The following is a 57,671-nucleotide window of genomic DNA, read 5'->3' as shown; positions in this document are numbered from 1 at the left end:
CTGCCAGTAGCCGGCCATGACCTGCGGGCCCTTGATGGCGATCTCGCCGGGCTGGCCGGTGGCGGAGATGTCGTTGCCCTCGTCGTCGAGGATGCACATGAGGGTGCTCGGGATCGGCACGCCGATGGTGCCCGAGAACTCCTTGGCCGTGACCGGATTGCAGCTCGCCGAGGGGCTGGTCTCCGACAGGCCGTAGCCCTCGCAGATCGGGCAGCCGGTTTTCTCCAGCCACAGCTTGGCCACGGCCGCCTGCACGGCCATGCCGCCGCCCACGGAGACCTTGAGGTTCTTCCAGTTGACGGTGTTGAAGTCGGGGTGGTTGGCCAGGCCGTTGAACAGCGTGTTCACCGCCGGGAAGCTGTGGAAGGTGTGCTTGGACAGCTCCTTGAGCGTGCCGGCCAGGTCGCGCGGGTTGGGGATCAGGATGGTCTTGCCGCCCGTGCGCATGCTCAGCATCATGTTCACGGTGAACGCGAAGATGTGGTAGAGCGGCAGCGCGCACACGGCCGTGGGCTGCTCGCTCTCGGGGATCTTGCTCGTGGCAGGCGCGTTCCAGGCCTCGGACTGCAGCACGTTGGCGATCACGTTGCGGTGCAGCAGCACGGCGCCCTTGGAGACGCCCGTGGTGCCCCCTGTGTACTGCAGCAGCGCGATGTCGTCGGGCTGGAGCTGGGGCGCCTTGAACGTGGCGGCAGCGCCCTTGGCCAGCGCGTCGTTGAAGCGCACGGCGCCCGGCAGCTGGAAGGGCGGAACGAGCTTCTTGACCTTGCGCACCACGTAGTTGACCAGCAGGCCCTTGAGGCCCAGCCGGTCGCCCATGGCGCACAGCACCACGTGCTTGACGGGCGTGTTGGCGATGCAGGCCTGCAGCGTGGCGGCGAAGTTCTCGATGATGACAATGGCCTTGGCACCCGAGTCCTTGAGCTGGTGCTCCAGCTCGCGCGGCGTGTAGAGCGGGTTCACGTTCACGACCACGTAGCCCGCGCGCAGCACGGCCGCCACGGCGACGGGGTACTGCGGCACGTTGGGCATCATGAGCGCCACGCGGTCGCCGCGCGCCAGGCCCAGGCCCTGCAGGTAGGCGGCGAGCTGGCGGCTCAGCGCGTCCGTCTCGGCATAGCTGATGTCCTTGCCCATGAAGCTGTAGGCAGTGCGGTCCGCGTAGTCGCGGAAGGCCTGCTCCATGAGCGCTACGAGCGACGGGTACTGCGACGGATCGATGTCTGCGGGCACCCCCGGCGGGTAGCTCTTGAGCCAAATGCGGTCGGTCATCACCTGAGTCTCCTGGTTTGTTTTATGAGAGGTCCGAAGCACCGTGCCGGCAAATTTCAGCACGATCGTTCTTTTTGCCGCGCGGATTATGCCCTGTCAGCCTTTGAGCGCAGAGAGCACTTCGTCCAGCATCTTCTTCGCATCGCCGAACAGCATGCGGTTGTTCTCCTTGTAGAACAGCGGGTTGTCCACGCCCGCATAGCCCGAGGCCATGGAGCGCTTCATCACGATGGAGTGCTTGGCCTTCCAGACCTCGAGCACCGGCATGCCGGCGATCGGGCTCGCCGGGTCGTCCTGCGCCGCCGGATTCACGATGTCGTTGGCGCCGATGACCATGGCCACGTCGGCCTCGGGGAAGTCCTCGTTGATCTCGTCCATTTCCATCACGATGTCGTAGGGCACCTTGGCTTCGGCCAGCAGCACGTTCATGTGGCCCGGCATGCGGCCCGCGACGGGGTGGATGGCAAAGCGCACATCCACGCCCCTGTCGCGCAGCGTCTTGACGATATCGTTGACGGTGTGCTGCGCCTGGGCCACGGCCATGCCGTAGCCGGGCACGATGATGACGCTCTTGGCCTCGCGCAGCATCTCGGCCGTGTCGGCGGCCGTCACCGGCACCACCTCGCCCTGCGGCTCGGCCTGTTCACCGTTCTGGCCCTTCTTGGCGGGCGCGCCGCCGCCCGAACCGAAGCCGCCCGCGATCACGCTGATGAAGTTGCGGTTCATCGCGTTGCACATGATGTACGACAGGATGGCGCCCGAGGAGCCCACGAGCGCACCGGTGACGATCAGCAGGTCGTTGGACAGCATGAAGCCCGTGGCCGCGGCGGCCCAGCCCGAATAGCTGTTGAGCATCGACACCACCACGGGCATGTCGGCGCCGCCGATGGCCATGACCATGTGGATGCCGAACAGCAGGGCGACCACCGTCATCACGGTCAGCGGCAGCATGCCGTCGGCCACGGTTTCCGCACGGATGAACTCGCGGCCGAACCAGATCACCACCAGCAGCGCCACGAGGTTGAGCCAGTGGCGCGCGGGCAGCAGCAGCGGCTTGCCGCCGATCTTGCCGTTGAGCTTGCCGAAGGCGATGAGCGATCCCGAGAAGGTCACGGCGCCGATCAGGATGCCGATGTAGATCTCCACCTCGTGGATGATCTTTTCCGCGCCCTGGAACTGCACCGAGGTATCGACATAGCTGGCGAAGCCCACGAGGCAGGCCGCCAGGCCCACCAGGCTGTGCATGAGCGCGACCAGCTCGGGCATCTGGGTCATCTTCACGATCCTGGCGGCGAACAGGCCGACGCCGCCGCCGATGACCAGGGCCGCGACGATCCAGGCGATGCCGCCGGTGCTCACGCGCGGGCCGAACACCGTGGCCAGCACGGCCAGCGCCATGCCGACCATGCCGAACAGGTTGCCGCGGCGCGAGGTTTCGGGGTTGGAGAGCCCGCCGAGGCTCAGGATGAAAAGAATGGCGGCGCCGAGGTAGGCGACGGTGGCAAGGCTTTGGGACATGTTCTGTTCTCCTCGTCGTTCTTGTCGTTGTTTACTTGCGGAACATGGCCAGCATGCGGCGCGTGACCGCAAAGCCGCCGAACATGTTGACGGCCGTGAGCACCAGCGCGGCGAAGGCCAGCCAGCGGATCAGCCCGTCGGGCCGCCCGTCCATGCCGGCCTCCGGCGGCGCGATCTGCACCAGCGCGCCGATGGCGATGATGCTGGAGATGGCGTTGGTCACGCTCATCAGCGGCGTGTGCAGTGCGGGTGTGACGTTCCACACCACCATGTAGCCGATGAAGCAGGCCAGCACGAACACCGTGAAGTGCCCCAGGAAGGCCGCAGGCGCATAGGCGCCGATGAACCAGAACAGCACGGCCGCCACGGCGAAGAGGATGGTCAGCGACTTGGCGGACATGGGCGCACCGGCGCCATGGCCGTGGCCCGATTTCTTCTGCTCCACCGGCGCAGCGGCTGCCTTGGGCGCGGGCGCCGGGGCCTGCTTGAGGGGCGGCGCGGGCCAGGTGATGGCGCCGTCCTTGACGACGGTGAGGCCGCGGATCGCATCGTCCTCCATGTTGACCACGGCCACGCCGTCCTTGGCCTTGCACAGCTCCTCGGTCAGGCGCAGCAGATTGGTCGCATACAGCGTGGACGACTGCTTGGCCAGGCGCGAGGCCAGGTCGGTGTAGCCGATGATGGTCACGCCATGGCGCACCACGGCCTCGCCGGGCACGGTCAGCTCGCAGTTGCCGCCCTGCTCGGCGGCCATGTCCACGATCACGCTGCCGGGCTTCATGCTCTGCACCATCTCGGCCGTGATGAGTTTGGGTGCCGGCTTGCCGGGGATCAGCGCGGTGGTGATGATGATGTCCGCGTCCTTGGCCTGTTCGGCGTACATCTTGCGCTGCGCGGCCTGGAAGCCCTCGCTCATGACCTTGGCATAGCCGCCGCCGCCCGAGCCGTCTTCCTCGTAGTCCACCTTCACGAATTCGCCGCCCAGCGACTTGACCTGGTCGGCCACCTCGGCGCGCGTGTCGTTGGCGCGCACGATGGCGCCCAGGTTGGCGGCCGTGCCGATGGCCGCGAGGCCTGCCACGCCGGCACCGGCGATGAAGACCTTGGCGGGCGGCACCTTGCCCGCGGCAGTGATCTGCCCGTTGAAGTAGCGGCCGAAGGCATTGGCCGCCTCGATGACGGCGCGGTAGCCGCTGACGCCCGCCGTGGAGGTCAGCGCATCCATCTTCTGCGCGCGGCTCAGCGTGCGCGGCAGGCAGTCGATGGCGAGCACCGTGGCGTTCTTCGCCGCGAGCTGCTGCATCAGCTCGGGGTGCTGGGCGGGCCAGATGAAGTCGATGAGCGTGCCGCCCTCGCGCATCAGTGCGACTTCGCTGCTGCTCGGCGGGCGCACCTTGAACACGATGTCGGAGGCCGCCCAGAGCGCTGCGGCATCGGGCAGCACCTCGGCGCCGGCGGCACGGTAGGCGTCATCGCTGAAGTTGGCGGCCTCGCCCGCGCCGGACTCGATGGCCACCGTGAAGCCGAGCTTGGTCAGCTTCTCGACCACGTCGGGCACGGTGGCGACGCGCTTTTCACCAGGGAAGGTTTCCCGCGGCACGCCGATGCGCTGGGCGCCAACGCGCTGGGCGTCAACACGCTGGGCGCTGCTCGGCTGCTCTGTCGGGGGGGTGCTTGCTTGCATGAGAGGTCTCCTCGAGTTTCGTAATCGTTGTGCAAGGCCGCAGGCGGGGCGTGCGCGCTAGGGGACGGCCGCGGCGAACGGGAACGGCGGTATGACCAGGTAGCCGTCCATCATCCCTGTGCTCACGCGCACCGCCTGGGCCAGGTCGTTCCCCCACCGCAGCGCGGGCCGGCCGGCAGCCAGGAATTCCTGGTTGTTGCGTGCCTTGGGATTCAGCAGCCGCCGATCAGCCAGCACGTCCACCGCCATCATGGCCCCGCCTTCGGTGGCGTAGCGGTAACTCATGTACGAATACGGCGCGTTCACCGCAAGCTTGCGTCCGGCCAGCCACTGGGCAAAATCCGGCTGGTTCTGCTCGAGCCACTGCGGGCCGTCCACCCACCGCTTGAGGCGCAGGCAATCCATGCGCACACGACTGCCCTGGGTGAAGTCTTCCACGGTGACGCCCTGCTGGGGCGGGCAATAGCCCGGCCAATACACGGCCCACTCTCGCTCATTGGTCCGGTTGGTCTGCACCCGCACAACGGCCAGCAGTTCCTGGCCCGCGCCGCGCAGCCCCAGCGTGCGGGTCTGCAGCGCAATGCGTCCGTCGGGCTCGGGCAGCAGGCGGATGGCCTCGTCGGAAGCGCCCAGGTCTTCCCATGCGCCGGGCGGCAGGACCAGGCGCGACCGGCCCACCGGGTATTCCGTCGGCTGGGGCGCGAGGGGAGCGCATGCCACCAGCGCCGCCAGGGTGCAGGGCAGCAGGCACCTGATTGTCGAAATCGTCAGATTCATGGAGAAAAAAGTTCAGCTACTGCGCGCCACGCCGGCACCGGCCGACTGACCGCGAGCTTACATGAAGAAACTTCGGACCCCGGCGCACGCCCTGACGCAGGGCAGGAGCACAAAGAAAACCGGCAGCGCAAGGCTGCCGGTCTGCAGGGCGAAAGGCGGGGAAACGCTCAGTTCACGATCTGCGCCAGCTCGCCCTTGGCGTACTTGGCGGCCATGTCGGCCAGCGAGTAGCCCTTGACCTTGGCACCCTGGCCTTCGCAGCCGAATTCCAGGTAGCGTTGCTTGCAGATGGCCTTGGCGGCTTCGCGCGCAGGCTTCATCCATTCGCGCATGTCGAACTTGTCGGGATTCTCGGCCTGGAACTTGCGCACCGCGCCGGTCATGGCCAGGCGGATGTCGGTGTCGATATTGATCTTGCGCACGCCGTGCTTGATGGCTTCCTGGATCTCCTCCACGGGCACGCCGTAGGTTTCCTTCATCTTGCCGCCGTACTGGTTGATGATGGCCAGCAGATCCTGCGGCACGGACGAGGAACCGTGCATCACCAGGTGCGTGTTGGGCAGGCGCGCGTGGATTTCCTTCACGCGCTGGATCGACAGGATGTCGCCCGTGGGCTTGCGCGTGAACTTGTAGGCGCCGTGGCTGGTGCCGATGGCGATGGCCAGCGCGTCGAGCTGCGTGGCCTTCACGAACTGGGCGGCCTCCTCGGGGTCGGTCAGCAGGGCCGAGTGGTCCAGCTTGCCCTCGGCGCCCACGCCGTCTTCCTCGCCGGCCATGCCGGTTTCGAGCGAGCCCAGGCAGCCCAGCTCGCCCTCGACCGTGGCGCCGATCTCGTGGGCCATCGCGACCACCTGGCGGGTCACGTCCACGTTGTAGGCGAAGTCGGACGGCGTCTTGCCGTCCTCGCGCAGCGAGCCGTCCATCATCACCGAGCCGAAGCCCAGGTTCAGAGCGCCCTGGCAGATGGCCGGCGAGGTGCCGTGGTCCTGATGCATGACCAGGGGAACGTGCGGATAGGCCTCGCAGGCGGCCTGGATCAGGTGCTTGATGAAGCTCTCGCCCGCGTATTTGCGGGCACCGGCGCTCGCCTGCAGGATCACGGGCGCGCCCACCTCATCGGCGGCAGCCATCACGGCCTGCACCTGCTCCAGATTGTTGACGTTGAAGGCGGGAATGCCATAGCCGTTGTCGGCGGCATGGTCGAGCAGTTCGCGCATCGAGACGAGAGGCATGGGGGTGGATCCGTTCGAGGGTAATGGAGAGAACGCGGCTGTAACCGCTTGGTAACTCCGGGATTCTACCCAAGCCCTCTTCAGGCGACGTGTCCCCTTGTATCGCCTCGATGGTCCGCCGTCCGGCGGACCCTGGCGCTCACTGCGCCCGGCAGATCTTGAGCATGTTCGTGCCGCCGGGCGCGCCCATGGGCTCGCCGCAGGTGATCACGTACAGGTCGCCCTGCTGCACGATGTTGCGCATCTTCAGATGGCTTTCGGCCTGCTCCAGCGCCGTGTCGCGGTCGGCGCTGGTGTCCATGAGCAGGGGGCGCACGTTGCGGTACATCGCCATCTTGCGCTGCGTGGCCACCTTGGGAGTGAGCGCGTAGATCGGAATGTGGATGCGGTGGCGGCTCATCCACAGCGCCGTCGAGCCGCTCTCGGTCATCGCCACGATGGCCTTGGCGCCCAGGTGGTGGGCCGTGAACAGCGCGCCCATGGCGATGGACTGGTCGATGCGGCCCAGCGTCTGGCCGGTGAAGTCGGAATCGCGCTCGGGATCCTCTGCGGCCTCGGCGGCGGCGCAGATCTTGGCCATCTCCTCCACCGTCTCCAGCGGGTAGCGGCCGGCCGCTGTCTCGGCGGAGAGCATCACCGCGTCGGTGCCGTCGAGCACGGCGTTGGCCACGTCGCTCACCTCCGCGCGCGTGGGCACGGGGTTGGTGATCATGCTCTCCATCATTTGCGTGGCGGTGATGACGACTTTGTCCATGTCGCGCGCCATGCGGATCATCTTCTTCTGCAGCGCGGGCACGGCGGCGTTGCCCACCTCGACGGCCAAGTCGCCGCGGGCGACCATGATGCCGTCGGACACGTGCAGGATCTCCTCCAGGCGCGGGATGGCCTCTGCCCGCTCGATCTTTGCGATCAGGCCCGGCTTGTGGCGGTATTCGGCGGCCGCCACGTTGCAGAGTTGGCGCGCCATCTCCATGTCGGTGGCATTCTTGGGAAAGCTCACGGCCACGTAGTCGGCCTGGAAGCTCATCGCCGTGCGGATGTCCTCCATGTCCTTGGCCGTGAGCGCGGGCGCCGTGAGACCACCGCCCTGCTTATTGATGCCCTTGTTGTTGGACAGCTCACCACCCACCTTCACCGTGGTGTGCACGGCCTCGCCGCGCACGGCATCCACGGTGAGGACGATGAGGCCGTCGTTGAGCAGCAGCACGTCGCCGGGCTTCACGTCGCGCGGCAGTTCCTTGTAGTCCAGCCCCACGCCGGCGATGTCGCCGGGCTCGGTGCGCGAGGCGTCCAGGATAAACGGCCGGCCGTCCTCCAGCATCACCCGCCCCTCGGCGAATTTGCCCACGCGGATCTTCGGACCCTGCAGGTCGGCCATGATGGCCACCTCGCGTCCGGCGCGCTGGGCCGCCTCGCGCACCATGGCGGCGCGGTCCACGTGGTCCTGCGCCTTGCCATGGCTGAAGTTCAGGCGCACCACGTTCACGCCGGTCGCGATCATCTTCTCCAGCAGTTGCGGGTCGCTCGAAGCGGGGCCCAGGGTGGCGACGATCTTGGTGGCGCGGCGAATCTGCATGGGTTTGTCTCTGCGGTGGATGTAATCGAGTTTCTATTTTTGCACAGAACCGGTTACATACCGGTTTCCAAAATCGGCCGTCACCCGCGCATCAGTGCCTCGATCTCGCCGCCTTCGACCGGCACGCCGCGCGTGATGAGCTCGCAGCCCCCTTCGGTGACGATGGCGTCGTCCTCGATACGGATGCCGATGCCGTGGAAACGCTCGGGCACGCCCGGCGCCGCGCGCACGTACAGGCCCGGCTCGATCGTCAGCACCATGCCGGGCCGCAGGATGCGGCTGGGCCGGTTGGTGATGGTCTCGCCCGACAGCGGATCCTTGCGCTCACTGGACTGGCCCGCCTCGGACGGCTCGACGTAGCTGCCGCAGTCGTGCACGTCCATGCCCAGCCAGTGGCCCGTGCGGTGCATGTAGAACTGGAAGTAGGCGCGGCTCGCGATCGCATCCTGCGCCGAGCCCACCTTGTCCGCACCGAGCAGCCCCAGGTCCAACAGGCCCTGGGCCAGCACGGCGACGGTGGCGTCGTGCGGGTCGTTGAAGCGCGCGCCCGCGCGGGTGGCGGCGATGGCCGCCTTCTGGCTTTCCAGCACCAGGTCGTAGAGCGCGCGCTGCGGGCCGGTGAACCGGCCGTCGGCCGGGAAGGTGCGGGTAATGTCGCTGGCATAGCCGTCCAGCTCGCAGCCCGCGTCGATCAGCACCAGCTCGCCCGCGCGCACGGGGGCGGCGTCGGCGCGATAGTGCAGCACGCAGGCGTTGGCGCCCGCGGCGACGATGGAGCTGTAAGCGGGGAACTGCGAGCCCTCCTCGCGGAAGGCGTGCAGCAGTTCGGCGTCCAGGTGGTATTCGCGCACGTCCTGGCCCGCGCGCAGCATGCGGCTGCTGCGCTGCATGGCGCGCACATGGGCGCGGGCGCTGATGGCGGCGGCGCGGCGCATCACGTCCTGCTCGTGCGCGTCCTTCACCAGGCGCATCTCGTCGAGCAGCGTGCACAGGTCGTGCTGCTGCGCGGGGCACAGCACGCCGTAGCGCACGCGCGCGCGCACCGCGTTCAGCCAGCCTTCCACGCGCGCGGCCAGGCCCTGGTGCGTGGCGAAGGGGTACCAGACGCTGGCACGGTTCTCCAGCAGGCGCGGCAGCAGCGTGCCGAGCTGGGCCGAGGAATGCGCCGCATCCACCTCCAGCGCGGCCACGGCGGCCTCGGGGCCGAGGCGGTAGCCGTCCCAGATCTCGCGCTCCAGGTCCTTGGGCTGGCAGAACAGCGTGCTCTGGCCCTCGGCCGTGAGCACCAGGCACGCCTCGGGTTCGGTGAAGCCGGTGAGGTAATAGAAATAACTGTCGTGCCGGTAGGGAAAGTCGCTGTCGCGGTTGCGTTGCTGCTGGGGCGCGGTGGGCACGATGGCGATGCCGCCCGGGCCGAGTTGGGAAGCGAGGCGGGCACGCCGTTGGGCGTAGATGGAAGTCATGCGCCGCATCGTACTGCGCCGCAGGCTACAGCGCCGACGACAGCAGGCTCCCGCCCGCGAGCAGCAGCAGCCCGCACACGATCCAGCGCACCGCGGCCACGGGCAGGCGCGGCGGGTGGCGCGCCTGCAGCCAGGTCACCCCTGTCACGACCGGCACGGCCAGGGCGCTGGCCCAGACCGTGTGCCAGGGCATGCCGCCGGCCGCCGCCACCACGGCCAGGCGCACGGCCGAGCAGGCGAGGAACAGCGCCACCAGGCACTGGCGCACCACCATCGCCGGCAGCGGCTGGCGGTACATGTGGTAGACGACGGGCGGCCCCGCCGTCGAGAACAGCCCGCCCAGCACGCCCGACAGCAGCCCCACGCCCCAGAGCACCGGCGCGGGCGACGGTGTGGCGCGCGGGCGCGAGCGCGCCAGCAGCAGCACGGCGCAGGCGATGATGGACACGCCCAGCAGCACGCGCAGCCCGTCCAGCGCATGGCCGCTGAGCCAGTACAGCAGCCCCAGCCCCACGCCCACGCCGGGTACGCCGCTGGCCAGCAGGGGCCGCAGCAGGTCCCAGCGCGGCGCAGCAGGGTGGCTGCGCAGGTACACCGCGCCATTGATCACCGACAGCACGCTGGCCAGGTTGGCCGCATCCGCGATGGGCATGAGGTGCAGCGCACCCGCCGCCCCCACGAAAATCAGCGCGAAGGCGAACCCGGTCAGGTTCTGGCAGAACGACGCCACCGCCACCAACAGCGCCATCTGCGCATACTCCACGATACCCACACGCACTCCCGCAAACCAAACCGCCGGTTCTACCACTGACCCGCCCCTGGCTGCCCCGCCCTTCAGCGATTGAGCGCGGCCAGCCGCTCGGGCGTTCCCACGTCCGTCCAGCGGCCGGCGTAGCGCTGCGCGGTGACGCGGCCCGCGTCCATGGCGCGGCGCAGCAGCGGGGCCAGCGGCGCGGCAACGCCCTGCGGATTGCCGGGCGCGATCTCGCACCAGGGCGGCGCGAACAGCTCGGCGCGCAGCAGCGCGAGGGTGCTGTAGGTGAAACGCTCGCGCGTGTCGCCCTCGGGCAGGTCCAGCGCAAGCCCCTCCGGCGACAGGCCGAAGTCGCCGCGCGGGTGGTGCGGCGGGTTGGGCACCAGCCACAGGTGGGCCAGCGCATCGCTGGCGGCGAAGCGCCGGGCGGCCTCGGGCTCGAAGCGGAAGTCGGGCGCGAACACGTCGCCCGCCGCCAGCCAGAACACCGGCCCCAGCAGCGGCAGCGCGCGCGCGATGCCGCCGGCCGTCTCCAGCGCGCGGCCGAAGTCGCGGCCCTCGTGCGAGTACGAAATCGATAGCTGCTCGCGCTTGTCCAGCAAGGGCTGGGAGCCGAAATGGCTTGAAATCTGTTCTCCCAGCCAGGCGGTGTTGACCACCACCTGCCGCACGCCCGCGTCCTGCAGGGCGCGCAGGTGCCACTCCAGCAGCGGGCGGCCCTGCACCTGCAGCAGGGGCTTGGGGGTGTGGTCGGTCAGCGGGCGCATGCGCTCGCCGCGGCCGGCGGCGAGCAGCAGGGCGGGAATCGTCGAGGCAGTCATGGGCGCGCAGTGTAGAGGCCCATAATGCGCGCTCGCTTTCGCCCGCCGCCATGACGACGCCCGCACCTTCCTCCGCCGCTGCCCGCCAGCGGCTGTGGCACGCGCTGGGCATGCTCTGCGGATTGGGACTGGGGCTGGCCCCGATCGCGCCCGAGGTCTGCGCCGTGCTGCGCGCACTGGTGGGCGCCGATGCGGCGGCGCTGTTCTGGCTCGACGCGCAGGGGCTGCCCGAGGGCTTCTTCCACGAGGACTCGCCGGCCGGCGCGCAAGACCTGTTCCTCAACGAGTTCAGCCGCCTGTTCGCGGGCCCGGGCGAGATCAACGTGCACACGCTCGCACGCGCCGACGGCCCGCGCATCGGCCGGCTGCTCTCGCCCGGCGCGCAGTTCTTCCGCTCCAACTCCTACAACCTGCTGGTGCGCGCCAGCGGCCACCACCACACGCTGGACCTGCGCGTGGAGGTGGCAGGGCGCACGCGCGCCATCGCCATGCTGTTCCGCGCGCCGGGCACGGGCTTTTCCGCGGGCGAGGTGGCGCTGCTGGAGCGCGCCTCGGGCTGGCTCGCGCGCGCCTTCGGCGCCCCGCCGGCCGCCCTGCCCGCGCATGCCGAGGGCACCGGCCCCGTGGGCCACGTGGTGCTGGACGCCGAGGGGCGGCTGCCGCTGTTCGCCGACGAGACCGCCGCGCAACTGCTGCGCCAGGCCAACCTGCGGGGGCTGGGACTGCGCGCGGGCCCGGTGGCGCTGCCGCCCGACCTGCCCCAGCGCCTGGGCCTGGCGCAGCCGGGCGCGGCCGCGCGCATCGCCGTGCCGGGCGGGTGGCTGGCGGCGGGCCTGCGCACGCTGCAGCCGCTGGCGGGCGGCCCGGGCGCGGCGGGGCAGCACCTGCTCACGCTGCAGTTGGAGCGCCCGCACAGCATCGGCGTGGTGCAGCGCGTGCTGGCGCTGCCGCTGTCGCCCCTGCAGCGCGAGATCGCCATGCTGGCCGGCCTGGGCCATGCGCGCGCAGACAGCCACCGCCTGGCCGGCGTGGGCGAGGCGGCGCTGAAGAAGCACCTGCGCGCCATCTTCGCGGCCACGGGCGCCAGCGACTGGGGCGACCTGTCGCGCCGGCTGCAGGCTTGAAACAAAAAACGGCCCCAGCGCTTACCAGTAAAGCGCGGGCAGCTATTCTTTTTGAAAATCCCCGGGCGCCAGCAGCATCAGCCGCGCCACCAGCGCCACCAGGTCCTGCTGGCGCTGGGTGCCGGTCTTGAGCAGCAGCGCGCTCATCTGCGCACGCACGGTGCGGATGCGCACGCCGCGCGCGTCGGCGAAGTCCTGCGGCGTCTGGCCGCGCAGCAGCGCCAGCAGCAGCGCCGTTTCGGCCGGGCTCAGGCGCCACGCCTGGCGCGCCAGCGCAGCGGCGGCAGCGGCGTCCAGCGCACGCTCCATCAGCACCCAGGCCACGCCGGGCGCACCATGGCCGAGGCCCAGCGCCGCCAGGTCGCCCACCGCGAGCGACACCAGCAGCAGCCCGCCCGGCAGCTCGGCGCAGCCGCTCTCGCCCGCGAGCGACTGCGCGAACAGCGCGCCCAGCGCCGCGTCCGCCCGCGGTACGCCGGCGAGCAGCTTGCGCAGGCCGCCGTGCCCGGGCAGCGCGGCCAGCAGCCGCGCGCGGGCATTGGCGTGCAGCAGACGCCCACCCGTGTCGAAGAACAGCATGCCCATGGACAGGCGCTCCATCAGCGCCTCCAGTCCCTGCGTGCGCGTGCGCAGCGCGAGCATCTCGCGGTGCAGGAAGGCCGTGTGCTGCAAGGCGCCGAACTCGGCGTGGAAGCGCCGCACCTGGTCGGCCGTGAACCCCTCGTCGTCGCGCAGGCGGTAGACCGACGCGAACAGGTGCCCGCCCGGATGCCGCGTGTTCTGCCCGCCGCCGAACATGCGCGTGCCGATGTCGTGCGGACGCAGGAAGTCGTTGTAGAACGCCGTCGCGCGAAAGCGCTGCGCCGCCGGGCCGTTGGCATCCGTCACCACCGCGCTGCCGCCCGGCCCCGCCAGCGCATAGCCCGCCATGGCGGCATCCCACAGCGGGTCCTGCGCGCGGTAGTGCTCGGCGTAGCGCAGCGTGGCCTCGGCCGTCACGCCGCGGCCCACCAGCGCGGGCGCGCCGTCGGCCGAGGGCGAGCGCAGCCAGTAGCGCGGGTCCGGGTGCTGCGCGAAGCGCGGCCCCCACTGCGCCAGCTGCTCCGGCCCGCTGCCCAGCACGAACCAGCCCACCTGGTCCGCGCCCAGGCTGACGGCGTAGCGGTGCAGCGCCTGGTCCCAGCGTTCTTCGTCGGCCACGGCGCCGAGCAGATCGGTCAATGCGTGATGCAAGGGTTCCTTTTTCTTTCATCGCCGGGCCGCCCCAAGATGAAAGGCGGCCCCCTCGGGGGGCAGCGACCCGCGCAGCGGTGGAGCGTGGGGGCCATTTCCCGAGGGCGCGATTTTTCAAAGTCGCCCCCGCATGCGCCATTCCCCCTGGGGATACCCCGCGGCTCTCCAGCAACGCTTTGCCAACTAATGCACACGCATCGGCCAGGTGGCCAATAGGCAGAAAGCACGGCCGTTCCAAGAATCGCGAACTTCTGTTTTCCTGCAGGAGTCCCCCAATGACCACCACCGCATGGGCCGCCACGGCCCGGCACAAGGCAGCCGCGCTGGCCGCCGCGCTTGCATCGGCCCTGGCCTGCGCGCCCGCGCTGGCCGACATTCCCGCCGCCGAACGGCAGGCGCTGATCGACCTGTACGCCGACACCGATGGCGCCAACTGGACCAAGAAGGCCAACTGGAACGGCGCGGCGGGCACCGAATGCACCTGGCAGGGCGTGGCCTGCAGCGGCGCCCCCGGCAGCGAGCGCGTCACCGCGCTCACGCTGAACGCCACCAACCTCAACGGCAGCCTGCCCGCGTCGCTATCCAACCTGCGGGAGCTCACCTCGCTCAACCTGTTCCAGAACGGCCTGCTCACCGGTTCCATCGCGCCGATCGGCGCGCTGACCCAGCTCGTGACGGTCAGCCTGGGCCAGAGCGGCCTGAGCGGCCCCATCCCGCCGCTGACGGATCTCGCGCAGCTGGAGGACTTCGAGGTGCGGGGCGCCAAGCTCACGGGCTCCACGCCCGACCTGGGCGGACTGACCAAGCTCAAGAGCTTCAACGTCAGCGGCAACCAGCTCGACGGGCAGATCGGCCCGCTGGCCGGCGCCACGGCGCTGGAGAGCTTCACCGTGCAGAACAACCAGCTCACCGGCCCGATCCCGGACCTCACGGGCCTGGCCAGCCTCAAGACCTTCTGGGTCAACAACAACAAGCTCACCGGCATCACCGCGCTGGCGGGCCTGGCCCACCTGGACAGCTTCATCGCATCGTCCAACCAGCTCAGCGGCCCCATACCGCCGCTGACCGGCCTGGCCCAACTGCGCGACTTCCGCGTGGACTACAACCAGCTCTCCGGCCCCATTCCCGACCTCGCGGGTCTGGCCCGCCTGGAAGACCTCTACCTGCGCGACAACCAGCTCACGGGCCAGATCCCGACCTCGCTCTCCACGCTGGCCACGCTGCGCTTCCTGCACGTGCAGAACAACCAGCTCGTCGGCTCGCCGCCCATGCCACCCAACGACACCATGGTCGCGGTGCCCTGCCCCAACCCGCTGCGCAACAGCCAGGACGCGGCCGTCAACGCCGCGTGGGACGGCATCGTCACCGGCACCAAGCCCTGGGCCGACGGCTGCACCGGCAGTTGGGACGTGACCCCGATGACGAGCGATGGCGCCGGCAACCCCGTGCCCAACGGCACCCTCGGCACCATCACGCCCGGCACGGTGCAGATCCTGCCGCAGGGCGGCTCGGCGCAGTTCACGATCACGGCCGCGCCCGGCTACCACCTCGTCACGCCCGTGGAAGGCAACTGCCCCGGCAGCTACAGCGGCAATGTCTTCACCGCCGGCCCGCTGACCGCCAACTGCACCGTGAACCCGCACTTCGCCCAGGATGCCTCGCCCGACGACGGCGCCTGCGGCCCCGACAACGGCCAGGTGCTCAGCACGCCGCCCGCCCGCCTGTGCACCGCCGGCACGCCCGGCGCCGTCACCGGCAGCGGCCCCTGGGGCTGGAGCTGCGCCGGCACCAACGGCGGCGCCACGGCGCAATGCTCGGCGCAGAAGGCCGGCACGGGCTGGACGGTGAACGCCGTCGTCAACGGCCTGGGCGGCACCGCCACGCCCGCCTCGCAAAGCGTGGCGAACAACGCCCGCGCCACCGTCACCGCCGTGCCCGAGCCCAGCTACATGCTGATCGGCGCCACCGGCTGCGGCGCCGCCGTCTCGGGCAACACCGTCACCACGGCGCCCGTCACCGCGGACTGCACCGTCACCCTCGACTTCGCCGTGGGCCAGTCGACCACCACCGCCTACGTGAGCGTGGTCCCCACCGCGCCGCGCGTGAGCGACGACGTGGCCGTGCGCGTGGCCGTGGAGGCCGGCGACTGGCCTGTGACCAGCGGCACCGTCACCGTCAGCGGCGGCGGCGCTTCGTGCAGCGCCACGCTGGACGGCACCGGCCACGGCCAATGCAGCCTGCGCTTCGCCGCGGCCGGCACGCACCAGCTCACCGCCGCCTACCCGGGCGACATCGCCCAGCGCCACCTGCCCTCCAGCGCCGTTCGGTCCGTCACCGTCGCCGGCGTGCAGCCCGTTCCAACCCTCACCGAATGGGGCGTGGCACTGCTGGCGGCGCTGCTGGGCCTCCTGGGCCTGCGCATGCGCCGCGTCGCCTGAAAAACGCATCAAAAAAGGCTGGCAGCGCTTGCTCCGCAAGCGCTGCCAGCTATTCGTTCAGTAGCACCAAGGAAACCACCATGACCACCCCCGCATGGGTTGCCACGGCCCGCCGCGTACTGCACGCTGCCGCGCTGTGCCTGGGCGTCGCCAGCGGCGCCGCGCAGGCCGCCGGCTGGCAGAGCGCCGGCAGCATCGCCGGCGCGCGCGCGCAGCACACCGCCACCCCGCTCGCCGACGGCCGCGTGCTCGTCGCAGGCGGGCGCAACGGCGCCACGCCGCAGTCCACCACCCAGTTCTACGATCCCGCCACCGGCCGCTGGACCAGCGGCCCCGCCCTGCCCGGCCCGCGTGCGCTGCACACCGCGACGCCGCTGCGGGACGGCACGGTGCTGATCGCCGGTGGCAACACCAGCAGCGGCGGCAGCTCCACGCGCGCCGCCGCCACGTTCGACCCCGCCACCGGCACCTTCACCGACACGCCCGAGATGGCGCTGCGCCGCCGCCAGCACACCGCCACGCTGCTGCAGGACGGGCGCGTGCTCGTCGCGGGCGGGCGCGGCACAGCGGGGCAGGAGGCGCTCGCCTCCACCGAGATCTACGATCCCGCCACCCGCACCTGGACCAGCGCCGACGACATGCCCGGCCAGGGCCGGCGCCAGCACACCGCCACGCGGCTCGCCGACGGGCGCGTACTCGTCACGGGCGGGCGGGACAACGGCAACTCGCCCCTGGCCACCGCCCTGCTCTGGGATCCCGCCAGCGACACCTGGGCCGCCGCCGCGCCCTGCCCGACGGCCCGCGCTTCGACCACACCGCCACGCTGCTGCCCGCCGGCCGCGTGCTGGTGGCCGGCAGCACCGACGGCAGCCAGACCTCGTCCACGCCCGCGCTGGTCTACGACCCCGCCACCGACGCCTGGACCGCCAGCGCCACGCCCTTCGCCACGCGCACCCAGCACAGCGCCACGCTGCTGGCCGACGGCCGCGTGCTGCTGGCCGGCGGCACGGGCCTGGGCGGCAGCCTGGTGGGAAGCACCGAAGTCTTCGACCCGGCCACGAACACGGTCGCGCCCTACGGCGACCTGGACATCCCCCGCTCCCAGCACACCGCGCTGCTGCTGCACACCGGCGCCGTGCTGGTGGTGGCCGGCGCGGGCGAGGCGGGCGTGCGCCAGAGCGCCGAGATCACGCACCCCGCCGCCTTCACACGCTCCGCCACCGCCAGCCTCCCTGGCACGCGCACGTTCCACGCCGCCACGCTGACGGCCAGCGGCAGCGTGCTCATCTCCGGCGGCGCCAGCGGCGGCACCAACACCTACCTGGCCGGCGCACAGCGCTACCGGCCCGATTCGGCATCGGCCCCGGCCGCGTGGCTGGGCGCGGCCGCGCTGCCCGCGCCGCGCAGCTACCACACGCAGACCCTGCTGCCCAACGGGCGCGTGCTCGTCGCCGGGGGCTGGGCCCTCGTCCAGCCACCCAATGTCACGGAGCTGTCGAAGGCCACGCTCCTCTATGACGAAAGCACCGATGCCTGGACGGACGCAGCGCCCATGCAGATCGGCCGCTACCGGCATACGGCCACGCTGCTGCCGGACGGCAGCGTGCTGGTGGCGGGCGGAACCTCCATGGCATCACCCGGCGCTGCCGAGACCTACGACCCCTCCACCAACCAGTGGCAGGCAACGGGCAGCATGAACACACCCCGCATCGGGCACACGGCCACGCTGCTGCCCGACGGGCGGGTGATGGTGGCGGGCGGCATCAACGGACCGGACACGTTCGCCACCGTGGAGTTCTACGACCCCGCCACACGCCAATGGACGGCAGGCCCGGACATGAGCGCCAAGCGCTCCGGGCACCGGGCCGTGCCGCTGATCGATGGCCGCGTACTGGTGTTGGGAGCGGACCTTTCCAATGCCCAGGTCTTCGACCCCGCCTCCAACACCTGGCAGGCCGCCGCCGCCGCGCCCAGTCCGCGCACCCTCTACAGCGCCACGCTGCTGGCCGATGGCCGCGTGTTCGTCGCGGGCGGCAAGGCCGGCAACGCGGACACCGCCATCACCGCGCTGTACGACCCCGCGCACGACACCTGGCAGGCCGCGCCCGACCTGGCCCAGCCGTGCAGCAGCCACACCGCAACGCTGCTGGCCACCGGCAAGGTGCTGGTCGCCGGCTGCGGCGCCGAGCTGTTCGCCGATCCCTTGCGCGCCGGCCGGCCCGCCATCACTGGCGCCGGGCCCGCGCCGCTGGCAGCGGGCGGCACGCTCACGCTCACCGGGCTGCGCTTCACCGGCGACGGCGAAGGCAGCGGCGGCGGCACCACCCAGTCGGCCGCCGACGTGCCCCTGCTGGCGCTGCAGCACGAAAGCGGCGGCCCGCTGCGGTGGCTGCCCGCGCAGGATGCGAGCGCGACGGACTTCACCTCGCGCCCTCTCCCGGCCGGCCTGGGCGCGGGCTTCTACCGCGCCACGCTCTACGTGAACGGCATGCCGTCCAACAGCGTGCTGCTGGCCGGGCCGCCACCCCCGGGCGCGGGCGCGCCCGACGCACCCACGAACGTGGCCGCCACGCCCGGCAACGGGCAGGTCACCGTGTCGTGGCAAGCGCCCACCACCGGCACCCCGCCCGCCAGCTACACCGTCACCGCCCAGCCCGGCGGCGCGAGCTGCACCGTGCAGGCTCCGCAGACGCGCTGCACCGTGACCGGCCTGGCCAACGGCACGGCCTACACCTTCACCGTGACGGCCAACACGGCGGGCGGCAGCGCGTCCGCCCCACCGCTGGGCGGCGTGGTGCCCGCACCCGCACCAGGCGGCAACCCCGGCCAGGGCGTGCAGAGCGTGCCCACGCTGTCGGACTGGGGCCTGCTGGCGCTCGCCTCGCTGATGCTGCTGGCGGGCGTGCGCATGCGCCGCGCGTTCTGAAAACTATCGAAAAGAGAGCTACCAGCGCTTTACACACAAGCGCTGGAGGCCAAAAAGCACCATGAAAAACCACGCCCTTTTCCCCCCATTCCACGCGCGCTCGCGGCATCGCTGCTGCTGGCGGGCACCCAGGCATTCGCGCTCGAATGTCCGCCCGGCCAGTGGCTGGCCGAGTACTACCCCAACACGAAACTGGCCGGCGCGCCCGTGCTCACGCGCTGCGAGACGGGCACCATCGACTACTACTGGATGACGGACAGCCCTGATGCACGCCTGCCGGTCGATGCGTTCTCGGCGCGCTGGACGGCGACGCTGCCGTTCAGCGCCGGCAACGCCAGGTTCACCACCTACACCGACGACGGCGTGCGCGTGTTCGTGGACGGCAAGCGCGTCATCAACAACTGGACGCGCCACGGCATCACCGAGGACACGGCCACCGTCAAGCTCAAGGCCGGCGCGCACACGGTGCGCATGGAGTATTTCGAGGCGGGCGGCGAAGGGCTGGCGCAGCTCTTCATCGACGGCGCATCGGCCGAGGCGCCGCCGCCTCCCCCGCCCCCACGCATCGGCACCTTCGCCGCGCAGCCCGGCACCATCGATGCGGGCGGCACGAGCGTCCTCACCTGGCTCACCGAAAACGCCACGGCCTGCACCGCCAGCGGCGCGTGGAGCGGCGAGCAGGCCACGAGCGGCAGCGCCAGCGTGAAGCCCGCCGCCACGTCCACCTACGCGCTGAGCTGCCGCAACGCGGCGGGCACGGCGGTGAGCGCATCCGCCACCGTCACCGTGCGGGCCAGGCAGCCCGATCCGCAGGACCCGCCGCCCCCGCCGGGCGACGGCCTGAACGCCACCGCCACCCCCGCCGGCGTGCGCCTGGACTGGCCCGCATCGCCCAAGGGCCGCAAGTGGGTCAACGGCTACTACGCGGGCTGGTTCTGGGAGACCTACCCGCCCGAGGCCGTGGACATGAGCACCATGACGCACTTCGTCTTCGGCCGCTATGCACCCGCCCTGGGCTCGCTGCCCGGCGGCCGCGCGGGCGATCTGCTGGAAGGCGCGGGCGGCGCGCACGCCGAGGTGGAAGACACCCTGATCGCCAAGGCCCATGCGGCCGGCGTGAAGGCCGTGATGATGGTCGGCGGCGACAGCGACGGCCCCGGCTTCGTGGCCGCCACGGCCAACGCCACGGTGCGTGCGCGCTTCATCCGGACCATCCTCGACAAGGCCGAGCAGAAGGGCTACGACGGCGTGGACATCGACTGGGAAGAGAACCTGGACACGCCCGCCACCCGCGCCCAGTCGCTGGCCCTGCTGCGCGAGCTGCGTGCGGCCTCGGAGCAGCGCCCGCGCTACCAGGCTGCGCCACTGGAGATCAGTTGGCCCGGCTTCTGGGTCAACCAGAACGATCCGGACATCACCCCCTGGCACGCCGAGGTGGCCGCCGCCGTGGACCGCTTCAACCTCATGACCTACAGCATGGCGGGCGACTGGGGCTGGCTGTCGTGGCACCACTCGCCGCTGTTCGGCGCGGACACCTACCACCCCACGTCCATCGAATCGACGGTGCAGGCGTATCTCCAAGCGGGCGTGCCGCGCGCCAAGCTGGGCATCGGGATCGGCTTGTACGGCGCGTACTACAACGACCCCGTGACCGGCCCGCGCCAGAGCCTGGACGGCATGCAGGGCTGGATGGACAACGGCGACTGGGAGAACAACACCCAGCGTCTGGTCAACGACAACGCCTTCGGCCAGCCCGGCGCCACCTACCACTGGGACGACGTGGCCAAGCAGAGCTATATCACCTATTCGCAGCCCTGGAACCGCGGGCCCGACACACCGGTGACGTACCTCAGCTACGAGGACGAGCGCTCCATCCAGGAGAAGGGCAAGTGGGTGCGCGAGCAGAACCTGGGCGGCACGCTGGTGTGGACGGTGAACTACGGCTGGCTGCCGCAGCAGAACGCCAACCCGCAGATGCAGGCGGTCAAGCAGTCGTTCATCGCGGGCGCCGCCCGCTACCGCGTGTACCGCGACGGCACGGCCATCGCCACCACCGACGACCCGCGCTACGTCGATGCCGCCGCGCCCAGCGGCAGCCATGGCTACCAGGTGAGCGTGGTGGATGCACAGGGCCAGGAAGGGCCGCGCTCCGCGCCCGTCACCGTGCAGGTGCCGTGACGCCCAGCGCAGCCAGGAGGTCATCCCGGCTGGCCGCGCCCATGCGCATGTAGAGCTGGCGCCGGTGGTAGACCACCGTGTTCGCGCTGATGCCCATGCGCGCGGCGATCTGCGACTCGGGCAGGCCGCGCGCCAGCCACCAGGCCAGCTCCTGCTGGCGCAGGGGCAGGTCCAGCGGGCGCAGCGCAGCGAGCAGCCGGGTGCCGGGCTCCATGCGCTGGGTCACGTGCAGCGCCACGGCCTCGCCCGGCCCGGCGGCGGCGGCCAGCGGCGCAGCGCGCACGTGGAAGCAGCCGTGGGCATTGCGCAGCGCCACGTCCGGCGCGGGCGCGCCGGGGCTGTGCTGGCGCTGCACCAGCAGTTGCAGCGCGTGTGGCAACGGCGCGCGGCCCACGCCGCGCCAGCGCCAGCCGAAGGCCTGCGCCATCAGCGCCTCGGCCTCGGGCGAGGACCACAGCGGCTGCCCCTGCGGCGTGACGACGAGCAGGCCCTCGCGCAGCACCTCGCCTGCCTCGTCGGGCAGGCCGGCGGGCCAGAGCACGCAGGCGAGGCAGGCCTCCAGCCGCGCCAGCGCCAGCTGCTCCGCGCTGCCGAACGGCCGCGCCCCGGCAGGGCGGAACAGGAACAGCATGCCGATGCCGCGCCCCTCGGGCGTGCGCAGCGGCAGGCTCAGCCAGTCGCCCACGCCGGCGGGACGCATCACCACGTTGTAGTAGTCGCTGCGCAGCAGCCGTCCACGGGCACGCGCAGCATCTGCGCGAGCGAGCGGGGGCCGTGCGGATGGCGGGCGATGTCGTCGCCATGCTGCAGCACGTTGTGGAACACCCGCGCCTCGCTCGCGAGGATGCGCGGATCGAAGTGGTCTGGCACGGCCGCCTGCACGGCCGGGTGTTCCATGTGGGCGTCCAGCGCGCCGTCCGCGCTGGGGTAGAAGTAGCCGCTCGAATCGAAGCCGACCAGCGCGTGCAGCGCCTCCAGCACGGGCGCGATCAGCTCCGGCCCGCCGGCATCGAGGCGGGCCATGTGGCGCAGGTGCGCGAGGGCCTGGGACGCTCGGCGGTTCGTGGACATGGCGCGCGAATCTAGGGCGCAGCGGCCGTTTCCGCCCTACCCCGCAGGGGTGGTCTCATGCACGCAGCGCAGCAGCCCCTGCCGGTCCTGCACGCCCAGGGCCGCGTAGAGGTGGCGGCGGTGGTAGGCCACGGTGTTCACGCTCACGCCCATGCGCTCGGCGCTCTGCGCTTCGGACAGCCCGCGCGCGAGCCAGCAGGCCAGCTCGGCCTGGCGCCGGGGCAGGCCCAGCGCGCCCAGCCGCTCCAGCAGCCGCGTGCCGCCAGGCACGCGGCGCGTGATGTGGATGGCCGCCGCGTCGGCCTCGCCCGCGCGGCCCGCCAGGTGCGTGGCGCGCAGCGAGAACGCGCCGTGCGCGTTGGAGAAATCCATCTGCGGCAGCGGCACACCCGGCCGCACATTCGGCAGGAAGAGGCGCTGCACCAGCACCTGCAGCGCGGCCGGCAGCGCGCCCCCGCAGCCGCGCCAGCGCCAGCCGAAGGCCTGCGCCAGCAGCGCCTCGGTGCCCGGCGCGAGCCACAGCGGCCGGCCCATGGCCGTGACCACCAGCAGCCCCTGGCCGCAGACCTCGGCGTCGTGCGCCTCCGCTCCCTCCAGGCGGCCCGGCTGCAGCGCGCGCGCCAGGCCGGGCGCCAGCCGGCCCAGCACGGCGGCCTCGTCGCCGGTGAAGCGCCGCTCGCCGTCGCGGCGGTAGAGCCAGAGGATGCCGATGCCCCGCCCGTCCGCCGTGCGCAGCGGCAGCTTCATGGCCATTTCCACCTCGCCGGGGCGCAGCACCGCGTTGTAGTAGTCGCTGCGCCGCAGCTCGGCCAGCGGCACCTTCACCAGGTCGTGCTGCATCTGCACGCCGCGCTCGCAGCGCAGGGCCTCGTCGAGCAGGCGCGCGCTGCGCCGCATCACCTGCCGTTCGCTGTGCTGCACCCGCGGCTCGAACAGCGCGGGCATCACCGATCCCATGGCGGGGTTCTCCATGTGGATGTCTAGCTCGCCGTCGCTGCGCCGGTAGAGGTAGCCGCCCGAGTCGAAGCCGATCAGCCCATGCAGCGCACGCAGCACGGGCGCGATCCGCTGCGGGCCGCCGGCGTCCATGCAGGCCATCCGGCGCAGCTGCGCCAGGGCGCGGTCGAGGTGGCGTTGTGCGGTCATGGCGGCGAATCTACCGGGCATGCGGCGTTTCACAACCACCCCGGGGGGTAGGGTGGCGCGCACCGTGCGCGCCTAGCCTTGGCGGCTTGTCTTCCAACGCCCCGACGCGCCCATGCCTGTTCTCGCCCCCGCCTTTCTCGCCGCCGCGCTGCTGGCCGCCGCCAGCGCCGCCCAGGCCGCGCCGTTCGCCATCACCTACAGCGGCACCGTTGCCGCCAACCCCTCCCTGCCCGGCGTGCAGGGCGGCGAGGCCTACAGCGTCACCTTCGTCATGGACAGCGGCGGCACCACGGCGGCGGGAAGCCGCTGGCTGCTGTCCGATCTGCGCTGCGCCATCTGGCGCTTCGGCGCGGCCGGGCAGCGCACCACCCTCACCCACCCGCTGACCGGCTCGGCCACGCAGATCTCCTACGGCAGCGGGGCGGCCGAGGCCAACGCGGCAGGCACGGCACTGACGGGCATGTTCGACATCGGCATCTACGCCGCACCCGCCACCGACTACACCGTCTCCGGCCCCATCGTCCTGGGCGCGCCCGTGAGCTGGAACGTCAACGGCTCGGCCACCGCCTTCGCCGATGCGCTGGGCAGCTTCGACGACGCCGCGGGCGGCGTGCCCATCGACCCGCAGCGCTGGAGCCGCCCCGTCGCCGTCGCCGGTGCGTGCGACGACACGCCGGTGAGCGCGCCGCCGCCCGGCGGGGGCGCGCAACCCGTGCCTGCGCTCGGCCTGCCCGCGTTGGCGCTGCTGGGCCTGGGCGCAGCGGGGCTGGGCATGCGCAAGCTGCGTCGCCACTCCTGAAAAAGTAGCTGTTTGCGCTTTCTGCATAAGCCCTGAAGACCATTTTGACCATGAAAAGACTCATTGCCGCCACGCTGCTGGCCGCCGTCGGTACAGCACAAGCCGCACCGTTCGCCACCACGCACAACGGCACCATCACCGGTTCCACCCTGCCCGGCGCTACCGATGGCGAGCCGTTCCGCTTCACCCTCATCTTCGACAATGGCGGCACCACGGCATCCGGCCAAACCTGGTCGCGCGGCGACCTGACTTGCGTCATCGTGCGCATCGGCCAGGCCGGGGCAGCGTTCCGGCAAGACCTGCGCGTTCATACGCCCGAAGCACTCAATACCTTCGCCACCCTGCCCGACGGTTCGATCCACCGCATCTTCAGCGGCGTGCGCAATACCGCCGTGCAGGCAGGTGAGTACAGCGCCAGCGGCTTGGCGCTGGAGGCGCCCGTGGGCTGGGGCTACTGGGTGACACCGGGGTCCAACCCGCCTTTCCCCGTGCTGCAAGACCGGGGCGGGCAGCGCGGGTTCGCCAGCAACACCATCGCTTTCTACGCCGCATGGAGCCCGCCCGTCGCCGTCACCGGGGCCTGCGACGACACGCCGCTCCCCCACCGCCGCCACCCGGCAACGCACAGCCCGTGCCTGGCCTGGGCCTGCCCGCCCTCGCGTTGCTCGCCGTGGGCGCGGCCGCCGCAGGCGCACGCCGGCTGCGCCGCAAGAACTCCTGAATCAATAGCTGCTCGCGCTTGCCGTACAAGCGCCAGAGCCGTTTTTCAACCACATCACCAAGGACTTGCCCAATGATGCTGCGCACCCTGGCCGCCGCGCTGGCCTTTTCCGCCCTGTCCGCACTGGCCCTGCTGCTCACCCACACCGGCGCCTGGGCCGCGGGCGCCACCGATCCGGCCACCTTCCGCCTCACCTCCGCGCTGCTGGACCGCATGGACCAGGTGGCCGCTGAACTCAAGCACCTGCCGCAGCAGGACGACGATGGCGACGACGCCCATTCCGTCGAGGACATCGCCCGCAAGCTCGACGCCCACCCCCAGGTGCGCGCCGCGCTGGCGCGCCAGAACTTGAGCAGCCGCGAATACGCCACCGCCATGCTGGCCGCGCTGCACGCGGGGATGCTGCTGGCGATGGACAAGGCGCCGGGCGCGAAGAACACGCAGGCCTTCACGCCTGCGCAGCTCGCCAACGTGGAGGTGCTGCGCGCACGCCAGAAGGGGCGCCCATGAAAGCCCTGCCCACGTTCTTGCTGGCCGCGCTGCTGGCCGCCTGCGGAGGTGGCGGCAGCAGCACCGGCGAGCCGCCGCCGCCCGTTGACCACGCCGTGCCGGGCCGCTTCGTGCTGCGCGTGGCATCCCTGGGCAGCTCCTCGGGCTATGTAGCGCTGGAGGAAAAGCCCCGGCCCTACCGCGACGGCCTGCCCAGCGCGCCCGTCGACCGGCGCATCCGCATCGGCGGGCAGGGCGCCGGCCACGTCTACACGCCGCCCGAGGACTGGTCGCTCATCGACATGGCGCTGCACCCCTCGGGCGAGATCTCCGCCGTGCTCGCCACGCACCGCGCATTGCGCCTGGTGCGCCTGGACGCCCAGGCCCGCGAGCTGACCCGCGCCGAACTGACCGACCCCGCGGCACCGCTCGACCCGTACTACGACCAGGGCGGCATCAAGGACGATACTGCGATGCTGCCCCTGCACACGCGCGACTCGGTGCGCCTGGCCGCGCTGGGCGAAGACCTGGCCGTGGCGCTGCGCACCGGCCGCCACGCCGTGGTGGCCTACCGCTATGCGCACACGGCGCAGGGCGGCTACACACAACGCTGGCGCAGCCTGGTGGAGCCGGGCACCACGGTCATGGCGCGCTACCTGACGAGCGGCAGCCACGACACCTACGGCCAGCTCGCCAACCACTTCCAGGTGCTGCTCGCCGCCAACGCGCACGGCGACCTCGCCGTGGCCGTGCCCGCCGCACCGCACAACAACGCGTTCGCAGCGCATGCGGCCCACTTCTTCGCCGCGCCCGAAGGCCCCGTGCCGCCCGAGCTTCCCGACTACGGCGCCATCGTCACCCGGCTGGACGGCCAGGGCCGCAACCTGGGCGCGGCCTTCGTCGACACGGGCGGCCCCACGCAGGTGTTCGCGCTACGCGCCCTCGAAACAGGCTGGGCGCTCGCAGGCCGCCACAAGGTGGCGGGCCGGGAGGGCGGCTGGAACGGCTTCGCCGCGTGGCTGGACGGCGCGGGACGCCTGCAGCGCCATGCGGTGCTGCACGTGGAAGAGGACGACGTGCTGTTCGACATCGCCGCGCTGCCCGGCGGGCGCCACCTCGTCGCGGGCGCCACGGGCTACCGGCAGAACCCGGCAGGCGCCAGCATTTCGGACGACGGCGCGCCGCTGCTGGCGGTGCTGGATGCACAAGGCCGCCTCGCCCAGCGGCTGGCCCTGCCCGCCGGCCCCGGCCAGAACCCGGTGCGCAGCCTGGAGGGCCAGGGCGGCCGCTGGCTGGTGGGCGGCATGCGCGGCGGCCCCGGCACGCACACGGCCGACGCCGATCCCGCGCGGCTGCGCGCCGATGGCTATGTGCGCGAGGTGCTTGCGCCTTGAAGACTGCCCGGCAGTTCCTGGCGCCCCTGCTCAACGGGGCATCGCTCGGCAGCTCCCGCACGAGAGGGCGCCGCCGCTCAATGGGTTTGGCTTTGCGCGATGGCGCTTTTCCAGAGATCCCGCTCGCTCTGGATGAATTGCGCAAAGCTGGCGGGCGTGCCCTGGGGGTCGGCCAGGGCGGAATTGGTGCGCAGCCAGTTCGCATAGTCCGGGCTGTCGAGCGCTTCGTTCAAGGCGACGGACAGTTTGTCCAGCACGGGTTGCGCGATGCCAGCCGGGCCGACCACGCCGAACCATGCGATGGCCTGGAAGTTCGGCACGCCAGCCTCCGCCACGGTGGGAACGTCGGGCAGCGTGGGGATGCGCTGGGCGGAGGTGACCGCGAGCGCGCGCACCGACCCCTTTTGCAGGAAAGGCAGCGCATTCGGAATGGTGTCCAGCGTCAGGTCGATGCGTCCGCTCACGATGTCGGGGTACATCGTGGCTGCGGAGCTGTAAGGCACGTGGGTCATCTTCACGCCGGCGCGCGTGTTCAAGTACATCATGCTGATGGCTTGGTTCGTCGTCGGCCCGAGCGACGAGAAATTGAGCTGGCCGGGATTCCTGCGCGCGATGTCGAGCACCGCGCCGAGACTGCCCGCCTTCATCTCATGGCTCGCGACAAGGATCTGGGGCTGCATGGCGACCAGCCGGATGGGAGTGAAGCTGCGCACGGGGTCCCACGTCAGGTTGGAGACCATCAAAGGCCCGATCACCTGCACCGAACTGGTCGTCATCAGCAAGGTATAGCCATCGCCCGGGCTGCGCGCCACCGCGGATGCGCCGATCTGTCCGGACGCGCCGACGCGGTTGTCCACCACCACGGGCACGCCCAGTTTCCTGGACATGCCGTTGCCCAGCAAGCGCGCCAGGCTGTCCGCGGAACCGCCCGGCGCGAAAGGCACGACGATGGTCACCGGCTTGCTGGGAAACGCCTCGGCCCAGGCAGTGCTTGCAAGCATCGCTGCCATGGAGAGAAGCAATGTGGCTGTCTTTCTACGCTGCATCGGGGTGGCTCCTCTGTCCATTTTCGGGAATGGGCACCTGCGGCGTTTCAGCATGTCCGGCTTCGGAAAGCAGTCACCGCAGGACAAAAATATAGACCGGACAATTTTTCAAAAGCCAACAGAACAGTCCATCTATGATTTTTATTTGTACGGACTTTATTGGCGCCGGAAACATTGTCAAGCAAGGGATTGCCCGCATCGCCCTGCGCCGTGCGAAGGAAATCAACGCCCCGTGAGCAAACTGCCCAGCAGCTCCTGGCGCCCCTGCAGCCCCAGCCGGTTGTAGAGCTGGCGCCGGTGGTAGACCACCGTGTTGGCGCTGATGCCCATGCGCTCGGCGATCTGCGATTCGGACAGGCCGCGGGCCAGCCACCAGGCCAGCTCCTGCTGGCGCCGGGGCAGGCCGAGCGCCTGCAGCGCCGACAGCAGGCGCGCGCCGCGCGCCATGCGCCGCGTGATGTGCAGGGCCACGGCCTGCCTGGCGCCCTGCGGGTCCGTGGCGGCGGCCATGCGCGTGGCGCGCAGCGAGAACCAGCCCTGCGCGTTGCTGAGCTCCATCTGCGGCAGCGGCAGGGCTTCGCCGGGCAGCGCAGGCGCATGCAGCCGCCGCAGCAGCTCCTGCAGCGGCGCGGGCAGCGCGCCCGCGGCGCCGCGCCAGCGCCAGCCGAAGGCCTGCTGCATGAGGGTCTCGGCCTCCGGCGAGACCCATTGCAGCCGGCCCCGGTCCGTGGCGATGACCAGGCCGGTGGCGACCACCTCGCTGTCGTGCGCATCCAGGTCGCCGGGCTGCAGCACCTGCGCCAAATGGGCCTGCAGCGGCGCCAGCACGTCCAGCTCCTCCCGCGTGAACGGCGGCGCACCCGCGTAGCGGTAGAGGATCAGCGTGCCCACCCGCTGGCCGCCCGCGCGCAGCACCAGCGTGGCCCAGTCGGTCACGCCCGAGGGGCGCAGCACCACGTTGTAGAAATCGCTGCGCAGCAGCCGCGACTGGGGCACTTTCAGCAATTGCTCCAGCAGCAGCGGCCCGCTGCCCAGATGCACCGTGTGCCCCAGGTCGCGCAGGCTGCAATGGAACATCTGGCCCTCGCTGCGCAGGATGCGCGGGTCGAAGTAGTCCACCTCCCGCGCACGGATGCCGGGGTCTTCCAGATGGGTTTGCAGCACCCCGTCGCTGCCCGCGTGGACGTAGCCGCCCGCATCGAACGGCACCAGCGCGTGCAGCGCCTGCAGCACCGGCGCGATGAGCTGCGGCCCCTGCAGGTCCAGCCCGGCCATCTGGTGCAGACGGGCCAGGGCCTGGCGGGCGGAACGGGGCGGGGACATGCGCAGCGGCGGGGCGAAGGCGAGAACGAGGGTGCGAATCTAGGGCCCAGGCCGCCGCGCGTCAACGCCGCGCACTTCCTGGCGCGTCCTATCCCTGGGGGTGGGGCGCCGCGCGTGGCGCCGCGCTAGGCTGCGCCCTCCATGAATTGCCTTGCCAACCACCAGGACGCGCTCATCGAAGCCATCGCCTTCAGGCCCCTGCTGCACTTCCAGCTCCAGCTCGGCGCCGGCATGTGCATGGAGATCGGCAGCCGCAACCGTGCTCCGCTGTACGTGGCGGGCAGCGGCGGCGCATGGCTGCAGTGGCTGGGCAACGGGGACGGCGCGCCCCCCGTGGCGCTGGAAGCGGGCGACGTGGCCTGGCTGCCCCGCGCCGGGCGGCACCGCATCTACAACGACGCCCAGGCCCCCGCGCAGCGCTTCGAGGACCTCTACGCCGCCCACGGCTACGAGCGCCATGGCGCCACGCTGAACCTCACCCTGGGCCAGGCTCCCCGGCAGACCTGGAGCGGCAGCTTCTACTGGGCCTCGCGCCTGGCCGCGCACCCCGTGGTGGCCGCGCTGCCGCCGGTGCTGGTGCTGCGCCGGGACGACGCCTCCGGCTGGCTGCCCACCATGGCCCAGCTCGTCGCGTGGATGGCCGACCTCCATGGCGGCCGGGGCGTGGGCCTCACCCAGACCATGAACGCGCTCATGCAGCACCTGGCGCTCACCTGGCTGCGCGATCCCGCCCGCGTGGCGGCGCCCCTGGCCGCACCCGCCGCGGCTCCCCCGGCGCGCGATGCGCGCCTGCTGGCCGCGCTGCACGCCATCCACACCCGGCCCGCAGAGGACTGGACGCTGGAGGCGCTGGCCGCGCTGTGCCACATGAGCCGCACCTCCTTCATCCAGCGCTTCCAGGCGCAGATGGGCCAGCCCCCCATGCGCTACCTGGCGCGCTGGCGCCTGTACCTGGCCGCGCGCCTGCTGCGCGAGCAGGGCGCCACGTGGCAGCAGGCGGCGGATGCCGTGGGCTACTCCAGCGGCGCCATCCTGGCGCGGGCATTCAAGCGCGTGCGCGGCGGCGGACAGGCCGGACTGTCAAAAAACATAGCTGCCTGCGCTTGATACGCCTGCGCTGCAGGCTTTTTTTCTTCCTTTTTCCTGGCGCGACGCCCCGGTGGGACGCCGGGCTCGAAAAACCGCACGCCCGGCTGTCGCCAGCGCATGCCCGCTTGCGCAGACTCGCCCCCAACGCGGCCCCATTCGCCACTTCCACGCGGCTGCGGCCGCGTCTTTTTCTTCCAAGGAGAACCACACCATGCCTTCGTCCCGAACGGCCGGCGCCGCCGGCCGGCCCCTCGCGCGCTGCGCGGGCCACGTGCTGCGCGCGGCAGGCGCCGCGCTGCTGCTGACGGGCACGCACGCCTTCGCCCAGGCCTGCGCGCCCGGCCAGTGGCTGGCCGAGTACTTCCCCAACACCGCCCTGTCGGGGCCTCCCGCGCTGCAGCGCTGCGAGAACGGCCCCATCGACCACTACTGGGCCGGCAGCCACGGCAGCCCCGACCCGGCCCGCCTGCCGGTAGACGGCTTCTCCGCCCGCTGGACGGCCACGCTGCCCTTCGCGGGCGGCAACGCCCGCTTCGTCACTTTCACCGATGACGGCGTGCGTGTCTTCGTCAACGGCAGCAAGGTCATCGACAACTGGACCGAGCACGGCATCACCATGGACACGGCTTCCGTGCCGCTGCCAGCCGGCAGCCACACGGTGCGCATGGAGTATTTCGAAGCCGGCGGCGAAGGCCTCGCCCAGCTCGTGGTGGAGGAAGACAGCGCCCCGCCGCCGCCCACGCCACCCCAGTTCCAGTCCTTCACCGCACAGCCCGACACGGTGGACGCCGGCGGCACCAGCATCCTCGCCTGGAGCGTCGACCATGCCGCCGCCTGCACCGCCACCGGCGGCTGGAGCGGCGAGCAGGCCCCCAGCGGCAGCGCCAGCGTGCGCCCGCAGGCCACCACCACCTACGGCCTCACGTGCCACAACGCACAGGGCGACGCCGCCAGCGCCTCGGCCACCGTCACCGTGCGCGGCGGCCCGCCGCCCGCGCCGCCGGCCATCGCCAGCTTCGGCGCCACGCCCTCGCGCGTGAACCCCGGCGACAGCGTACGCCTGGCCTGGCAGGCCACCGGCGCGGCATCATGCACCGCATCGGGCGGCTGGAGCGGCGCGCGCCCGGCCTCGGGCGAAGAGCTGGTGCGCCCCGCCGCCAGCACGGCCTACACCCTCACCTGCAGCAACGGCGCCGGGCAGACCGCCAGCGCCACGGCCCAGGTCACGGTGGATGCCGTCAATCCGCTGCCGCAGGTGGGTGGCGTCAACGCCACCGCCACGCCGCAGGGCGTGCGTCTGGGCTGGAACGCCGTCACCCAGAGCGGCAAATGGGTCTACGGCTACTACGCCGGCTGGTTCTGGCGCACCTACCCGCCCGAGGCCATCGACATGAGCGCCATGACCCACTTCGTCTTCGGCCGCTACGCGCCGGGCACCGGCCCGCTGGGCGGCCGCGCGGGCGATCTGGTCGAGGGCGCGGCCAACGCGCACCACGAGGTGGAAGACACGCTGCTGGCCCAGGCCCGCGCAGCGGGCGTGCGCACCGTGATGATGGTCGGCGGCGACGGCGACGGCCCCGGCTTCATCGCCGCCACGGCCAACCCGCAGGTGCGCGCGCGCTTCATCCAGCAGATCCTCGACAAGGCCGAGCAGAAGAACTACGACGGCGTGGACATCGACTGGGAAGAAAACCTGGACACCCCCGCCGAACGCGCCCAGGCCCTGGCCCTGCTGCGCGAACTGCGCGCCGCATCGCAGCAGCGCCCGCGCTACCAGGGCGCCACGCCGCTGCAGATCAGCTGGCCCGCCTTCTGGGTCAACGCCAACTGGCCCGAAGACGCCACCGCGTGGCACGTGGAAGTGGCCGCCGCCGTGGACCGCTTCAACCTCATGAGCTACGGCATGAGCGCCAACTGGCCCGGCTGGCAGTCGTGGCACCACTCGCCGCTGTTCGGCGAAGGGCCGGAGCACCCCACGTCCATTGCATCCACCGTGCAGGCGTACCTGAACGCGGGCGTGCCGCGCGCCAAGCTGGGCATCGGCATCGGCCTGTACGGCGTGTTCTTCAACCAGCCCGTCACCGGCCCGCGCCAGAGCACGCAGGGCATGACCGGCTGGGCCAACAACAACGACGACGTGAACAACTACCAGCGCCTGTTCGAGGACAACGCCTTCGGCCAGCCCGGCGCCACCTATCACTGGGACGACGTGGCCAAGCAGAGCTACATCAGCTACAGCCAGCCCTGGTGGCGCGCGAGCGACGCGCCCGTCACCTTCCTGAGCTACGAGGACGAGCGCTCCATCATCGAGAAAGGCAACTGGGTGCGCGCGCAGGGCCTGGGCGGCACGCTGGTGTGGGCGGTGAACTACGGCTACCGGCCGGAGCAGAACGCCAACCCGCCCATGCAGGCCGTCAAGCAGTCGTTCCTGCACGCCAGCGCCGCGGGCTACCGCGTGTACCGCGACGGCGCGGCCATCGCCACCGTCTCCGAAGGCGCCAGCTACACCGACACGGCGGCGCCCAGCGGCAGCCACCGCTACCAGGTGGCGATGATCGACGCGGCGGGCAACGAGGGGCCGCTGTCCGAGGCGGTGACCGTGCAGGTTCCCTGACACCGCGCACTTGCGCACGCCGGGCTCCTAAACCCGCACGCCCGGCTGTCGCCAGCGCACCCCGCTCTCAGAAGAATCACAACGGCCCCGCACAGCGGGGCCGTTGCTGTTTCAGCCTCCGAGGGAGCCCCATGCGCCACGCCACCACTGCCACCCCACCGCTTTCGCCGCCTGATGCACGGCGGCGTCCCGTGCCCCGCGCGCGATGAACTCCTGATTCGATAGCTGCCAGCGCTTACCCCATAAGCGCCACGGCCTTTTTCTTGCAACACAAGGATCTCCACCATGCCCTCCATCCCCACCACGGGCTTGCGGCGCTGGCTGCACGCCAGCGCCGTATCCCTGGGCCTGCTGCTGGCCACCGCCGCCCAGGCCCAGTGGTCGCCCGGCGCCGACTTCAGCGGCGCCCGCACGCACCACACCGCCACGCTGCTGCCCGGCGGCGCCGTGCTGCTGGCGGGCGGCCAGGATGCGGGCGGCAACGCCCTGGCCACCACGCTGCGCCATGACGGCGGCAGCGGCCAGTGGACCGCCGCCGCCCCGCTGCCGCAGCCGCGCAGCAGCCACACCGGTACGCTGCTGCGCAACGGCACGGTGCTGGTCGCGGGCGGCACCAGCACCACCGGCGGGCCGCTGCGCACGGCCTACACCTACGACCCCGAGGACGACGCCTTCACCCCCGTGCCCGACCTGGCCGTGGCCCGCCGCCACCACACCGCCACCGTGCTGCGCGACGGCCGTGTGCTGGTCGCGGGCGGCGAGGGCGGCGCCGGGCAGGCGGCGCTGCGCTCGGCCGAGATCTACGACCCCGCCAGCCGCACCTGGAGCAGTGCGGGCCAGATGCCCGGCCTGGGGGCACGCCACCACACGGCCACATTGCTGCCCAACGGCCGCGTGCTGGTCGTAGCGGGCATGGACAACGGCGAGGCCGCCACGGTGAACAACGCGCTGTACGACCCCCTCAGCAACAGCTGGAGCGCGGCCACGCCGCTGCCCCCGGGCGAGCAGCGCATGCACCACACCGCGACGCTGCTGCCCGATGGCCGCGTGTACGTCGCGGGGGGCGAGAGCGCGGGGGGCGCGCCCGTGCCCGGCCTGCCCTTCATCTACGACCCGGAGGCCGGCACCTGGACCGCTGCAGCGGGCATCGGCGAGCGCACGCGCCACAGCGCCACGCTGCTGCCTGACGGCCGCGTATTGATGGCCGGCGGCGCGCACGCCGGCACCGGCGGCCTGCACCTGGGCGCCGTGTACTACAACCCTGCCACCAACATCGCCTCTCTCAGCGGGGCCATGTCCCAGGCCCGAGCCAGCCACACCGCCACGCTGCTGCCGGGCGGGCGCGTGCTGGTCGTGGGCGGCCTGGGCGCCAGCGGTCCGCTGTCCGCGCCCGAAACCCTGTGGCCCGCCGCGGCCCCCGCCACGCGCAACCTGGCCACGCGCCCCACGGTGGAACACGCCATCGCCACACCGCTGGCCGATGGCACGGTGCTGATGGCAGGCGGCCAGCGCAGCGGCGTGGGCACGCCGCCGCTGCGCTACAGCCCCGCCGCCGATGCTTGGACCGCCGCGGGCACGCCCGTGGCGCCCTGGCGCCAGCAGCACACGCAGACCCTGCTGCCCAGCGGCCGCGTGCTGGCCGCGGGCGGCCTGGGCGGCAGCGGCGTGCTGGCCAGCGCCGAGCTGTACGACCCCGGCGCCAACGCCTGGAGCGCCGCGCCCGACCTGGCGCAGGCGCGCTATTACCACACTGCCACGCTGCTGCCCGGCGGCGGCGTGCTGGCGGCCGGGGGCCGCGGCGTGGAGAACGACGCCGCATCCACCCTGGCCCAGGCCGAGGTCTACCAGCCCGCGCAGAACCGCTGGGTGGCCGCCGCGCCCATGCCCGCGCCGCGCGCCTTCCACTCGGCCACGCTGCTGCGCGACGGGCGCGTGCTGGTGGCGGGCGGCCTGTCGGCCAGCGGCCAGCTGGCCAGCGCCGCGCTGTACGACCCCGTGGCGAACACCTGGGCGGGCGCGGCCGGCATGCTGCAGGCGCGCAACGGGCACACCGCCACGCTGCTGCCCGACGGCCGCGTGGCGGTAGTGGGCGGCTGGCGCAGCGGCGTGGCGGCGTCGGCGCGCATGGAGCTGTTCGACCCGCTCGCGGGCACCTGGAGCTTTCAAACACTGCCGCAGACCCGCCGCCACCACGCGGTGGCGCTGCTGGACAGCGGCGAGCTGCTGGTGGCGGGCGGCTACTACGGCGGCGTGGGCCAGCCCGACCAGCCCCTCGCCATCCAGCCCCAGACCACCACGCGCCCGCGCCCGGTCATCGGCAACGCCTTCACGCAGATCAACCATGGATCGAGGCTGGTGCTGCTGGGCACGGGCTTCACCAGCGACAGCGAGGGCAGCGGCGGCGGCACCGCACAGGCCGCCGGCAACCTGCCGCAGGTGCGGCTGGAGCGCATGGACGGCGGCCCGGTGGCGTGGCTGGACGCGCAACTGTCGGACGCGGGCAGCTACGAATCGCGCGCCCTGCCCACGTGGCTGCCCGCGGGGCTGTACCAGGCGCGGGTGTTCAGCAACGCGATTGCTTCGAGCGCCTACGTCTTCGAGCTGCGCGCCCCGTCGCCCGGCGCCCCGGGCGCACCGCGCAACGTGACGGCCACGCCGGGCAACGCGCAGGTCACCGTCGCCTGGGACCACCCAGCCGGCGTGCCCCAGCCCGCGAGCTACACCGTCACCGCCCAGCCCGGCGGCGCGAGCTGCACCGTGCAGTACCCCGCGACAAGCTGCACGGTGACGGGCCTCACCAACGGCACGGCCTACACCTTCACCGTGACGGCGAACGCCGAGGGCGGCAGTACCTCGGCCCCGCCCACGGGCAGCGTGACGCCCACGGCCGGCCCGGGGCCTGGCCCCGGGCCGGGACCTGTGCAGCCGGTGCCCACGCTGTCGCAGTGGGGCGTGATGCTGCTGGCCGCGATGATGCTGTTCGCGGGCGTGCGCCGCCAAGCGAATCGCTCCTGATTCGATAGCTTCCAGCGCTTACTCCCTAAGCGCTGGAGCCGTTTTTTTTCAATTTCCTGAAAGAACTTCCGCATGCTGCGACTCATCACCGGCGCGCTCACCTTCTTCGCCCTCGCCGCCATGGCCCTCGTCGTCACCGTCACCAGCGCCTGGGCTGCCGACCCGGCCACCTTCCGCCTCACGCCCGCGCTGCTGGACCGTATGGAAGCCGCCACTGCCGAGGCCCACAAGCTGCCCCCGGCCAAGAAGAAACAGAGCGAGGACGAGGACAGCAACGACGACGACGAGTCGGTCGAAGACATCGCCCGCAAGCTCGACGCCGACCCGCGCGTGCGCGCCATCCTCGCGCGCCATGGCCTCACTTCCACCGAATACGCCACCGCCACGCTGGCGGCTCTGCACGCGGGCATGGCCCTGGCGGTGGAGAAGGCCCCCGGCGCGGCCAAGGCGGTGCAAGGCTTCACGCCCGCGCAGCGCGCGAACCTGGAGCTGATGCGCGCGCGCAAGAAGAAGTAAGCCGTCAAACGCCCAGGAAGGCGCGCATCCGCGCCAGTTCCTCGTCCAGCGCGGCGTGGAACGCCGCCTCGCGCGGCGGCCGGCCGGCCACATAGCCGAATTGCGCCTGCAGCTGCGCGCCCGCCCCGCCCTGCACCACCGCGAGGTTGCCCCAGCCGATCACCTGCTCGCGCCACAGCAGCGGCAGCGCGTAGTAGCCCAGCTGGCGCCGGGGCGCGGGCGTGTAGGCCTCGAAGCGGTAGGCCCAGCCCCACAGCAGCTCGAAGCGGCGCCGGTCCCACACCACCGGGTCGAACGGCGTGAGCAGGCGCACGCCCTGCGGCGGGCGCCAGCGCGCGGCGGCGGGGTTCTCGCCGGCGGGCCAGTACCAGTCCACGCCATCGACGCGCGCATGCGCCAGCCGCCGGCGGGCGCGGGCCAGGGCGCCGGCGCGCTCGGCGGCCCATTGCGGGGCGCCGCCGCGCAGGTGGCTCAGCAGCCGGCCCAGGCTGGCGGCGGGCAGCGGCGCGTATTTGGCGACGGCCAGGTCCACCAGCGCATCCATGCGCGCCATTGCGCTGGCGCCCTCGTCCTCTGCTGGCGTCCGCACGGCGTAGAGCCGCGTGCCGCCCTCGCGCCGCGCCACGCGCAGCAGGCCGCGGTAGTGCATGGCGTCCAGCAGCTGGGCACTGGCGGTGGTGCTGCCGCCGAACCAGTTGCTCGCCTTGCCGTGGGCGAAGCGCGCCTCGACCTCGCGCGGATGCACGGCGCCGCTGGCGCGCACGAACTCCAGCACGGCAGCGGCCTGGCGCTCGCGCTCGGGCGTCCAGGCCGTGCGCGGCGTGCGCGGGTGCATCAGCGCCGCGTGCCGGGGCGGCAGGAAGCCATAGTTGACGAAGAAGTCTTCCTCCAGCCCCAGCCGCGCATAGCGCCGCTCCAGGTCGCCGGCGCGGTAGCCGCGCACGCGGTGGCGCAGCGTGAGGTCCTGCGCGCGGGCCGGCGCGCGGATGGGATCGGCCTGGACGAAGCCCAGCCGCGCGATGGCGCGCGGCAGCGTGGTGGGCGCAAACAGCGTGCGCGCGACGGCGTGGCGGCGCAGATGGTCCAGGGTGGGAGCGGAGGGCATGGCGGCATCATGACGGAACGCCGCGCCGCCGCAAGCAGGGCGCGCCGCAATCGTGAAAATCCTTCAAATGTGAGTCTTCGCATGCGCTGTGCATGGCGCGCGCACGGGCGTTTGCCCAGAATCGGCCGCGTTTCCATTCCTTCGGCCGCCGATGACCCCTCCCCCGCCTCCTTGCCCGGACTCGACCCGCTCGCGCGGCACATGCTGGCGCGCGCGGGCATCCATTCGCTGCAGGAGTTGCGCGCGCTGGGCAGCGTGGAGGCCTACGTGCGCGCCCAGGCGGCCAACGTCCATGTGGGCCTGCCCCTCCTCTGGTCGCTGGAGGCCGTGCTGACGGGTCAGCCCTGGCGGCAGGTGGAGCGCGAGCACCGCGCCCGGTTGCTGCGCGTGCTGGCATGCATCCCGCGCCATGCTTACGCACGCGCTCCCAAAACCATAGCTGCTCGCGCTTGATGGGAAAGCGCTGGAGGCACTTTTCGCTTGAATCCGGCGCGGGCGCGCCCGTTCCAGGCTACATGCCGTCCAGGCACTCCACGAAGACGCGCATCAGTACGGATGGCGCCTGCTGCTGCGCCATGAGGATGTAGCGGACGAAATTCACGCGGGGCTCGAAGGGCAGCACCTGGATGCCGGCCAGGTCCAGATGCCGCACGACGAGCGGATTGAGCACGCTCACGCCCAGCCCCAGGCTCACCATGCGGCAGATGACCGCCGAATAGGGCGCGTCCAGCGTCAGCCGCCGCCTGTCGGGCACGAACGCCGCGTCCACCACCGCGCGCGTGCCGTCGCCCTGGGTCAGCGAGATGAAGGTTTCGTCGTCCAGGTCGGCGCTGCGCACCACGGCCCGGCCCGCCAGCCGGTGCCCCTCGGGAACGATGCACACGCCGTTTTCCTCGGCCCACAGCGTGGACTGCAGGCCCGGCGTGTCATCCAGGTTGGTCACCAGGCCCAGGTCCACGTACCGGTTCGCGGTCCACTTCGCCACCGTGGCCGAGTCGCCCGTGTGGATGGAAACGGATGCGTCCGGGTACCGCAGGCGAAACGCGTGCATGGCTTCCGGCATGACGCTCATGGCAAGCGACGCCACCGCGCCGATGCGCAGCGTGCCCGAGCCCACTTCGCGGATCTGCCTGGCGCTGTCCGCCAGCGCTTCCATGCCGAGGAACCAGCGCTGCACCGACTGGAAGAACGCTTCGGCCTCGGGCGTGGGCGTCAGGCGCCCGCCCAGCCGCACGAACAGGGGGAAGCCGACCATTGCCTCCAGTTGCCCGATGGCGCGGCTGACGTTGGGCTGCGAGGTATGCAGGTCGTGCGCGGCCACCGTCATCGACCGCGTGAGCATCACCGCGCGAAAGGTTTCGATCAGCTTCCAGCGCATGGGTGTCTCCTGCTTGGCAGCGGCAAGTATATCCAGATGGATATGCATTCTGCATAACTTGTCATTGGACGACATGCCCTGCGCTTCCTATTCTTCCGAGGCATCACCACCCAACGCCGGTTCAGCCGACGCATCCAATGACCTCTCCTGCCGTCCTCCTCGAGCGCCGCGGGCCCGTGGGCCTGATCACGCTCAACAAACCGTCCAAGCTCAATGCCTGGGACAAGGCCATGCGCGACCAGATCGTGGCGGCCTTGCGCGACTACGACGGCGACGCCGCGATCGGCGCCGTCGTCATGACGGGCGCGGGCGAGCGCGCGTTCTCTGCCGGGCAGGATTTCGCCGAGGCGCACGACTTCGACGCCGACCGGGCCGAGACCTGGATCCGCGAGTGGGAAGACTTCTACGGCACGCTGCGGCGCCTGACCAAGCCCGTCGTGGCCGCGCTCAACGGCACGGCCGCCGGCTCGGCCTTCCAAGTAGCGCTGCTGTGCGACATCCGCGTGGGCCATGCCGAGGTGAAGATGGGCCAGCCGGAGATCAACTCCGGCATCGCCAGCATCACCGGGCCGTGGATCATGAAGGAGATCCTGGGCATGTCGCGCACCATCGAGCTGACGCTCACGGGCCGCATGATGGAGGCGCAGGAGTGCCGCGAGATCGGCCTGATCCACCACCTGGTGCCGCGCGAGCAGGTGCTGCCGAAGGCTCTGGAGATCGCCGAACAACTGGCCGCCAAGGCCCCGCTGGCGATGCGCCTGGACCGTGCCTGGTTCGCCGACATGACCGAGGCGGGCTTCCGCCAGACCATCGACGCGGCCATCCGCGCGCACCGCGAGTCCTACGCCTCGGGCGAGCCGGCGCGCAAGATGGAGAGCTTCATGGCCGCGCGCGGCCACGCGCTGGGAGGGACCCAGCCATGATCGAGATGCCGCCGGTCGGCGACGAGACGCTGCGCCGCATCATGGACCGCCGGGCCAAGGAAGACCCCGGCCACGTGCTGCTGAAGTTCCAGGACCGCGACCACACCTCCGGCGAGATCGACGCCCAGGTGAACCGCGTGGCCAACGCCCTGCTGGCGCGGGGTTTGCAGCCCGGCGACCGCGTGGCGTTGATGCTGCCCAGCCACCCGGACCACCTGGTGGCGATCCTCGCGCTCGCCAAGGTGGGGCTGGTGCGCGTGCCGGTCAACACCGGCTTCAAGGGCGCGTCGCTGGCCTACCCGTTCGAGGCCTTCGCGCCGCGCGCGCTGATCGCCGACGTGGAATATGCCGAGGTGCTGGCCGAGGCGCTGCCCACCAATGCGGTGGAGATGACGCTGTGGCGCGGCGGCGCGCAGGACGACTTCGCCGCGCTGCTGGCGCATGCCGACAGCGCCCCGCCCGCGGTGGAGCCGGGGCCGGACGACATCATCGCCCTCACGCCCAGCTCGGGCACCACGGGCGCGCCCAAGGGCGTGAACAAGTCCGACCGCACGCTGCGCGCCGGCCCCATGGGCACGCTGCGCCTCACGGGCGCGCAGCCGGGCGACGTGTTCCTGCTGTGGGAATCGCTGCACCACGGCGCAGGCGTGGCCGTGTGCATCGCCGCCATCCTGCAGAAGCTCACGCTGGCGATGGTGGAGAAGTTCAGCGCCTCGCAGTTCTGGGACCAGTGCCGCCACTATGGCGTCACGCACATCCACTACCTGGGCGGTGTTTTGCCCATGCTGCTCAAGCAGCCGCCGAAGGGCAACGACCGCGACCACCAGGTGCGCATCGCCTGGGGCGGCGGCTGCCCGCCCGAGGTGTGGGACGTGTTCTCCGAGCGCTTCGGCGTGGAGATGCGCGAGGGCTACGGCCTGTCGGAGATGATCACCTTCGTCACCGTCAACCCGCAGGGCCCCAAGTTCTCCATCGGCCAGCCGCTGTCGTACTTCGACCTGAAGCTGACCGACGACGAGGGCAACGAGGTGCCCGTGGGCCAGCCGGGCGAGATCTGCGTGCGCTCGCGCGTGCCGGGCCTGCAGTTCCTCGGCTACTTCCGCAACGAAGCGGCCACCGAGGCCGCGCGGCGCGGCGAGTGGTTCTGCAGCGGCGACCTGGCGCGGCGCGACGAAGCCGGCTACTACTACTTCGCCGGCCGCAAGAAGGACACGGTGCGCCGGCGCGGCATCAACATCTCGGCCTGGGAAGTGGAGCGCGTGATCGGCGAGCACCCGACCATCGCCGAATGCGCGGTGGTGGGCGTGCCCAGCGAGCTGGGCGACGAGGAGTTGAAGCTCTTCGTGCGCCTGGCCGAGGGCGCGCAGCTGCCGCCCCAGGAACTGGTGGACTGGTGCAAGCCGCGCATGCCGGCGTTCCAGGTGCCGCGCTTCGTCGCCTTCGTCGACGAACTGCCCAAGACCCCGACGCAGCGCATCCGCAAGAACGAGCTGCCCCGCACCCTCACCGGCGTTTGGGACGCCGAACAACCCCGGAGCTGACCATGAAGAAGTACCTCAAGCACTGCGTGGCCGCCTGCGCGGCGGCCCTGGCCTGCACGGCGCCGTTCGCGCAGGACTACCCCTCGCGCCAGGTGACGATGGTCGTGGGCTACGCGGCCGGCGGCGCGGTGGATGCGGTGGCGCGCCTGCTGTCGCAAAAGCTCGGCGACGCCCTGGGCAAGCCCGTGGTGGTGGACAACAAGGCGGGCGCGTCGGGCAACATCGGCGCGCAGTTCGTCGCCAAGGCCGCTCCCGACGGGCACACGCTGCTGATGGCGCCGGTCACCACCTACGCGATGAACTCGCTGCTCTACCCCGCCACGGCGGGCTACCACCTCGACAAGGACTTCGCGGGCGTCTCGACCGTGGGCTACCTGCCGCTGGTGCTGGTGGTCAACGAAGCGCTGCCCGCGCGCTCGGTGGCCGACCTGGTGAAGGCCGCCAAGGCCCGGCCCGGCGGCATGGACTACGGCTCGGCGGGCAACGGCTCCATCGAGCACGTGGCGGGCGAGATGTTCAAGCAACAGGCGGGCGTGAGCATGGTGCACATCCCCTACCGCGGCGCGGCGCCCGCCATCACCGACCTGATGGCCGGCCAGCTCAGCCTGATGTTCGCCACCGTGCCCACGGCCGTGGCCAACCTCAAGTCCGGCAAGCTGCGCCCCCTGGCGGTGACCACGCCCGAGCGCATCGGCGCGCTGCGCGACGTGCCCACCACGCGCGAAGCGGGCTACCCCGGCTTCGAGGTCGCGTCCGTCTATGCCGTGCTGGCCCCGGCCGCCACGCCCCAGCCCGTGGTGCAGCGGCTGAACCAGGAGATCGGCAAGATCCTGCAGATGCCCGACGTGCAGGCGCGCTTCCAGACGCTGGGCATCGAGCGCGCCGCCTCCACGCCCGAGGAGGCCACGCAGCGCCTGGGCCAGGAGCTGGCCCAGTGGCGCAAGGTCATCCAGAGCAGCTCCATCAAGGCGGATTGACGACATGGCCTCTGCATCAGACATCCGTATCGAGCATCGCGGCGAGGGCCGCTCCCTGGTCTCCATCGCACGGCCCCACCGGCGCAATGCCTGCGACTTCGCGGCCTGGACCGAACTGAAGGCGGCATTCGAGACGCTGGGCGCCGACCCGTCGGTCAAGCTCATCGTGCTCACGGGCGCGGGCGGCCATTTCTGCGCCGGCGACGACGTGGTGGCCTTCTCCGCCGTCACCGGCGAGGCGGAAAAGAACGCATGGCGCGCGCGCATCCAGGAATGCTATGCCGCCGTGCAGGCCGCGCCCAAGCCGGTGATCGCCGCAATCTCCGGCGTCTGCGTGGGCGGCGGCTGCAGCCTGGCCATGTGCTGCGACTTCCGCGTGGGAGACGCCACCGCGCGCGTCGGCGTGCCGGTGGCCAAGCTCGGGCTGGTGTACCCCACGGTCCAGCTGCAGCGCCTGGCATGGCTGATCGGCGCGTCGAACGCGCGCCGCTGGGTATACGAAGCCGCGCTGTACGACGCCGCCGAGTCGCACCGCGTGGGCTATCTCGACGCTCTGGCCGATGGCGATGCGGTGGAGGCGGCCTTCGCGTTCGGCGCGGGCATGGCGCAGGCCGCGCCGCTGTCCATCGCGGGCTCCAAGGCCCAGCTCAACGCCGTGCTGGCAGGCCGCGTGGAACAGGAGCGCGCATCGCTCGACGCCATGGTGCTGCGCGCCGACCGCAGCGAGGATTTCCGCGAAGCCGCCCGGGCTTTCGCCGAGAAGCGGCGCCCGGTCTTCACCGGGCGGTAGCCTGGGGCCGCCGCATCAAAAACAATAGCTGCCCGCGCTTGCCAGACAAGCGCGGGCAGCCTTTTTGACTGAATGACTCTTCAGGGCTTGACGATGAGGCTGTTGCGCACCTCGGTCACGCCCTTGACGGAGCGTGCCACCTCGCCCGCGCGGTTCTTCTCGGCCTGCGACTTGGCGAAACCCGACAGCTGCACGATGCCGCCGTCGATGGTCTTGACGTGGATGGCGGCGGCCGACGTGGCGGGGTCGTTGGCCAGTTGGGCCTTCACGGCGGTGGTGACGGCCGAGCCGTCGATGTATTCGCCCACGGTTTCCTGCTTGCGCGCGACGGAGCAGCCCGCCAGCAGGCCCAGGGTGGCGCCTGCGAAGGCGGCGGTCATGAGGGCACGGGTGATGGATTTCTTCATGGCGGTCGGTTCCCTTCCTGAGGTCGTTGCGGAAGCCCCGAGTATCGGGCGGCATACCGGCTCCGATTGTCAAGAATCCTGTCGCGGCGGGGGCCCCGGTAAAATCGCGGGCTTTGCTAGACAACTCGCGCCCGCCGCGCGGCGCCCCCTCTTCATGGCCAACTCTCAACAAATGGCGAATGCGATCCGCGCACTCGCAATGGATGCCGTTCAACAAGCCAATTCCGGCCACCCCGGTGCCCCGATGGGCATGGCCGACATGGCCGTGGCGCTGTGGGGCCGCCACCTGCGGCACAACCCCGCGAACCCACAGTGGGCCGACCGCGACCGCTTCGTGCTCTCCAACGGCCACGGCTCCATGCTGCTGTACGCGCTGCTGCACCTCACGGGCTACCCGCTGCCGATCGAGGAGCTGAAGAACTTCCGCCAGCTGCACAGCAAGACGGCCGGCCACCCCGAGCACGGCATCACCCCCGGCGTGGAGACCACCACCGGCCCGCTGGGCCAGGGCATCACCAACGCCGTGGGCTTCGCGCTGGCCGAGAAGCTGCTGGCCGCCGAGTTCAACCGCAAGGATGGTGATGTTGACCACACCATCGTGGACCACCACACCTACGTGTTCCTGGGCGACGGCTGCCTGATGGAAGGCATCAGCCAGGAGGCGATCTCGCTCGCCGGCGCGTGGAAGCTGAACAAGCTGATCGCCCTGTACGACGACAACGGCATCAGCATCGACGGCCAGGTGGCCCCCTGGTTCGTGGACGACACGCCCGCGCGCCTGCGCGCCTGCGGCTGGAACGTGATCGGCCCCGTGGACGGACACGACGCGGACGCCGTGGCCGCGGCCATCGCCAGTGCCAAGGCCAGCGCCGACAAGCCCAGCTTCATCGTCTGCAAGACGGCCATCGGCAAGGGCTCGCCCAACCGCGCCAACACCGCCAAGGCGCACGGCGAGCCGCTGGGCGCCGAGGAAATCGCCCTGACGCGCAGCGCGCTGGGCTGGAGCAGCGCGCCGTTCGAGATCCCCGCCGAGGTCTACGCCGACTGGAACGCCAAGGACGCCGGCACCGCCGCCGAATCCGAGTGGAACGAGCGCTTCGCCGCCTACGCCGCTGCCTTCCCCGAGCAGGCCGCGGAGTTCACGCGCCGCATGGCCGGCGACCTGCCCAAGCATTTCGCCCAGACCGCCGTGGACGCCGTGGTGGCCGCCCACACCAAGGCCGAGACCGTGGCCAGCCGCAAGGCCAGCCAGATCGCGCTGGAAGCCTTCACCGCCCGCCTGCCCGAGCTGCTGGGCGGCAGCGCCGACCTGACGGGCTCCAACCTCACCAATACCAAGAGCACGCCCGCGCTGCGTTTCGACGAGCAGGGCCACGTGGTGCAGACCGAGGTGGTGCTGGGCGAGCAGACCTTCAAGATGGGCGGACGCCACATCAACTACGGCGTGCGCGAGTTCGGCATGGCCGCGGTGATGAACGGGATCGCGCTGCACGGCGGGTTCATCCCCTACGGCGGCACCTTCCTCACGTTCAGCGACTACAGCCGCAACGCCATCCGCATGGCCGCGCTGATGAAGCAGCGCGTGATCCACGTGTTCACGCACGACTCCATCGGCCTGGGCGAGGACGGCCCCACGCACCAGTCCATCGAGCACGCGGCCAGCCTGCGCCTGATCCCCAACCTGGACGTGTGGCGCCCCGGCGACACGGCCGAGACGGCCGTGGCCTGGAGCGTGGCCCTGTCCAACCGCGACAGGCCCACCGCGCTGCTGCTGTCGCGCCAGAACCTGCCCTACGCTCCCAAGAGCGACCTGGGCGACATCTCGCGCGGCGCCTACATCCTCTCCGAGCCCAAGGACATCGGCCTCAAGAAACGCGCCCAGGCGGTCATCATCGCCACCGGCTCCGAGGTGCAGCTCGCCCTGGCCGCGCAGAAGCTCCTGGCCGAGCGCAAGATCGCCGTGCGCGTGGTCTCCATGCCCAGCACCACGACCTTCGACCGCGAGGACGCGAAGTACAAGAAGCTGGTGCTGCCCGCCGGCGTGCCGCGCATCGCCGTGGAGATGGGCGTGACCGACTTCTGGTGGAAGTACGGCTGCGCCGCCGTGGTGGGCATCGACACCTTCGGCGAGTCGGCGCCGGCCGGCGTGCTGTTCAAGCACTTCGGCTTCACGGCCGAGAACGTGGCCGACACGGTGCAGGCCGCGCTGCGCCGCGCGAAATGAATCCCCCGGTTTCGACATTGCAACTTTGAGGAGAGATTGACCATGACCATCAAGATCGGCATCAACGGCTTCGGCCGCATCGGCCGCAACGTGCTGCGCTCGGCAGTGCAGAACTTCTCCGACATCGAGGTCGTCGGCATCAACGACCTGCTGGAGCCCGAATACCTGGCCTACATGCTGCGCTACGACTCGGTGCACGGCCGCTTCAAGGGCGAAGTGTCGGTCGAGGGCAACACGCTCATCGTCAACGGCAAGAAGATCCGCCTGACGCAGGAGCGCGACCCCGCCAACCTGAAGTGGAACGAGGTCGGCGCCGACATCGTGATCGAGTCCACGGGCCTGTTCCTGGACAAGGCCAGCGCCGAGAAGCACCTGGCCGCCGGCGCCAAGAAGGTGCTGATGTCCGCTCCCTCCAAGGACGACACGCCCATGTTCGTCTTCGGCGTGAACTGCCAGACCTACGCGGGCCAGGCCATCATCTCCAACGCCTCCTGCACCACGAACTGCCTGGCGCCCATCGCCAAGGTGCTCAACGACAAGTGGGGCATCAAGCGCGGCCTGATGACCACCGTGCACGCCGCCACCGCCACGCAGAAGACCGTGGACGGCCCCAGCAACAAGGACTGGCGCGGCGGCCGCGGCATCCTGGAGAACATCATCCCCAGCAGCACCGGCGCCGCCAAGGCCGTGGGCGTGGTGATCCCCGCGCTCAACAAGAAGCTGACCGGCATGTCCTTCCGCGTGCCCACCTCCGACGTGTCGGTGGTGGACCTGACGGTGGAGCTGGAGAAGGAAGCCAGCTACGACGAGATCAAGGCCGAGATGAAGGCCCAGTCCGAAGGAGCGCTCAAGGGCGTGCTGGGCTACACCGAGGACAAGGTGGTGGCCACCGACTTCCGCGGCGAGACCTGCACCTCGGTGTTCGACGCCGAGGCCGGCATCGCGCTGGACAAGACCTTCGTGAAGCTCGTCGCCTGGTACGACAACGAATGGGGCTACTCCAACAAGTGCCTGGAGATGGTGCGGGTGATGGCCAGCAAGTGAGCCCACGCTCCCGTTGCTAGAGACGCGCCCTGCGGGGCGCGTTTTTTTTGGGCAGCGCCACCCCGTTTTGCATGTGCAAGCCCCCGGAGCGCCGTCAAATATCCTTAACGCGGATCAGAACGGTCCGGAAATCGCTACAGTTGTGTCCAATGCAAGCAAGCGTTGCAGGCTGCTTGCTCCCCGCCCCCTGGGCGGCCCCTGTCCCAGCGAGTCACCCATGCGCCCGTACCATCCGGTCACCGCCCAGGCATCTCCTGTTTCCCGGCTGCTGCCGCCACGCTGAGGCGCGAGGGCACGCGATGGACTTCTACCGCCACATCTTCGAGGCCTCGCCCGACGGCCTGCTGGTCGTGGCGGAGGACGGGCGCATCGTGCAGGCCAATACGCGCGCCTGCCAGCTCTTCGGCTTCGCGCCGGGCGCGCTGGACGGGCAGCCCGTCGACACGCTGATCCCCGGCCGCTTCGCGCCGCGCCACGCAGGCTACCGCCAGCGCTACTTCGCGGCGCCGCACTCGCGGCCCATGGGCGCGGGGCTGGAGCTGTCGGGCCGGCGCCAGGACGGCAGCGAGTTCCCGGTGGACGTGATGCTCAGCCCCATCGCGACGGATGCGGGCATGGCGGCGCTGTGCGTGGTGCGCGACGTGACCGAGCGCCAGCAGGCCGAGAAGCGCTTCCGCGGCCTGCTGGAATCCGCGCCCGACGCGATGGTGATCGTCGACGCGCAGGGCCGCATCGTGCTGGTGAATTCGCAGACCGAGCGCCTGTTCGGCTTCCGGCGCGAGGAGCTGCTGGGCCAGCCGATCGAGATCCTCATCCCCGAGCGCCTGCGCGCGCACCACCCCGCGCACCGCCAGGGCTACCACGCCAACCCGCGCGTGCGCCCGATGGGCGAGGAGATGCAGCTGCACGGCCTGCGCAAGGACGGTGCGGAATTCCCCATCGAGATCAGCCTGAGCCCGCTGGAGACCGAGGACGGCACGCTGGTGGTCAGCGCGATCCGCGACATCACCTCGCGCGTGCGGGCGCAGGAGGAGCGCTACCGGCTCGCAGCGATCATCGAGTCGGCCACGGACGCGATCATCGGCAAGAGCCTGCAGGGCACGATCCAGAGCTGGAACCCTGCGGCCGAGCGCATGTTCGGCTACACCGCCGCCGAGATCACGGGGCGGCACATCTCGGTGCTCATCCCCGAACCCATGCGGGCGGAGGAGGAGCGCATCATGCGCCAGATCCACCACGGCTCGCGCGTGGAGCCCTACGAGTCCCGCCGCGTGCACAAGAGCGGGCGGCTCATCGAGGTCTGGCTCACCGTCTCGCCCGTGCGCGACGGGCAGGGGCGCATCGTGGGCGCGTCCAAGATCGTGGCCGACCTGACGAACCGGCGCCGCGCCGAGCGCCAGTTCCAGGCGCTGCTGGAATCGGCGCCCGACGCCATCGTGATCGTGCGCGCCGACGGCCGCATCGCGCTCGTCAACTCGCAGACCGAGAAGCTCTTCGGCTACGAGCGCCAGGACCTGCTGGGCCAGAACGTGGAGATGCTCATGCCTGCGCGCTTCCACGCGCGCCACCCCAGCCACCGCAGCGGCTATTTCGCCAGCCCGCACCCGCGCCCCATGGGCAACGGGCTGGAGCTGCGCGGGCTGCGCAAGGACGGCACCGAGTTCCCCATCGAGATCAGCCTGAGCCCAATCGAGACGGCCGAGGGGCTGCTCGTGTCCAGCGCCATCCGCGACGTGACCGACCGCAAGCGCGCCGAGCAACTGCTGCTCGATTCGCTCAAGGAAAAGGAAGTGCTGCTCAAGGAGATCCACCACCGGGTGAAGAACAACCTCGCGGTGATCTCCAGCCTGTTCTACCTGCAGTCGAGCTACCTGCACGACGAGCGCATGAAGACCATCATGCAGCAGAGCCAGGACCGCGTGCGCTCGATGGCCATGGTGCACGAGAGCCTGTACAGCCACGACAATCTCGCGGAGGTGGACTTCTCCGAGTACGTGGCCAACCTGAGCGCCCGGCTCGTCGCCAGCTACGGGCTGGACGGCCGCCCGGTCGTGCTCACGACGGCGCTGGAGCCGATCCTGCTGGGCATCGACACGGCGGTGCCCTGCGGGCTGATCCTCAACGAACTGGTCACCAATGCGATCAAGCACGGCCTGGCGCAGGGCGGCACCCTGCACGTGACGCTGCGCCGGGTCGACCCCGGCACGTTCGCGCTGGGCGTGCGCGACGACGGCACGGGCCTGCCGCAGGGCTTCGACATGGGCGGCGGCACCTCGCTGGGCATGCGCCTGATGCGCTCGCTGTCCAAGCAGATCAACGGGCAGATCGTCCTGCGACCGGCCGCGCCGGGCACCGAGGCGCTGCTGACGGCGCCGCTGCGCCAGAAGAAGGAGGAGGAGTGAGCATCACCGATCGCGCATGGCGGCTGCTGGTCGTCGAGGACGAGGCGCTCATCGCCGAGGAGACGGCCGACCGCCTCACCCGCATGGGCCACGAGGTGGTGGGCATCGCCGACACGGGGCGGGAGGCCATCGACATGGCGCAGGACCACCGCCCGGACCTGGTGCTCATGGACATCCACCTCAAGGGCCGCATGACCGGCATCGAGGCCGCGCAGCAGATCTACGGGCAGCTGGGCACGCCGGTGGTGTTCGCCTCCGCCCACTCCGACCGCGAGACGCTGCAGCGCGCGCAGACCAACGCGCAGTTCGGCTACATCCTCAAGCCCTTCCGCGAGAACGACCTGACCCTGGCGCTGCGCGTGGCCATGCACCGCCACCACGTGGAAACGCACCTGCGCAAGACCGAGCTGACGCACGCGGCCATCCTCGCGAGCATCAACGACTGCGTGATCGTCGCCAACGCGCAGGGGCGCATTGGCTTCATGAACCTCAAGGCCGAGGAGCTGCTGGGCTGGCACGCGCTGGAGTCGTTCGACCGGCCGCTGGAGCAGGTGGTGCCGCTGGTGGACGAAAGCGGCCGCGAGAGCATCCGTATCGGCCGCGCGCTGCCCGACGGCTACACCTGCATGCTGACCAACCGCAACGGCCACGCGCTGCACGTGGAGATCACCGTCACGCCCATCGAGGATGCGGTGCACCGCGAGATCGGCACCACCGTCGTGCTCAAGGACGTGACCGACAAGAAGCGCAAGGATGCGCTGATCTGGCGCCAGGCCAATTTCGACGACCTGACCGGCCTGCCCAACCGCGGCATGTTCCGCGACCGCCTGCGCGCCGAGATGCTGCGCGCCGAGGCGGCGCAGCTCCCGGTGGCCCTGCTGCTGCTCGACCTGGACCACTTCAAGGAGGTCAACGACACGCTGGGCCACGAGAAGGGCGACGAGCTGCTCGCCGAGGCGGCCCGGCGCATCCAGGGCTGCCTGCGCCACGGCGACCTCGTGGCGCGGCTGGGCGGCGACGAGTTCGGCGTGATCCTGCCCGGCATGGGCGAGTGCGCGCCCATCGAGCAGCTGGCCGCGCGCATCACCCGCGCGCTGGCCGAGCCCCTGTTCATCGGCAACGTGCCGCTGCACGTGGAGGCCAGCATGGGCATCGCCGTGTTCCCGCGCGACGCGCAGGCCTACGAAGACCTCGTGAAGTACGCCGACCAGGCCATGTACGCCGCCAAGTCCGAGGGGCGCAACCGCTTCGCCCACTTCACCCATGCGATCCGCGCGCGCGTGGAGCACCACCAGGCGCTGATGCGCGACCTGCGCCAGGCGCTGGCGCGCGGGCAATTGCAGGTCCACTACCAGCCCATCGTCACCCTGCGCACGGGCGAGGTCGCCAAGGCCGAGGCGCTGCTGCGCTGGCATCACCCGCAGCACGGCATGGTGAGCCCGCTGGAGTTCATCCCGCTGGCCGAGGAGTCGGGCCTGATCCACGAGATCGGCGACTGGGTGTTCGGCCAGGCGGCCGACGCGCTGGCGCAGCTCGGGCGGCCGCTGCAGATCAGCGTGAACGCATCGGCCACGCAGCTGGCCTCGCCGCATTTCGGCGTGGCGCACTGGGGCGCGCGGCTGGACGCGCTGGGCATCGCGCGGCAGTCGATCTCGCTGGAGATCACCGAAAGCGCGCTGGTCGAAGACTCGCCCCAGGTGCGCCAGTGCCTGACGGACTTCCGCACGCAGGGCATCGAGGTGTCCATCGACGACTTCGGCACCGGCTTCTCGTCGCTGGCCTACCTGAAGAAGTTCGACATCGACTACCTGAAGGTAGACGCCTCGTTCGTGCGCGGGCTCGCGCACGACGAGAACGACCGCATCATCGTCGAGGCCATCATCGTCATGGCGCACAAGCTGGGCATCAAGACCATCGCCGAGGGCGTGGAGACGCCGGAGCAGCGTGCCATCCTAGGCGCGCTGCAGTGCGACTACGCGCAGGGCTACCTGTTCTCGCGCCCCGTGCCGCTGCCGGAGTTCGAACGCTTCGTCGCCCACGCGGGTTCATAGCCGAATCGGCCTCCAGCGCTTATTGGGCAAGCGCAAGCAGCTATTCTTTCAGAAGCATCCAGGCCGCGCCGGCCGGCAGGCGATACTTGGCCCATGGACACATCCCTGCCCCCATCGCCGCCACGGCGGCCGAGGTGCTGCGCTTCTGGTTCGACGAGAGCACGCCCCGGCAATGGTTCGCCAAGGACGACGCCTTCGACACCGCCATCCGTACGCGCTTCATGGCGCTGCACGCGCAGGCCGCCCAGGGCGAGCTGTGGCACTGGCGCACGGACGCGCCGGGCCGGCTGGCCGAGGTCATCGTGCTGGACCAGTTCTCGCGCAACCTGCACCGCGGCGCGCCCGCAGCCTTCGCGCAGGACGGCATGGCGCTCGCGCTCGCGCAGGAGGCCGTAGCCCAGGGCCTGGATGCGCAGCTGCCCCCGCAGCGGCGCGCCTTCCTCTACATGCCCTACATGCACAGCGAGTCGCTGCGCGTGCAGCAGGAATCGCTGCGCCTGTTCACCGCACTGGGCGCGGCGGAGAGCCTGGACTACGCACACCAGCACGAGGCCATCATCGCGCGCTTCCACCGCTACCCGCACCGCAACGCCGCGCTGGGGCGCGCCAGCACGCCCGAGGAGCGGGACTTCCTGCAGCAGCCCGGCAGCGCGTTCTGATGGCCACTTCTGCCCGCACCCGCACCACCTACCGCCACGGCGACCTGCGCCGCGCGCTGCTGGAGGCCGGCATCGCCCAGGCCCGCGCCGGCGGCCCGCAGGCCATCGTGCTGCGCGAGGCCACGCGGCAGGCGGGCGTGGCGCCCAACGCGGCCTACCGCCATTTCGCTAGCCGGCAGGACCTGCTGGAGGCCGTACGCGCCCACGCGCTGGCCGCCGTGGCCCGCGCCATGGAGGCGGAGCTGGCCACCGTGCCGCCGGACCTGCCCGCGGCCGACCATGCCCGCGCCTGCGTGCGCGCCGTGGGCCTGGGCTACCTGCGCTTCGCGCGCGAGGAGACGGGGCTGTTCCACACCGCCTTCGCGGCCGCGGGCGACCTCGGCGCGGACACCCCCGGCGGCGACGACAAGGCCGGCGCCAGCGGGCTCGACCCGTACCAGTTGCTGGGCGCCGCGCTCGACCGCCTGGTGGCCAGCGGCGCCCTGCCGCCCGAGCGCCGGCCAGGCGCGGAGTTCCTCGCCTGGTCCGCCGTGCACGGCCTGGCCATGCTCGTCATCGACGGCCCCCTGGGCCGTGCCGTAGGGCCGCAGATGGACGCGGTGGCCCAGCGGCTGCTCGACATGGTGGAAAAAGGGCTGTAGGCGCCGGGCGCGCCTACAGCCCTCGGATACGAGCCAAATCAGGCTCTAGCGCTTGACAGGAAAGCGCCAGCAGCTATCGAAACAGAAGCATCGATCAGGACACCGTGCGGATGGTATCGCGGCCCTGACGGTCCTTGGCGCGCTCCAGGTCGTCGCCCAGCGCGCGCACCAGCTTGTCGGCGGCGGCGGCGAACGCATCGCCCACCTTCGCGGCCTCGGCGTGCGCGGCCACGGGCTGGCGGCCGGCGGGGCGAGCCTCGATCACGCAGCGCTTGTCGGCCGTGCCGCTCTTTCCACCGTCCACGTCGGAGAAGAAGACCTCCACGCGCGTCACGTGCTCGCGAAAGCGCGCCAGCCGCTGGGCGGCCTCGTCCTGGGCCCAGCGGACGAGCGATTCGCCGCCCTGGATGTGGTCGTTGGTGTGCACCTGGATCTGCATGGTTTCTCCTTTCGTGAAAACGCCTCCATCATGCCTGTGCTCCGGCACGAAGGCTTGATAGGGGTCAAGCATTAGAGCTTGTCGAGCGCCACAGCGGGCTGCCAGGCGTCCGTGGCAGGCAGGAGGCGTGCCTGCTCCAGGCGCTCGGCCAAGCGGGTCGCCGCGGGGTCGCCGGGCAGCAGCGCGCGCAGAGCGTCCAGGCTGGCCCCGGCCTCGGCCCATTGGCGGGCGTGGAAGTGCTGCAGCGCGTCGCGGCTGAGGGCGCGCACGCGCGCGTCGTCGCACGGGGTGAACACGCGCACGGGCTCGCTGCGGCCCTTGACGATCACGTCGTCCAGCGCGCGCAGGCCCAGTTCGGGCGGCAGCCGCTCGGCCGTGGAGCCCGACATCAGGATGTGCGTGCCGAAGGCCTTGTTGGCCCCCTCCAGCCGCGCGGCGAGGTTCACCGCGTCACCGATGGCGGTGTAGGAAAAGCGCTGCTCGGAGCCCACGTTGCCCACCACCACGCGGCCCGTGTGCAGGCCGATGCGCATGTGCACGGGCGGCAGGCCGCGCTCGCGCAGGCGCCCGGCCAGCCCTTCCATGGCCTGGCGCATGGCCAGGGCGGCGCGCACGGCGTGCTCGGCATGGTGGGCGTCGTCCAGCGGCGCCCCCCAGAAGGCCATGACGGCATCGCCGATGAACTTGTCCACCGTGCCGCCGGTGGCGTGGATCAGTGGCGTCATGGTGTTGAAGTAGAGCGTGAGCAGCTCCACCGTCTGCTCGGCGCTGAGCAGCTCGGACAGGGTGGTGAAACCCTCCAGGTCGGTGAACATCAGTGTCACCTCGCGCGCCTCGCCGCCCAGGCGCAGCAGGTGGGGCTGGGCGACCAGGCGCTCGACCACGGTGGGCGGCACGTACTGCGCGAACATGGCCCGCGTGAGCCGCGCGTGGCGCCGCGTGGCCGCGTAGGCCGCCAGCGCCATCGCGCCATAGACCGCGAGCACGGCGGCCATGGGAAACAGCGGCGCCAGCCACAGCCCGCGCGCGAACAGCGCCCACGACAGCAGCGCCACGCCCGCCGCCAGCGCGGCGGCCAGCGCGGCGGCCGCGCCCGGGTGCAGGCGCCGCCCCGCCGCCAGCAGCAGCGCGCAGGCCGCGCCCACCAACGCCAGCGACCAGCCCTCGGGCACGCCGCGCAGGCCGGCGCCGGTGAGCTGGTTGTCGATCAGCGTGGCCTGCAGCTCCACGCCGGGGAACAGGCGCTCGCCGCCCAGCGCCGCGAAGGGCGAGTTGAACAGGTCGGCCTGCGCGTGCGACAGCTCCACGGCCGAGAGCGCGGAGCGGCCCACCAGCACGGTCTTGCCCTGGAAGAAGCCCGGCGGCAGCAGGCCGGGCAGCAGCGCCTGGTAGTACGAGCGCGTGTCGAAGGTGCCGCGCGGGCCGCGGTAGACGATGTATTCCTGCGTGCCGTCCGGCGCCCTGCCGCCCGCCAGTGCGGCCATTCGCGCGGCGAAGCTGCCCGCGTGGTGGTGCGCGCGGCGCACGACGAAATCGTCGTCCGGCTGCACCATGGATTCGCCCGCGATCGCCCCGGCCTGCGCGAAGCGCGCCAGCGGCAGCACCTGCACCCACAGGTCGGCGTTGGCGTTGTCGGCCCGCTCGCGCGCCGAGGCCAGCACCACGGGCGCGGCCTGCCGGGTGAAGCGGGCGATGGCCTCGGCGAAGGCGGCGTCCTCCTCTTCGCGCGAGGCCTCGGAGAACAGCACGTCGAAGCCCACGGCCGCCGCGCCGTCGGCACGCAGGCGCTCCAGCAGCTGCGCATGCATGCTGCGCGGGAAGGGCCACGCCTGGCCGAGCTGCTGGAAGGTGGGCTCGTCGATCGCCAGGACCACGATGGGCAGCGGCGAGGGGCCGGGCGCCGTGACCGTGGCGAGCAGGTCGAAGCTCTTGAACTCCAGCGCATGCCAGACGCGCGTGAAGCTCGCGGCCCAGACCAATGCCAGGGCCAGGAGAGCCACCGCCCATGTTTTAGAAGCGGTAGCGCGCGTCGATGACATACCGCTCCGAGTAGCGCGGCGACGAGGGCGCGAACAGGTTGAGCGCCGCCACGCCGACGATCCAGCGCTTGTCCGCCGTCTCCCAGTAGGCCAGCAGGTCCAGGCCCCAGCCGGCGGGGCGGCGGGTGAGGTTCTCCTTGTCCTCGAAGCGCTGCGAGCGGTGGACGGCGCGCGCGCTCAGGTACCAGCCCTGGGCGCCGGCCCAGGTGGTGCCCAGCACGGCCGTGTGGCGCGGCACGAAGGGCACCTGCCGGCCCGAGAGCACGTCGCCCGAGCTGCCCTGCACGTAGCTGCTGCGGCTATGCTGGTAGAGGTACTTGGCGTAGCCGGACCAGTGGCGGCTGAACAGGTGGTTCACGCCCGCGCCCAGCACGCTGAGGGTGCCGCGCTCGAAGTCCGGCGTGCCTTCGAGCACGTCGGCGGTGGACAGGTTGACGGTCTGCTGGTTGCGCAGCTCCTCCAGGAACGGCATGGAGGGCGTGCGCAGGTCCACGCCCACGGTGCCGGGGTTGGCGATGCGCAGGTGGTCGGCGCGCAGCGTGGCGTAGGTGCGCTCGCCCAGCTCCAGCCCCAGTTGCGCCACGCTGCGCCGCTGGCGGCCGCCGGCCTGCACCAGGCGGTCTTCCACGGGAATGCCGGCGGTTTCCACGCCGGCCAGGGTGGCGGTGGACAGGGGCCGCTGCCAGTCTTGGTAGGCCACGCGCAGCGTGGCCCCGGCCGCCGGGCGCCACACCAGGCCCACGCGCGGGGTGAAGGTGTGCTCGGTGTCGTGGCGCGTGGCGGTGTCGGTCACGACGGCCTGCGCGGCCACCAGGGCCACCATGTTCTCGCCCTGCACGCGGTGGCGTATGCGCTGCCAGCCCAGGGCCGCGTCCAGCGTGGCGGCGGGCGACAGCGCCTGCTGCAGCGCCAGCGTGAGGCTGCTGTAGCGCCGGTCGATGCGGTTCTGGCCGGCGAACAGCATCACGTCGGCCAGGCCGGCCGCGCCGTAGACGGGGCCGTAGCCTTCCACGATGCTGGTCTGTTTCTCGACGGCGTGCTCCAGCGTGGCGCCCAGGCGGGTGCCGGGCGCGGCATCCAGCGTGTGGCGCACCTGCAGCTCCGACAGGCGCCGCGCGGGGTCGGCCGCCAGCCCCAGCACGCCGGCCACGGGCGGGTTGACGAACAGCGCGGGGGCATTGGCGGCCGTGGTGTGCTCCAGGCTGCGGCCGAGCTTGAACCACGTCTGCTCCACCGGGCTCCAGCGGTACGACAGGCCCGCCGCGCCCTGGCGCAATGTGTGGTCCATGCGCGTGTGCTCGTAGTCCTGCCCCAGGCCCAGCAGGTCCATCTGGTTGCGCCCGCGCAGGCGCATGTCGAAATGGCTGGCGTAGGCGAAGAGGTTCAGCCGCTCGGTGGGCTGCAGGCCCAGGCCCAGGGTGTAGACCTCGGCGCGGGTGTCGCCGGGGCCGGACTCGTCGCGCATGGCCGGCGCGTCGGACACACCCACGTCGATGGGCTCGCGGCTGTTGAGGGACTGGGCCTTGAGGAACCACGACACGGGCACGTGCCGGTTGTCCATGCCGTTGAGGGTGACGGCCGGCATGCTGCGGTGGTGGAACTCCTTCTCCAGCGTGAGCCCGGCCGATCCGTGCACGCCGGGCTGCTGCAGCAGCGAGGAGTGGCGCTGGCTGGCGCCGAAGGCCATGGGATCGGTGAGGAAGCCCTGCATGAGGGCGGAGTTCTTGTTGAACTCGCCCGGATAGCGGTCGGCCAGGAACAGGTGGCTCGCGCCCCAGTAGGGGTAGTGGCTCTGCTGGGCCAGCTCCAGCGCCCAGTCCTCCAGGCCGAAGAAGGCCAGCGACGCGCCCAGGTTGGCGCTGCCCTGCTGGTCGTTGGCGATCTGGTTGAGCGACTTGAGGTGGGGCATGCGCGCCACGCCCTCGCGCGCGGCGGCCACGGCGTCGCCGGGCTGGAACAGGTCGGTGTGGATGCGCGCCAGCAGCAGGTGGGGCACGGGGTCCTTGTCGTCGAGCGCGATGGCCTGCTCCAGCGCGCCCACGGCGTCTGCATGGCGGCCGAGCTGGTAGTAGGCCACGGCCGTCCAGGTCTTGGCGCGGGCGTAGCGCGGCTCCATGACGCCGGCGCGCAGGAAGGCGTCCAGCGCCTGCGCGGGCTCGCCGCGCTTGAGGTGCAGCAGGCCCAGGCCGGTCAAGGCCACGTAGTCGGCCGGGTTGGCGGCCAGCGCCTGGGCGAAGGCGTCCTGGGCCGGGTCGAAGCGGTTGGCCAGCGTCTCCAGCGTGCCCAGCTCGCCGGCCGCGCCCGGCGCGCGGGCGGACAGGGCCAGCGCCTGCTGCAGGTGGCGGCGCGCGGGCACGGTGTCCTCGCGCTCGGCCTGGGCGCTGCCCAGGCCTTGCCAGCCGCGCGCGTCCTGCGGCGCGACCTGCGTGGCCTGGGTGTACTGCGCCAGGGTGGCGGGCGCGTCGCCGCGCCGGCGCGCGAGTTCGGCGCGCACCAGCGCCAGGGCCAGGTCCTGCGCGGCCTCGTGGCCCGCGAGGGTGCGGCTGCTGTCGTCCAGCCGGTCGGCCAGCAGCTGTGCACGGGCGAGCTGCGCGGTGAGCGCGCCGTGGCCCGGGCGCTGGCGCAGGCCGGCGCGCAGCGTGGCCTCGGCGGCGGCGCTGTCGCCATCCATGAGCTGCAGATCCGACAGCATCAGCCACGCGGCGGCGGGCGTGCCCTCCTGCGCAGCGCGGGTCTGGGCCAGCAGACGCTGGCGCGCGGCGGCGGTATCGCCCTCGGCCAGCAGCACGGCGGATTCGGCCGCGGCCTGCCAGGCAGGCGGCAGCGCGGTGC

At 71.4% G+C, this 57,671-nt stretch carries 44 protein-coding genes and 1 pseudogene (2 of these 45 only partly in view); 24 read left to right on the top strand and 21 right to left on the bottom strand.

The genetic code is table 11. The features are described 5' to 3' along the window. The 9 genes from AAG689_RS23910 to AAG689_RS23870 all read right to left on the bottom strand — a co-directional run. A protein-coding gene (locus AAG689_RS23910) for a long-chain-fatty-acid--CoA ligase (RefSeq protein WP_406624089.1) crosses the window boundary here: on the bottom strand, positions 1–1,272 show its 5' portion. It extends 405 nt beyond the left edge of the window; only the first 1,272 of its 1,677 coding nucleotides appear in the window; the start codon lies at positions 1,270–1,272; its stop codon lies off the left edge, out of view. 96 nt (positions 1,273–1,368) lie between these two features. Next, entirely contained in the window at positions 1,369–2,790 is a 1,422-nt protein-coding gene (gene pntB / locus AAG689_RS23905) for a Re/Si-specific NAD(P)(+) transhydrogenase subunit beta (protein ID WP_406624088.1), read from the bottom strand. 31 nt (positions 2,791–2,821) lie between these two features. Further along, a complete protein-coding gene (locus AAG689_RS23900) occupies positions 2,822–4,474 on the bottom strand; it encodes a Re/Si-specific NAD(P)(+) transhydrogenase subunit alpha (RefSeq protein WP_406624087.1) in 1,653 nt (550 codons plus the stop codon). Between the two features lie 57 nt (positions 4,475–4,531). After that, positions 4,532–5,251 carry a hypothetical protein gene (locus tag AAG689_RS23895; RefSeq protein ID WP_406624086.1) on the bottom strand — a complete coding sequence of 240 codons (720 nt, stop codon included), beginning with the start codon at positions 5,249–5,251 and terminating at the stop codon, positions 4,532–4,534. 167 nt (positions 5,252–5,418) lie between these two features. Then, complete coding sequence (gene fba / locus AAG689_RS23890; protein ID WP_406624085.1) at positions 5,419–6,483, bottom strand: class II fructose-bisphosphate aldolase; 1,065 nt, start codon at positions 6,481–6,483, stop codon at positions 5,419–5,421. A 139-nt stretch (positions 6,484–6,622) separates the two neighbouring features. Beyond that, positions 6,623–8,059: a pyruvate kinase gene (gene pyk / locus AAG689_RS23885; RefSeq protein WP_406624084.1), complete on the bottom strand. Its 1,437-nt coding sequence runs from the start codon at positions 8,057–8,059 to the stop codon at positions 6,623–6,625. An 80-nt stretch (positions 8,060–8,139) separates the two neighbouring features. After that, positions 8,140–9,522 carry an aminopeptidase P N-terminal domain-containing protein gene (locus AAG689_RS23880; protein ID WP_406624083.1) on the bottom strand — a complete coding sequence of 461 codons (1,383 nt, stop codon included), beginning with the start codon at positions 9,520–9,522 and terminating at the stop codon, positions 8,140–8,142. A 25-nt stretch (positions 9,523–9,547) separates the two neighbouring features. Further along, complete coding sequence (locus AAG689_RS23875; RefSeq protein WP_406624082.1) at positions 9,548–10,270, bottom strand: TSUP family transporter; 723 nt, start codon at positions 10,268–10,270, stop codon at positions 9,548–9,550. Between the two features lie 86 nt (positions 10,271–10,356). Continuing rightward, on the bottom strand, positions 10,357–11,097 hold the full coding sequence (locus AAG689_RS23870) for a nucleotidyltransferase family protein (protein ID WP_406624081.1): 741 nt from the start codon (positions 11,095–11,097) through the stop codon (positions 10,357–10,359). Between the two features lie 50 nt (positions 11,098–11,147). Here AAG689_RS23870 and AAG689_RS23865 point away from each other — a divergent pair, with 50 nt between their 5' ends. Beyond that, positions 11,148–12,221 (top strand): hypothetical protein, encoded by a 1,074-nt coding sequence (locus AAG689_RS23865; protein ID WP_406624080.1) that lies wholly within the window; start codon positions 11,148–11,150, stop codon positions 12,219–12,221. Between the two features lie 42 nt (positions 12,222–12,263). On the opposite strand, the gene AAG689_RS23860 is transcribed toward AAG689_RS23865, so the two are convergent. Next, complete coding sequence (locus AAG689_RS23860; protein WP_406624079.1) at positions 12,264–13,442, bottom strand: helix-turn-helix transcriptional regulator; 1,179 nt, start codon at positions 13,440–13,442, stop codon at positions 12,264–12,266. Positions 13,443–13,729: 287 nt separating this feature from the next. Here AAG689_RS23860 and AAG689_RS23855 point away from each other — a divergent pair, with 287 nt between their 5' ends. The 4 genes and pseudogenes from AAG689_RS23855 to AAG689_RS23840 all read left to right on the top strand — a co-directional run bounded on the left by AAG689_RS23855 (position 13,730) and on the right by AAG689_RS23840 (position 20,996). Then, complete coding sequence (locus AAG689_RS23855) at positions 13,730–15,892, top strand: IPTL-CTERM sorting domain-containing protein (RefSeq protein WP_406624078.1); 2,163 nt, start codon at positions 13,730–13,732, stop codon at positions 15,890–15,892. Then, a pseudogene (locus AAG689_RS23850) lies at positions 15,826–16,689 on the top strand (Kelch repeat-containing protein); the annotation flags it as partial. The gene AAG689_RS23855 and the pseudogene AAG689_RS23850, both read left to right, overlap by 67 nt. A 44-nt stretch (positions 16,690–16,733) precedes the next feature. Further along, positions 16,734–18,818, top strand: a complete 2,085-nt coding sequence (locus tag AAG689_RS23845) for an IPTL-CTERM sorting domain-containing protein (protein ID WP_406624077.1) — start codon at positions 16,734–16,736, stop codon at positions 18,816–18,818. A 42-nt stretch (positions 18,819–18,860) separates the two neighbouring features. After that, entirely contained in the window at positions 18,861–20,996 is a 2,136-nt protein-coding gene (locus tag AAG689_RS23840) for a glycosyl hydrolase family 18 protein (RefSeq protein ID WP_406626398.1), read from the top strand. On the opposite strand, the gene AAG689_RS23835 is transcribed toward AAG689_RS23840, so the two are convergent. The 3 genes from AAG689_RS23835 to AAG689_RS23825 are packed head-to-tail and all read right to left on the bottom strand — an operon-like array spanning position 20,977 to position 23,213. Then, positions 20,977–21,696, bottom strand: coding sequence for a LuxR C-terminal-related transcriptional regulator (locus AAG689_RS23835; RefSeq protein WP_406626397.1), 720 nt, complete (start codon positions 21,694–21,696; stop codon positions 20,977–20,979). The two genes, AAG689_RS23840 and AAG689_RS23835, sit on opposite strands and share 20 nt — an antisense overlap. Beyond that, a complete protein-coding gene (locus AAG689_RS23830) occupies positions 21,696–22,067 on the bottom strand; it encodes a hypothetical protein (protein WP_406624076.1) in 372 nt (123 codons plus the stop codon). The genes AAG689_RS23835 and AAG689_RS23830 overlap by 1 nt, the downstream gene beginning before the upstream one ends. A gap of 36 nt (positions 22,068–22,103) precedes the next feature. Beyond that, the gene (locus AAG689_RS23825) at positions 22,104–23,213 is read right to left on the bottom strand and encodes a LuxR C-terminal-related transcriptional regulator (protein ID WP_406624075.1); all 1,110 of its coding nucleotides are present in this window, start codon (positions 23,211–23,213) and stop codon (positions 22,104–22,106) included. Between the two features lie 112 nt (positions 23,214–23,325). Here AAG689_RS23825 and AAG689_RS23820 point away from each other — a divergent pair, with 112 nt between their 5' ends. From AAG689_RS23820 to AAG689_RS23805, 4 genes are read left to right on the top strand one after another with little or no spacing between them, the layout of a single operon-like run. Continuing rightward, the gene (locus AAG689_RS23820) at positions 23,326–24,012 is read left to right on the top strand and encodes a hypothetical protein (RefSeq protein ID WP_406624074.1); all 687 of its coding nucleotides are present in this window, start codon (positions 23,326–23,328) and stop codon (positions 24,010–24,012) included. A gap of 50 nt (positions 24,013–24,062) precedes the next feature. Further along, entirely contained in the window at positions 24,063–24,809 is a 747-nt protein-coding gene (locus AAG689_RS23815; protein ID WP_406624073.1) for a hypothetical protein, read from the top strand. Then, positions 24,806–25,243, top strand: coding sequence for a hypothetical protein (locus AAG689_RS23810; RefSeq protein WP_406624072.1), 438 nt, complete (start codon positions 24,806–24,808; stop codon positions 25,241–25,243). Before AAG689_RS23815 ends, AAG689_RS23810 begins: the two co-directional genes overlap by 4 nt. Next, positions 25,240–26,616, top strand: coding sequence for a hypothetical protein (locus AAG689_RS23805; protein WP_406624071.1), 1,377 nt, complete (start codon positions 25,240–25,242; stop codon positions 26,614–26,616). The genes AAG689_RS23810 and AAG689_RS23805 overlap by 4 nt, the downstream gene beginning before the upstream one ends. A gap of 77 nt (positions 26,617–26,693) precedes the next feature. Here the strand turns inward: AAG689_RS23805 and AAG689_RS23800 are convergent, their stop codons facing one another. Then, positions 26,694–27,716: a Bug family tripartite tricarboxylate transporter substrate binding protein gene (locus tag AAG689_RS23800; RefSeq protein ID WP_406624070.1), complete on the bottom strand. Its 1,023-nt coding sequence runs from the start codon at positions 27,714–27,716 to the stop codon at positions 26,694–26,696. 168 nt (positions 27,717–27,884) lie between these two features. Beyond that, positions 27,885–28,985 carry a LuxR C-terminal-related transcriptional regulator gene (locus tag AAG689_RS23795; RefSeq protein ID WP_406624069.1) on the bottom strand — a complete coding sequence of 367 codons (1,101 nt, stop codon included), beginning with the start codon at positions 28,983–28,985 and terminating at the stop codon, positions 27,885–27,887. A 141-nt stretch (positions 28,986–29,126) separates the two neighbouring features. Between AAG689_RS23795 and AAG689_RS23790 the strand changes: the two genes are divergently transcribed. The 4 genes from AAG689_RS23790 (at position 29,127) to AAG689_RS23775 (ending at position 36,219) form a co-directional block, all read left to right on the top strand. Beyond that, positions 29,127–30,092: an AraC family transcriptional regulator gene (locus AAG689_RS23790; protein ID WP_406624068.1), complete on the top strand. Its 966-nt coding sequence runs from the start codon at positions 29,127–29,129 to the stop codon at positions 30,090–30,092. A 193-nt stretch (positions 30,093–30,285) separates the two neighbouring features. After that, a complete protein-coding gene (locus tag AAG689_RS23785; protein ID WP_406624067.1) occupies positions 30,286–32,688 on the top strand; it encodes a glycosyl hydrolase family 18 protein in 2,403 nt (800 codons plus the stop codon). Between the two features lie 285 nt (positions 32,689–32,973). Continuing rightward, on the top strand, positions 32,974–35,703 hold the full coding sequence (locus AAG689_RS23780) for an IPTL-CTERM sorting domain-containing protein (RefSeq protein WP_406624066.1): 2,730 nt from the start codon (positions 32,974–32,976) through the stop codon (positions 35,701–35,703). Between the two features lie 72 nt (positions 35,704–35,775). Next, the gene (locus AAG689_RS23775; protein ID WP_406624065.1) at positions 35,776–36,219 is read left to right on the top strand and encodes a hypothetical protein; all 444 of its coding nucleotides are present in this window, start codon (positions 35,776–35,778) and stop codon (positions 36,217–36,219) included. Positions 36,220–36,223: 4 nt separating this feature from the next. Here the strand turns inward: AAG689_RS23775 and AAG689_RS23770 are convergent, their stop codons facing one another. Next, complete coding sequence (locus tag AAG689_RS23770; RefSeq protein ID WP_406624064.1) at positions 36,224–37,324, bottom strand: DNA glycosylase AlkZ-like family protein; 1,101 nt, start codon at positions 37,322–37,324, stop codon at positions 36,224–36,226. 171 nt (positions 37,325–37,495) lie between these two features. Here AAG689_RS23770 and AAG689_RS23765 point away from each other — a divergent pair, with 171 nt between their 5' ends. Then, the gene (locus tag AAG689_RS23765) at positions 37,496–37,777 is read left to right on the top strand and encodes a TfoX/Sxy family DNA transformation protein (RefSeq protein WP_406624063.1); all 282 of its coding nucleotides are present in this window, start codon (positions 37,496–37,498) and stop codon (positions 37,775–37,777) included. 58 nt (positions 37,778–37,835) lie between these two features. On the opposite strand, the gene AAG689_RS23760 is transcribed toward AAG689_RS23765, so the two are convergent. Next, positions 37,836–38,702 (bottom strand): LysR family transcriptional regulator, encoded by an 867-nt coding sequence (locus AAG689_RS23760; RefSeq protein WP_406624062.1) that lies wholly within the window; start codon positions 38,700–38,702, stop codon positions 37,836–37,838. Between the two features lie 137 nt (positions 38,703–38,839). On the opposite strand from AAG689_RS23760, the gene AAG689_RS23755 reads away from it, so the two are divergent. From AAG689_RS23755 to AAG689_RS23740, 4 genes are read left to right on the top strand one after another with little or no spacing between them, the layout of a single operon-like run. Beyond that, positions 38,840–39,625 carry an enoyl-CoA hydratase/isomerase family protein gene (locus AAG689_RS23755; protein ID WP_406624061.1) on the top strand — a complete coding sequence of 262 codons (786 nt, stop codon included), beginning with the start codon at positions 38,840–38,842 and terminating at the stop codon, positions 39,623–39,625. Next, positions 39,622–41,166, top strand: a complete 1,545-nt coding sequence (locus tag AAG689_RS23750; RefSeq protein WP_406624060.1) for an AMP-binding protein — start codon at positions 39,622–39,624, stop codon at positions 41,164–41,166. Before AAG689_RS23755 ends, AAG689_RS23750 begins: the two co-directional genes overlap by 4 nt. A 2-nt stretch (positions 41,167–41,168) precedes the next feature. Next, positions 41,169–42,143, top strand: a complete 975-nt coding sequence (locus tag AAG689_RS23745; RefSeq protein ID WP_406624059.1) for a tripartite tricarboxylate transporter substrate binding protein — start codon at positions 41,169–41,171, stop codon at positions 42,141–42,143. Between the two features lie 4 nt (positions 42,144–42,147). Continuing rightward, the gene (locus tag AAG689_RS23740; RefSeq protein WP_406624058.1) at positions 42,148–42,933 is read left to right on the top strand and encodes an enoyl-CoA hydratase/isomerase family protein; all 786 of its coding nucleotides are present in this window, start codon (positions 42,148–42,150) and stop codon (positions 42,931–42,933) included. Positions 42,934–43,013: 80 nt separating this feature from the next. Here AAG689_RS23740 and AAG689_RS23735 read toward each other — a convergent pair whose 3' ends face one another. After that, on the bottom strand, positions 43,014–43,340 hold the full coding sequence (locus tag AAG689_RS23735) for a BON domain-containing protein (protein ID WP_406624057.1): 327 nt from the start codon (positions 43,338–43,340) through the stop codon (positions 43,014–43,016). A gap of 154 nt (positions 43,341–43,494) precedes the next feature. Here AAG689_RS23735 and tkt point away from each other — a divergent pair, with 154 nt between their 5' ends. From tkt to AAG689_RS23705, 6 genes are all read left to right on the top strand, one after another. Further along, complete coding sequence (gene tkt / locus AAG689_RS23730; RefSeq protein WP_406624056.1) at positions 43,495–45,564, top strand: transketolase; 2,070 nt, start codon at positions 43,495–43,497, stop codon at positions 45,562–45,564. Positions 45,565–45,606: 42 nt separating this feature from the next. Further along, positions 45,607–46,608, top strand: coding sequence for a type I glyceraldehyde-3-phosphate dehydrogenase (gap, locus tag AAG689_RS23725; RefSeq protein ID WP_406624055.1), 1,002 nt, complete (start codon positions 45,607–45,609; stop codon positions 46,606–46,608). A 299-nt stretch (positions 46,609–46,907) separates the two neighbouring features. Further along, a complete protein-coding gene (locus AAG689_RS23720) occupies positions 46,908–49,010 on the top strand; it encodes a PAS domain S-box protein (RefSeq protein WP_020229193.1) in 2,103 nt (700 codons plus the stop codon). After that, a complete protein-coding gene (locus AAG689_RS23715) occupies positions 49,007–51,061 on the top strand; it encodes a putative bifunctional diguanylate cyclase/phosphodiesterase (RefSeq protein WP_406624054.1) in 2,055 nt (684 codons plus the stop codon). The genes AAG689_RS23720 and AAG689_RS23715 overlap by 4 nt, the downstream gene beginning before the upstream one ends. A gap of 86 nt (positions 51,062–51,147) precedes the next feature. After that, positions 51,148–51,720 carry a DUF924 family protein gene (locus AAG689_RS23710; RefSeq protein ID WP_406624053.1) on the top strand — a complete coding sequence of 191 codons (573 nt, stop codon included), beginning with the start codon at positions 51,148–51,150 and terminating at the stop codon, positions 51,718–51,720. Then, complete coding sequence (locus AAG689_RS23705; RefSeq protein WP_406624052.1) at positions 51,720–52,361, top strand: TetR/AcrR family transcriptional regulator; 642 nt, start codon at positions 51,720–51,722, stop codon at positions 52,359–52,361. The genes AAG689_RS23710 and AAG689_RS23705 overlap by 1 nt, the downstream gene beginning before the upstream one ends. Positions 52,362–52,455: 94 nt before the next feature. On the opposite strand, the gene AAG689_RS23700 is transcribed toward AAG689_RS23705, so the two are convergent. The 3 genes from AAG689_RS23700 to AAG689_RS23690 all read right to left on the bottom strand — a co-directional run. Continuing rightward, entirely contained in the window at positions 52,456–52,800 is a 345-nt protein-coding gene (locus tag AAG689_RS23700; protein ID WP_020229189.1) for an HPF/RaiA family ribosome-associated protein, read from the bottom strand. A 71-nt stretch (positions 52,801–52,871) separates the two neighbouring features. Continuing rightward, the gene (locus tag AAG689_RS23695; protein WP_406624051.1) at positions 52,872–54,800 is read right to left on the bottom strand and encodes a CHASE2 domain-containing protein; all 1,929 of its coding nucleotides are present in this window, start codon (positions 54,798–54,800) and stop codon (positions 52,872–52,874) included. Positions 54,801–54,810: 10 nt separating this feature from the next. Next, positions 54,811–57,671, bottom strand: partial view of a TonB-dependent receptor domain-containing protein gene (locus tag AAG689_RS23690; RefSeq protein ID WP_406624050.1) — the 3' portion only. The gene runs 733 nt beyond the window's last position; 2,861 of the gene's 3,594 nt are visible here — the last part of the coding sequence; its start codon lies beyond the right edge, outside the window; the stop codon is at positions 54,811–54,813.

Origin of the sequence: Acidovorax sp. SDU_ACID1 (assembly GCF_045291395.1) — a bacterium.
Taxonomy (GTDB): Bacteria; Pseudomonadota; Gammaproteobacteria; order Burkholderiales; family Burkholderiaceae_C; genus MR-S7.
This window is presented reverse-complemented; position numbering and strand designations above follow the sequence as displayed.

Coding starts and splice junctions, on each gene's coding strand:
- pntB (WP_406624088.1), bottom strand. CDS start 2,790: ATGTCCCAAAGCCTTGCCACCGTCGCCTACCTCGGCGCCGCCATTCTT.
- AAG689_RS23900 (WP_406624087.1), bottom strand. CDS start 4,474: ATGCAAGCAAGCACCCCCCCGACAGAGCAGCCGAGCAGCGCCCAGCGT.
- AAG689_RS23895 (WP_406624086.1), bottom strand. CDS start 5,251: ATGAATCTGACGATTTCGACAATCAGGTGCCTGCTGCCCTGCACCCTG.
- fba (WP_406624085.1), bottom strand. CDS start 6,483: ATGCCTCTCGTCTCGATGCGCGAACTGCTCGACCATGCCGCCGACAAC.
- pyk (WP_406624084.1), bottom strand. CDS start 8,059: ATGCAGATTCGCCGCGCCACCAAGATCGTCGCCACCCTGGGCCCCGCT.
- AAG689_RS23880 (WP_406624083.1), bottom strand. CDS start 9,522: ATGACTTCCATCTACGCCCAACGGCGTGCCCGCCTCGCTTCCCAACTC.
- AAG689_RS23875 (WP_406624082.1), bottom strand. CDS start 10,270: ATGGCGCTGTTGGTGGCGGTGGCGTCGTTCTGCCAGAACCTGACCGGG.
- AAG689_RS23870 (WP_406624081.1), bottom strand. CDS start 11,097: ATGACTGCCTCGACGATTCCCGCCCTGCTGCTCGCCGCCGGCCGCGGC.
- AAG689_RS23865 (WP_406624080.1), top strand. CDS start 11,148: ATGACGACGCCCGCACCTTCCTCCGCCGCTGCCCGCCAGCGGCTGTGG.
- AAG689_RS23855 (WP_406624078.1), top strand. CDS start 13,730: ATGACCACCACCGCATGGGCCGCCACGGCCCGGCACAAGGCAGCCGCG.
- AAG689_RS23835 (WP_406626397.1), bottom strand. CDS start 21,696: ATGCGTCCCGCCGGCGTGGGCGACTGGCTGAGCCTGCCGCTGCGCACG.
- AAG689_RS23830 (WP_406624076.1), bottom strand. CDS start 22,067: ATGTCCACGAACCGCCGAGCGTCCCAGGCCCTCGCGCACCTGCGCCAC.
- AAG689_RS23825 (WP_406624075.1), bottom strand. CDS start 23,213: ATGACCGCACAACGCCACCTCGACCGCGCCCTGGCGCAGCTGCGCCGG.
- AAG689_RS23820 (WP_406624074.1), top strand. CDS start 23,326: ATGCCTGTTCTCGCCCCCGCCTTTCTCGCCGCCGCGCTGCTGGCCGCC.
- AAG689_RS23815 (WP_406624073.1), top strand. CDS start 24,063: ATGAAAAGACTCATTGCCGCCACGCTGCTGGCCGCCGTCGGTACAGCA.
- AAG689_RS23810 (WP_406624072.1), top strand. CDS start 24,806: ATGATGCTGCGCACCCTGGCCGCCGCGCTGGCCTTTTCCGCCCTGTCC.
- AAG689_RS23805 (WP_406624071.1), top strand. CDS start 25,240: ATGAAAGCCCTGCCCACGTTCTTGCTGGCCGCGCTGCTGGCCGCCTGC.
- AAG689_RS23800 (WP_406624070.1), bottom strand. CDS start 27,716: ATGCTGAAACGCCGCAGGTGCCCATTCCCGAAAATGGACAGAGGAGCC.
- AAG689_RS23795 (WP_406624069.1), bottom strand. CDS start 28,985: ATGTCCCCGCCCCGTTCCGCCCGCCAGGCCCTGGCCCGTCTGCACCAG.
- AAG689_RS23790 (WP_406624068.1), top strand. CDS start 29,127: ATGAATTGCCTTGCCAACCACCAGGACGCGCTCATCGAAGCCATCGCC.
- AAG689_RS23785 (WP_406624067.1), top strand. CDS start 30,286: ATGCCTTCGTCCCGAACGGCCGGCGCCGCCGGCCGGCCCCTCGCGCGC.
- AAG689_RS23780 (WP_406624066.1), top strand. CDS start 32,974: ATGCCCTCCATCCCCACCACGGGCTTGCGGCGCTGGCTGCACGCCAGC.
- AAG689_RS23775 (WP_406624065.1), top strand. CDS start 35,776: ATGCTGCGACTCATCACCGGCGCGCTCACCTTCTTCGCCCTCGCCGCC.
- AAG689_RS23770 (WP_406624064.1), bottom strand. CDS start 37,324: ATGCCCTCCGCTCCCACCCTGGACCATCTGCGCCGCCACGCCGTCGCG.
- AAG689_RS23760 (WP_406624062.1), bottom strand. CDS start 38,702: ATGCGCTGGAAGCTGATCGAAACCTTTCGCGCGGTGATGCTCACGCGG.
- AAG689_RS23755 (WP_406624061.1), top strand. CDS start 38,840: ATGACCTCTCCTGCCGTCCTCCTCGAGCGCCGCGGGCCCGTGGGCCTG.
- AAG689_RS23750 (WP_406624060.1), top strand. CDS start 39,622: ATGATCGAGATGCCGCCGGTCGGCGACGAGACGCTGCGCCGCATCATG.
- AAG689_RS23745 (WP_406624059.1), top strand. CDS start 41,169: ATGAAGAAGTACCTCAAGCACTGCGTGGCCGCCTGCGCGGCGGCCCTG.
- AAG689_RS23740 (WP_406624058.1), top strand. CDS start 42,148: ATGGCCTCTGCATCAGACATCCGTATCGAGCATCGCGGCGAGGGCCGC.
- AAG689_RS23735 (WP_406624057.1), bottom strand. CDS start 43,340: ATGAAGAAATCCATCACCCGTGCCCTCATGACCGCCGCCTTCGCAGGC.
- tkt (WP_406624056.1), top strand. CDS start 43,495: ATGGCCAACTCTCAACAAATGGCGAATGCGATCCGCGCACTCGCAATG.
- gap (WP_406624055.1), top strand. CDS start 45,607: ATGACCATCAAGATCGGCATCAACGGCTTCGGCCGCATCGGCCGCAAC.
- AAG689_RS23720 (WP_020229193.1), top strand. CDS start 46,908: ATGGACTTCTACCGCCACATCTTCGAGGCCTCGCCCGACGGCCTGCTG.
- AAG689_RS23705 (WP_406624052.1), top strand. CDS start 51,720: ATGGCCACTTCTGCCCGCACCCGCACCACCTACCGCCACGGCGACCTG.
- AAG689_RS23700 (WP_020229189.1), bottom strand. CDS start 52,800: ATGCAGATCCAGGTGCACACCAACGACCACATCCAGGGCGGCGAATCG.